This is a genomic window from Bradyrhizobium sp. CCGUVB1N3, from assembly GCF_024199925.1.
In the GTDB taxonomy this organism is placed as follows: Bacteria; Pseudomonadota; Alphaproteobacteria; order Rhizobiales; family Xanthobacteraceae; genus Bradyrhizobium.
Genome location: NZ_JANADR010000001.1, coordinates 2,322,513 through 2,380,183 on the forward strand (window position 1 = coordinate 2,322,513; position 57,671 = coordinate 2,380,183).

Here is a 57,671-nt window from a genome sequence, read left to right on the forward strand (position 1 = left end):
GAGGGTCGCGTCATAATAGAGATCGAACAGATGCGGCGGCACGGCACCGGCGAGATGCGCGAATGCGGCCATGTGCTCCAGCGTCGCGGTGATCTCGGCCGCGCCGCGAAAACCGTGACGCATCATGCCGGCGATCCAATCCGGGTTCGCGGCGCGGGCGCGGACGACGCGCGAAATCTCTTCCGTCAGCGCGCGTGCCTGTGGCTGGTCGGGGCGCGTCGCGTCGAGGTGATAGAGCGACGGCGCGGCCGCACCTAACTTTGCCGCCGCAGCCGCAACGCCTGCTTCATGCGCGGCATAGTCGGCGGCGAGCAGCAGGTCTGTCTCGGGGAGGTCCTGCACATGGACAAAGGCGTCGGCGGCGGCGAGCCGCGTTTCGATGCCGGCGCGATCGGGCCGGATCTCGCCATCTGATGACAACGCCCAGGATGATGCCGACAGCCAGGCCTCGCCGGCCGCCTCTCGCGAGCTCTCCGTGAAGACATCCGGTATCGAGGACAGGCCGACGCCATATTGCCCGGGACGCGGCCCGAACACGCGCGCGGCGCGCATGCGATAGGGATTTTCGTCGCCCTCGTCCTCGCGCGCCGAGAGTGCCTCGCTGGCTGCCTCGAACAATTGCGCGAGGCCCGAGAAGACGTCGCGGAACAGGCCGGACACGCGCAGCGTGACGTCGATGCGGGGACGGCCGAGCTCGGCCGGCGCGATGATGTCGTAGCCGGTCACGCGCCCTGATGCGTGATCCCAGCACGGCGCGAGGCCGGCAAGATGCAGCGCCATCGCGAACTCCTCGCCGGCAGTGCGCATGGTCGCGGACCCCCAGAGATCGACGACGAGCCCTTTCGGCCAGTCGCCATGATCCTGCAAGTGGCGGCGCAAGAGTTCCTCGGCGAGCTTGATGCCTTGCGCATGCGCCGACGGCGTCGGCACGGCGCGGGGATCGACGGCAAACAAATTGCGCCCTGTCGGCAGCACGTCCCGCCGCCCGCGATACGGCGAGCCAGCGGGCCCGGGCGCGACGCGGCGGCCGGACAACGCCGCGATGAGTGCGTCTCTCTCCCCTTCGCCGCAAGTCCCCCGGCCGAAGACATGCAGGCCATCGCCGAACTGGCTTTCCTTGAGATCGCAGACGAAGCGATCGATGCGTGGAATCGCCTCCGCGGGCGCAGCCGATGCGGCAAGACCGAGATCGGCGTCGAGGCCGGCGGCGCGCGCCTCGTCGCGGATATCGGCGATCAGGCGCTGCCGGCGCGCGGGATCAAGGCCGTCGGCGGTCGAATATTCGTCGAGCAGTTGCTCGAGCCGGCGCAAGCCCTCCGGCACTAAGGACTTCGCCAGCGGTGGTGGCAGATGGCCAATCGTCACCGCACCGGTGCGTCGCTTGGCCTGCGCCGCCTCGCCGGGATCGTTGACGATGAAGGGATAGATGACAGGCAGATCGCCGATCAGCGCCTCGGGCCAGCAGAGCGGCGACAGCGCCACGGATTTCCCCGGCAGCCATTCCAGCGTGCCATGCGCGCCCATATGCACGACGGCATCGATGCCCTGCTGCCGGAGCCAGAGATAGAACGCGACATAGGCATGCCGCGGCGTGCGCGAGAGATCGTGATAGTCGGCGTCACGGTGACGGACCTCACCGCGCTCCGGCTGCACCGCGATGATCGCCTTGCCGCTTCTGATCGCCGCGAAATGAAATTCGCCGCCGCGGCAGCTTGGATCGTCCTCCGGCACCCCCCAGGCGCGCGCCAGATCATCCTGGAGCGCCCGCGGCAGCCGAGAGAGCGCCGCGCGATAATCGGCGACGCTCCATGTCAATTCCTGCTTGAGCAAGACGTCGCCGAGCGCGCACGCTGGCGCGATATCGAAGCCAGCATCGTCGAGATCGGAGATCAGTGTTTCCACCGAGGCAAGCGCATCGAGCCCGACCGCATGTGCGATCTGGTGCGGTCGACCGGGATAGTTGGAGAGCACGATCGCCAGCCGCTTCTCACTTGCCGGCTTCTCCGCGAGCCGCTGCCAGGCCGCCACGCGCGCAACGACGGCCGCAACACGCTCGTCATCGGGCCGATGCGCGAGGTGCGCGAACTGCAGATCGCTATCGCACTCGGCGGCCGACTTGAAGCTCACCACGCCTGCAAACACCCGGCCGTCGACCTCCGGCAACACGACGTGCATCGCGAGATCGCCCGACGAGAGTCCGCGCAACGATTCGGCCCAACTCTCGCGGCGTGCCGTGGAGAGCGCGACCTGGAAGACCGGGCACGATGCGGCATCGAACGGCGTCGTGCCGTCATCGCCAAGCGCGGAGAACGCGGTCGCATTGACGATAGCCGCGGGCGGATGCTGCGCAAACTGCGCGCGCAGCCAATCGGCGACGCCCGGCGCCTTCAGCGACGTGACGAACACGCCATAGGCATCAAATCCGTTCTCCCGCAGTGCTGCGATCAGCGCATCGACCGGCGCCATGTCCGCAGCCGTGAGATAAGAGCGATAGAAGGTAACGAGCGCGCGAGGTCTTCCGTCGGGATCGGGCAGCGACCCGACAACACCGTGCCCCGGCTCGTAGAAACCGATCTCGGGGACCTCGATTTCACCAACCACCGGCCCGGCATAGAGACCCGAGGCCAGCGCAAGCTGCGCGATCGCGGCTTGTGCGGCGACCGGTCCGCCCTTGTCGCAGAGCACTTTCAGCCTTCTGAGCGTCGAGACCGGCAAGGTCGAGAACGCATCCAGCCGCTCATCGTCGCGGCCATCCGCCGGCAACACGGCAAGCGCGATGCCGCGATCCTTCGCCAGTTGCTGGAGGGCCGCAAGCCCATACGCCCAATAGGACTCGCCGCCGATCAGGCGCACCAAAATGCCGCGCGCTCGCGACAGCGTCCGCTCGATATAGGTGTCGACCGACAGCGGATGACGGAGCTCGGCAAGATTGGCGAGCCGCAGCGACGGCAGGCTAGCGCGCCCCCGCCGCCAGCCGGCCGCGAACGCAGCGAGATCGGAATCCGAGAACGAGAGCACCACGAGATCGGCCGGGTCCTGGCCGATGTCCCTTGGCGTCGCGGTCTCCTCCAGACCACGGCTCTCGCGGAAGACGACGTGCATCAGATACCAAGCCCTGATATTCCGAGTCCTGCCTTGATCGCGGCCTCGTCGATATCGCCGTGCTCGCCGATCACGACCAGCTTGGATTGCCTGGGACGCACGCCCCAGGGCTGATCGAACTGATGCCGCACGCGCTCGCCGACCGATTGCAGCAAGAGCCGCATCGGCTTGCCCTTGACCGCGATATAGCCTTTTGCGCGCAGCACGTTCTGCTCGCGCGCCAGCCGCTGCACCGAGGCGATCAGCGCCTCGACGTCGACGACCTCAGGCAGATCGATCACGACGGAGTTGAAATCATTGTGCTCGTGCTCGTCCTCACCGTCGTGATGCGAGGGGCGCGCGGCGAGATCGTCTTCGGCCGCCGCTTCCAGGCCGAGGATCACGCGCAGATCGACCGCACCGTCGACCACCGGCAGCATCGGCACGGGACGCGGCATCTCAGCCGCGATCGCCGCCTTGGCTGCTTCGAGCCCCGCCGCGCCTGCAAGGTCAGCCTTGGTGAGCAGCACGATATCGGCGCAGGCGATCTGGTCCTCGAACACCTCCGACAGCGGCGTCTCGTGATCGAGATTCTCATCCGCCGCGCGTTGCGCTTCCACCGCATCCGGATCCGGCGCGAAGCGTCCGGCTGCGACCGCCTCGGCATCAGCCAGCGCGATCACGCCGTCAACCGTGATCCGCGAGCGGATCTCCGGCCAGTCGAACGCTTTCAGCAGCGGCTTCGGCAGCGCCAGCCCCGATGTCTCGATCAGGATGTGGTCTGGCCTCACCCGGCGCGCGAGCAGTTGCTCCATCGCCGGAATGAAATCGTCGGCGACGGTGCAGCAGATGCATCCATTGGCGAGCTCGACGATGTTTTCTTCCGGACAATTGGCGTCCGCACAGGATTTCAGGATCTCGCCGTCGACGCCTTCGCTGCCGAACTCGTTGACGAGCACCGCGAGCTTCTTGCCGTTGGCATTGCTGATCAGGTGCTGGATCAGCGTCGTCTTGCCTGATCCCAGAAAGCCCGTGACGACCGTGACCGGGACTTTTGCGAGCGTATTCATTCGGCGGCCTCCGGCACGACGGCGATGGGGGGAATGCGGGCAAGCGATTGCTTGCGGAAGATTTCGGGACGGCTGCGCCAGGGCACGATGCCGTCGGGCGCCGCCGCGTAAGCCGAAGCGCCTGCGATCACGTCGTTCGCGTTGGCTTCCGACAGGCGCCCGTAGACATAGGACCATCGACCGGGCGCGCTGAGCGCGACCGAGCAGCCCTGGCTGCAGGCCGACAGGCATTCGACGGGAACCAAATTGACATCGTCAGGCACGCCGGCGTCGAGGATCGCGGCATGCAGCCGCGCGCCGGGCGTGGTTTCGCCTTCGCCCAGCGTCTGGCCAGCGCGGCAAGTGATGCAAACGTGAAGTGTGACGGCCATCGCCCCTTCCAGGATATCTGCGGGAGGCGATGAGGCGCACGAACCGCTCGAGGAGAGGATCCGTTTCCCCGTCGCGGAACACCCCGTCCGCCGGTCCAAAACATTCGCGCTGGCAGGTCTCCCGGCTTGCGGAGCAGGGTTTTATCCCTTCGATCCCCGCCTTCCCGATCCCCTTGGGGATCAGTGGCTTCGGGCATCTCTCCGGTCACGGTCGCGGGGGCGGCTGCTTTTCGAACACGAATCTTGCCGATTCGAGCCCTATCGCATTCCCTCTTCGCCTGTCGTAGGACAGGAACCAACGCTGGCCCACCATTTGCCCATGGCCGCCACTTGTCAAGCCGAAGGACCATTTCAGATGACGCCTGAACCGGATACCCCAGCGGTGCAAGACACCGACGCCCGGCATGCCACGAAAATGGCGAAGAAGAAGGTTGCCCGCGACAAGATCATGGCGACCAAGAGCGGCGAGAAGGGGCTGATCATCGTCCATACCGGCGCGGGCAAGGGCAAATCCTCCTCCGCCTTCGGCATGATCGTTCGCTGTGTCGCGCATGGCTTCCCTTGCGCGGTGGTCCAGTTCATCAAGGGCGCGTGGGATACCGGCGAGCGGCGGCTGCTCACCGGGCATTTTGGCGATCTCTGCCAGTTCCACGCCATGGGCGAAGGCTTTACCTGGGAGACGCAGGACCGTACCCGCGACATCGCCGCGGCGAAGGCCGGCTGGGTGAAGGCCAAGGAGCTGATATCGGACGAACGCCTGCGCATGGTCGTGCTCGACGAAATCAACATCGCGCTGCGCTACGATTATCTCGACATCGCCGAGGTCGTCGACTTCCTGAAGACGCAGAAGCCGCCGCTGACGCATGTCGTCCTCACCGGGCGCAACGCCAAGGACGAGCTGATCGAGATCGCCGATCTCGTCACCGAGATGACGCTGGTGAAACATCCGTTCCGCTCCGGCATCAAGGCGCAAGCCGGCGTCGAGTTCTGAGACTTTCGCGATGGCGCGCGCATTGATGATTCAGGGAGCGGGCTCGGACGTGGGCAAATCGCTCATCGTCGCGGGCCTTGCGCGCGCCGCAAAGCGCCGCGGCCTGCGCGTGCTCCCCTTCAAGCCGCAGAACATGTCGAACAACGCGGCCGTCACCGTCGATGGCGGCGAGATCGGCCGCGCCCAAGCCTTGCAGGCGCTCGCCGCCGGCGTCGAGCCGCACACCGACATGAATCCGGTGCTGCTGAAACCCGAGACCGATGTCGGCGCGCAGGTCATTGTGCAGGGCAAGCGCATCGCCACCGCGCGCGCCCGCGACTACGCGGCAATGAAACCTTCGCTGATGGGCGCGGTGCTCGAGAGTTTTGAGCGGCTGAAGGCGCGCGCCGACCTCGTTCTGGTCGAAGGCGCCGGCAGCCCGGCGGAAGTCAATTTGCGCAAGGCCGACATCGCCAATATGGGTTTTGCCCGCAAGGCCGATGTTCCCGTCGTGCTGGTCGGCGACATCGACCGCGGCGGCGTCATCGCGCAGCTCGTCGGCATCAAGACCGTGATCGACCCTGATGATGCCGCGATGATCCAGGGGTTCGTCATCAACAAGTTCCGCGGCGATCCCACGCTGTTCGATGATGGCTACCGGCTGATCCAGGACAAGACATCCTGGCGCGGCTTTGGCGTGCTGCCCTGGTTCGCGCGCGCCGGCGAATTGCCGGCCGAGGATGCACTGGGACTGGGCGACGCGCGAAAGCCGGGCCGATGCAAGATCGCGTTTCTGGCGCTCTCGCGGATCGCCAATTTCGACGATCTCGACCCGCTCAAGCTCGAGCCAAACGTTGACCTCGTGATGGTCCGCCCGGGCGAGGCGATCCCCGGCGATGTCCAGCTCGTCATCATCCCCGGTTCGAAATCGACGCGCGGCGACCTCGCCTACTTGCGTGCGCAGGGCTGGGACATCGATCTCCTCGCGCATCACCGTCGCGGCGGTCACGTGCTGGGTGTCTGCGGCGGCTACCAGATGCTCGGCCGCAGCGTGGACGATCCCGAGGGCATCGAGGGCCCGGCCGGAGAGACAGCCGGCCTCGGCCTTCTCGATGTGACGACGGTGATGTCGCCGCAAAAAACGCTCACCCGCGTCACGGCGCGCCACGCCGGGACTAGCGAAGCAATCGACGCCTACGAAATTCACATCGGCCGCACCGATGGGCCGGATCGCGCGCGTCCCTTCGCGATGCTCGACGGCGCGCCGGAAGGCGCGATCTCCGGCGATGGACGCGTGCACGGCAGCTATCTGCACGGCCTGTTCACGTCGGACGGATTCCGCAAGGCCTTCCTCGCGCAGCTCGACATTCCCGCGACAGACCAGCCGTACGGCGCCAGGGTCGAGAGCGTGCTCGACGCACTCGCCGATCACATCGAGACCCATCTCGACGTCGAAGGTCTGCTCGCGCTGGCGCGCTGAGCGTCAGCGCGCCAGCGCCGATGCAAGGCGCGACCATTCCGCCTCATCGCCCGGCAAACCCAGGCGCAGCCAGCCCGGCTGCGCGCTGAAGACGCGCGACCAGATATTACTGCGCGCGAGCCTGTCCTGTGCAGCAAGCGCATCACCGACATCGTAGAGCCGGAACAGCGGCGTGCCGCCGACCAGCCGCCAGCCCCGCGATGTCGCCGCCGTATCGAGTCGTACGCAGTCGCATTCGAGCCGCGATGTCGTCGTCCTGGCCCATTCGCGATCGAGCAGCGCGCGCCGGCCAACGGCGATTGCAGCACCCGAAACCGGCCACGGCCCTGCCATCGCCGAGAGCGTCGCAATGTCCGCTTCCGCGCCGAGCACGAAGCCGAGCCGCAAGCCGGCCAGCCCATAGAACTTGCCGAACGAGCGCAGGATCAGAAGACCGCCCCGCCCCGCCTCTCGCGCGAGCGACAGCTCAGGCAGCGCATCGACGAAGCTTTCGTCGATCACGAGGCGGCCAACGCGCGGCAGCAGTGCGAGGAGGTCAGCTCGCTCGTGGCGCCGGCCGTCGGGATTGTTGGGATTGACGACGACGGCAAGATCGGCGCCCGCGAGCGCGTCGAGACTGGAGACCTGGGCAAGGTCCCAGCCTGCGGCGGACAACACCCCGCCATATTCGTTGTAGGTCGGCGCGAGAATGCGCGCCCGGCCCTTGCGCGACAGACTCGGCAGACACTGGATCGCCGCCTGCGCGCCGGCCATGGCGAGCAGCGGCGCTTGCGTTGCATAGGCCTGCCGCGCGGCCTCGCGCAGCGCTTCAATCTCGGACTGCGACGGTAGCGCCCGAAGGGCATGCTGTTCGATCTCGCCCACCGGATAGGGTTGCCGGTTGATGCCGGTCGACAGATCGATCCAGTCCTCCAAGCGGCCGCCGAACCGCTGCACTGCTGCATCGAGATTGCCACCATGCTCGCGCATCGCTGCCTCGCTAGACCAACGCCAATGCTGCGAGCAAGCCGCCGAGCAGCAGCATCGCGCGAATATAGAGCCGCAATCCCTGGCGGATATCAGCGGCGAGCGGATCGCGCGCGCCCCCGTTCAGCCAGGGCTCGTCGGTCACGGCACCATGATAGCTGCGTGGCCCGCTCAGGCGCACGCCGAGCGCACCGGCCATTGCCGCTTCCGGCCAGCCGGCATTGGGAGAGCGATGGCGATTTGCATCCCGCAACATGCCGGACAGGGCCACTGAGGGACGCGTTGTCACCAGCGCGAACAACAGGCCCGTCAGCCGCGCCGGGATGAAGTTGGCAACGTCGTCGATGCGCGCGGCCGCCCAGCCGAACCAGAGATGACGTTCGGAGCGATGGCCGATCATGGAATCCAGCGTATTGATCGCCTTGTAGCCGAAGATACCGGGCAGGCCGAGCAGCGCGCCCCAAAACACCGGCGCCACGATGCCGTCGGACGCATTCTCCGCGAGGCTCTCGAGCGCCGCGCGCGAAATCCCGGCCTCGTCGAGCGACGCGGGATCGCGGCCGACAATCTGTGCCACTGCCATCCGCGCCGCATTCAAGTCGCCCGACTGCAGGGGTTGTGCGACGGCGGCGACGTGATCATGGAGCGAACGCAGCGCGACCAACGGCCAGGCAAGAATCCCAAGCAGGACAGCGCGGCTCCATCCGGGAACGAGCCAGCTCTGCACGACCCAGCCGATGCCGGCACACAGCACGATCACCAGGAGCGCGGCGGCAACGCCGGCCCTGCGCCGCGTTTCGGGTGCATCAACGGTCCTGTTCCAGTTGCAATCGAGCAGAGCAATCAGCCTGCCGATCCAGGTCACGGGATGGCCGATGCGCGCGAACATGGCGCCGGGCCACCCCCAGATGGCGTCCACCGTCATCGCTACCGCCATCGCGCCGGCAAAGCCCACGTCACATCTCCTTCTCACCTGCCCTGATGCGCAAGAATTGGGGCACAGCGCAAGCCCCTGCCCGCCGATTTCGGCTTTGTCTTTGCGCCCGATTGGTGGTTAGTGCGGGTCAGAACGGAGATTTCATGGCGGTTGTCCTGATCACGGGAGGAGCGAGGTCCGGGAAAAGCCGGCGCGCCGAGGCGCGCGCCCGCAGCTTTCCCGGCCGGCCCGTCTACATCGCGACCGCGGAGGCGCTCGATGCGGAAATGGCGGAGCGGATCGCGCGCCACCGCGCCCGCCGCGGCGACGACTGGATCGAGCGCGAGACGCCGCTCGATCTCGTGGCCGCGCTCGATGCGAGCGACGGCGGCGGCGCACGGCTCGTCGACTGCCTGACGCTGTGGCTCTCCAACCTGCTCCATGCCGGACGCGACTGGTCGAACGAGTCGGCGCTGCTCGCTGCCGCACTTCGCAGGCAACAGAGCCCGGTAATCCTCGTGACCAACGAGGTCGGCCTCGGCATCGTGCCGGACAATGCGCTGGCGCGCAGTTTTCGCGATGCCGCTGGTCTGCTGAACCAGGCCATTGCCGAAGTCGCCGACGAGGTCGAGTTCGTGGTTTCGGGCCTGCCGATGAAGGTCAAGTGACGCCATGGCCAACCGTACACAGCTTACGGCCATCGTCACGGATCTGCGGATCGGCCTGTCGCTGGCCACGATACTTCCGCTCGGCCCGTCGACGCCGGTCGGCGACGGCGACATTGCGCGCGCGGGCTGGACACTGCCGCTCGCGGGATTGCTGATCGGTCTTCTCGGTGCCGCCGTGTACGCGATCGCACATGTGCTCGGCGTGACGCCCGGTCCCGCCGCGATGCTGGCGCTTGCGAGCACGATCATCATCACCGGCGCGCTGCACGAGGACGGCCTCGCCGACGCCGCCGACGGTCTCGGTGGTAGCACGCGCGCGCGAAAACTCGAGATCATGCGTGACAGCCACATCGGCAGTTTTGGCGTGTGCGCGCTCATTGTCTCGCTGACACTGCGCTGGAGCGCGCTTGCCGCCATCGCCGCGCCGCGCTCGGCCCTGATCGCGCTTCTGCTTGCGCATGTCGCCGCGCGCGCGGGCCTGCCGCTGTTCATGGCGCTGGTGCCGCCGGCGCGGTCGGATGGATTATCCGCCGGCGCCGGCCGGCCGGCCGGGCCGAACGCCGCCATTGCGCTCGGCCTTGGTGCCATCGTGCTCGTGATCGGCTTTGGGCCGGGCAAGGCGATCCTGGCCGTGATCTTCCTCGCCTTTCTCGGCCTGCTGATCGCCTGGCTCGCTATCAGGCAACTCGGCGGACAGACCGGTGATATACTCGGTGCTTACGAGCAGGTCGCCGAGACCGCCATCCTGCTGATGGCCGCCTCGCTGTTTCACGCGGCCGCCTGATGGTCTCATTCGACGACGATTTCCGCCGGCAATTGCGCGAGCTCTTCGTCTGGCGGCGCGACGTGCGGCGCTTCCGCAGAGATCCGCTGCCCGAGGGCACGCTGGAGCGGCTGATCGACATCGCATGCCTGTCGCCATCGGTCGGGCTCAGCCAACCCTGGCGTTTCGTGATTGTCGAAGATCCAGCGCGGCGTCGCGGGATCATCGACGACTTCAAGCTCTGCAATGCCGATGCGCTCAAAGCCTATTCCGGCGAGCGTGCCGCGCGCTATGCCACGCTCAAGCTCGCCGGCCTCGAAGAGGCGCCCGGGCATCTGGCGGTATTCGTGGAAAGAGCCTGCGAGACCGGACACGGCCTCGGGCGCGCGACGATGCCGGAGACGCTCGACTATTCGGTCGTCGCGGCGATCGTCTCGGCCTGGCTCGCCGCGCGTGCGGACGGCATCGGGATCGGCTGGGTTTCGATCCTCAATCCGCTCCGCATGCGCGAGATTCTCGACGTGCCGGAGACCTGGAAATTCATCGGCTATCTCTGCGTCGGCTATCCCGAGGCCGAGTTCGATCGGCCCGAACTGGAGCGCGCCGATTGGGAACACCGGCGGACCCCGGCGGACGTCACGATCCGGCGCTGACGTGCCCGGTCACGGCAGATTATCCCGCAGGAAGATATCGATGCGGATGCGCTCCTGATCGGCACTGATCGGCTCGCCCGAGCAATGCGCGAGCAGGAGCCGTGCGGCAGAGCGCGCCTCGTGGCCGGGATCCTGGTTGATAATCGCATCGATGGTGCCGCGCACCAGAAAGCGCCGCGTGACCTGGGTGAGCTCGTGGGCGATCCAGACCACATCGCGGGCACGGCCCGAGGCTTCCAGCGCCTCGGCGATGCCACGATTGCCCGCGCCGCAGGAGTAGATGCCGAGCAGACCGGACCGTCGCGACAAGAGCTCTGCAGTGAGTACGCGCGTGCGCTCGCTGTCGTCGCGCCCCTCCAGCACCGGCAGCACGACCAGATCAGGATATTCGCTCGTCAGAATCTGGTTGAAACCAAACTGTCGCTCGGTGTGATCGCGCAGCGACAGCGAGCCGGCGATGACGGCGATGCTGCCTTTGCGTCCGGAGAGGAAACGTCCCATCAGGGTTGCAGCCGTGCGACCCGCGGCCGGATTGTCGATACCGACATAGTGCAGGCGCCGCGCGCTCGGCGCGTCCGAAACCAGCGTCACCACGGCGACGCCGCGGGCCGCGAGATCGTCGATCGCCGCGCGCACCCGCGGATGATCGAGCGCGATGACGGCGACACCGTGATAGGCAGGCGACAGCTCTTCCAGGGTGCGGGCCAGCACGTCCGGATCGAACACGTCGACGTGCAGGATATCGATGAATCCGCGCTGGCTGGCGAGCCATTCGGCCGTGCGCTGTACCTGCTCGGTCAAATTGGTCATGAAGCTGTTGCTGCCGGTCGGCAGCACGAAGGCGAAGCGGAACGTCTGACCGCGGGCGAGCCGCGCCGCGGCGACATCCGCGCGGTAGCCGAGCTTTGCGACCGCCGCCTCCACGCGCGCCACCGTCTTGGCACGCACGCCTTCGCGACGGTTGACGACGCGATCGACCGTTGCGAGCGACACTCCGGCCATGCGCGCGACGTCTTCCAGCGTCGCACGCATGGCCGGATGTATCTCGCCGCCCGTCATCCGCGCGCGGCCCAGAGCATGCCGCGAATCATCATCGTCTTGATCTCGGGCACGTCGAGTTCATAGGCACGGTGGCCGAGCGAGGAATAGAACACCCTGCCCTCGCCGTAGCGTTTCTTCCAGACCACCGGCATCACCACGCCCTCGATCCAGGGCGCGTGCGCGCCGGAAAAGGTCGTCGTGGCCAGCACCTCGTTGGCAGGGTCGACATGCATGTAATACTGCTCGGATCGATGCTCAAAGCTCTTCAGGCCCTTCATGATGGGGTCATCCGGCTTCGTCAAGTCGACCCGGTAGTCGATGATGTTGCCGGGATGGGCAACCCACTGGCCGCCGCAGAGGAATTGATAATCGACCGATTCCCGGAAGGCGTCGCACATGCCGCCATGGTGGCCCGCGAGCCCGACGCCACCGCGCACGGCCGCGCAGAGGTTGAGCGCCTCCGGCTTCTCGATCTTCGACATGGTGTAGATCGGAATGATCAGCGAGAGATCGTGGATCGCGGGATCGGCGAACGCGGCCGTCGTGGTCTCGATGCGGACCTCGAAGCCTTCCTGCTTCAGCCAGCCTCGTATCATCGAGGCGCAGAGATCAGGATCGTGCCCCGGCCAGCCACCCCATACAATCATTGCCTTGCGCATTGTCATGATCCTCAGTCGATCTGTCCGGTCTCGCGCCCGGCCGGCATCATCGCCGGCCGCTCGACGCGGCTCTCGATTTTGACGCGGCGCCCCTCGTCGGCGGAGGTCTGGAACGCTTCCATCACCTCCAACACGTGGAAGGCGAGCGCGCCGCTGGCGCGGTGCGGCCGGTCAGTGACGATGGCGGTCGCCATATCGGCAACGCCGATCGAGCGGAATTCGCCTTCGACATGACCGTGGGTCAGCGGCACGGTCTCCCACTCGCCGCCTGTCTTCGCCACCTGCACCTCGCCGCCGAAGCGGTTGGGATCGGGGACCAGCATGCTGCCCTTGTCGCCATAGATCTCGATCGGCGCATGCCGGTGCTTCGGCACATCGAAGCTCATGGCGATCGAGACCACCGCGCCGCTTTCGAATTCCAGCGTGCCGGCCACGTGGGTTGCGACCTCGACCGGGATCATCTGGCCGTTCATCGGCTGGCTGGTCACGAGGCGTTCGGATTTCGGCCGCGCGGTCGAGCCCATCACGCTCGCGACGGGGCCAAGGAGCTGCACGAGGTCGGTGATATAATACGGCCCCATGTCCAGCATCGGCCCGCCGCCGCGCAAGTAATAGAAGCCCGGTGCCGGATGCCAGCGTTCGTGGCCAGGGCACATGAAGAACGCGCTGCCCGCAACCGGCGTGCCGATGGCGCCGTCGTCGATCAGCTTGCGCGCGGTCTGATGGCCGCCGCCGAGGAAGGTGTCCGGCGCGCAGCCGACGCGCAGGTTCTTCTGTGCGGCGAGATCCATCACCTTCCGCGCTTCGGCCACATTGACGCCGAGCGGCTTTTCGGAATGGACATGCTTGCCCGCGTTCAGCACCGCGAGGCTGACGTCGGTGTGGGCGAGCGGCACCGAGAGATTGATCACGATCTCGACGTCGTCGCGCCTGAGCAACTGGTCGACGCGCATTGCCGGCAGGCCGAACTCGGCCCCCCGTTTTTCCGCCGCATCGCTGCGCATGTCGGCGAGCGCGCGGACGTCGAGGACCGGGAAGCGCTGCGCCGCCTTGAGATAGGCGGTGCTGATATTGCCGCAACCGATGATGCCGATGCCGACTTTTCTCATTCTTGTCTCCGTGAGGTGTCGTTCATCCCTTGACTGCGCCTGCGGTGAGCCCGGCGACGATGTGCTTCTGCGCCAAGAGGAAGAGGATGATCGTCGGCAGGATGGTCAGGGTGATGAAGGCGAGGATCAGGTGCCATTCCGACGAATATTCGCCTTGGTAGACCATGATGCCGAGCGGCCATGGATACAGCGCATCGGTGTTCAGCATCACGAGCGGCAACAGATAGGCGTTCCAGCTATTGACGAAGGTGATGGTGCCGACGGTGGCCAGGATCGGCCGCGACAGCGGCAGCGTCACGTAGCGGAAGAATTTGATGTAGCTGCAACCGTCGACCAGCGCGGCCTCGAGCAGCTCGTAGGGGATGTCCTTGAAAAAGCGCCTGAACAGCAGGATGCTCATGGCGAGGCTGAAGGCGACCTGCGGCAGCACGACGCCGAGATAGGTATCGAGCAGCCCGAGATCGCGCACCTTGATGAACAGCGGCAGCACGGCGGTTGCGGCCGGAAACAACAGTCCCAGCGTCAAATAGCTCAGCAGCATCGAGCTGCCGAAGAACCGGATGTGGGCGAAGGTGAATGCCGCCATCGATGCGACGATCAGGGTCAGCGTCACCGTCAGCGTCGAGATGATGAGTGAATTGCGCAAGAGCTGCCAGTAGCGCTGCGAGAACAGGATGTCGGCGTAGTTCTGCCATTCCCAGTGCCGCGGCAGGCCGAACGGATTGACGCGCAATTCGCCGAGCGTCTTGAAGCCGCCGAGCAGGGTCGCAAGCAGCGGCACCGCGACGAAGATCGCGACGAGGCCGAGGAACAGCGCCTTGTACAGCACGGCAGGATCGAACGGCGCGCGGGTGATCTCGACATTACTCATCGCGCATGAACCACCGTTTGTAGGTGAAGGCGAAGGTGACGCAAGTCATGAACAGGATGACGCCGATGGCGCTGCCATAGCCGACCCGCATGCGCGAGATGCCGTTGTTGTAGAGGAAGCTCACCATCGTATTCGACGAATCCGCCGGCCCCCCGCGCGTCAATGGCATCACCAGGTCGAACAGTTGCAGCGACCCTATGATGGCGAAGAACACCGAGAGGCGGATGGTCGGATAGAGCAGCGGGATCACGACGTGGCGCAGCGTCTGCGAGCGCGTTGCGCCGTCGATGCGCGCCGCCTCGATCAGGCTCTTGTCGAGGCTCTGCAGCGCGGCGATGAACAGCATCATGTGGAAGCCAAAATACTTCCAGACGATCACGATCAGCACCGCCAGCATCGCGGTGTCGGTCGAGGCCAGCAGATGCGGGGCTTCGCTACCGAAGGCACGCCAGATCGAGGCGACGAGGCCGTAGTCGCCGTCATAAACGAACGAGAAGATCATCCCGGTCGCGATCTCGGCGAGGATGTAAGGCATGAAAAACAGCATGCGCAGCGCGACCGCGCCGCGGAAGCGGTCGGCGAGCATGAGCGCCAGCGACAGCGCCAGCGGCAACTGGACGAGCAGCGAGACCGCGATGATCAGGCCGTTGTTGCGCAGCGCGAGCCAGAAGGCGCGCGTCTGGAGCACGAAGCGGTAATTGTCGAGCCCGATCCAGTTGGTCGGCCGGCCAAAACCGTTCCAGTTGAAGGCGGAATACCAGGCCGCCTCCCCGATCGGCAGCACGACGAACAGGGTGAACAGCAGCAGCGCCGGCGGCAGGAACAGCACGAGCACGGTGAGCCGGCCGTCCCAGCTCGGACCACGCACCGCGATTGGCGCAATCGCGGGCGCGACGGCGTCCACGGCGGGCGATGTCGCGATCCGCCGCGCCACCGTCAGTTACCCTGCTTCCAGGCCGCCTCGATCGCTTTGGCCGCGTCCTGCGGGCTCATGCTGCCGCCTGCAATCTCCGCCGTGACGTCGTTGACGACGCGACCGACGGAGGGGCCGAGGCTCTGGTCATAGAAGTTCTGGTGGTAGTTCGATTTCGCGAGATTGTCCGCGATGCGCTTCATGAAGGCGTTGTTGAGCCCGCTCTCGGCGCCCTTCACCACGGGAATGATATAGTTGCCGGCCGCAAGGCGCGTCTGCACGTCCTTGGAGACGAAGAATTTGAGGAAGTCGACCGCCTCCTTCGGCGAGCCCTTGGTGACGAGCCAGCCGGTGATGCCGCCGAGCGTATCTGATGGCGCGCCCTTGCCACCGGGCACCACCGGGAAATCGAACCAGCCGATCTTGTCCTCGCCGAGACCCACCTTGTCGGCGGCAAGCGCGCGCTGGAGGTGATAGACGCTGCTGATGGCAAGCGTCATCGCCGCCTTGCCATCGCCGAAATAGCCCACGGCCTGCGGATTCTTGAAGCCGAGGAAGCCATTCTGGAACGGCTGGAGGTCCACGAGCTGCTTGAACAGCTCGCCGGATTTCTGGAACGTTTCGCCGGCAAAGCCGCCGTTCTCGCCGCGCAGCGCGGCATCGAAGGCCGGCTTTCCGCCGATCCGCACCGCAAGGTGCGTCCAGTAAAAATGTAACGGCCATTTGTCGGCGCCGCCGACGACGATCGGCGTCACGCCCGCGGCTTTCAGTGCCTTCACTGCCGCGAGCAGATCGTCCCAGGTCTTGATGGAGGCGGGATCGACATTGGCCTTCGCCATCAGTTCCTTGTTGAAGAGGAAGCCGACCTGCGACAGCGCCGTCGGCAGGCCGTAGACGTGGCCATCCCTGCTGAAGGCGGCAAGTGCCGCCGGCGTCAGCGTGTCGGAATAGCCCTTCACCTGGTCGGTAATGTCGTCAAGGACGTCGGCTTCGATCTGCGCCTTCAACACGCCGCCCGCCCAGCTATAGATGATGTTGGGCCGGTCCTTGGACTGGAGAATGGTCGGAAGCTTCGCCTTGTACGCCTCGTTCTCGAGGAACTGCATCTCGATCTTCACGCCGGGATGCGAGGCCTCATAGCTGCGGGCGACCTCCTCCCAGATCTTGACCTGCGCGGGATTGACCTCGATGTGGAGCCATTTCACCGTGGTGTCGGCCGTGGCCGCGCCCTGCGCGAGCAGCCATGCGGCAACGGCGAGTCCCAGCCTGCTGAGCAGCCTCATCACCATTCCTCCCGACCATGTTCTGGTCTTGCTTATGTCGTTGGGGCAATGCTGCCTTCATTTTTTGAGGTACGCAACTAAAATTCTGATCTATGCACCTCACCGGCCGTGTGGCTAAGGTCCTGACGAGTCGTTTTTGCCGGGCGAGCGTTGCCCGGACACCAGTGCCGGGAGGACATCATGGCCGCCATTTATCCGGACCTTGCAGGCAAGGTCGTTCTCGTCACGGGCGGCGCGTCCGGCATTGGCGAAGCGATCGTGCGGCGCTTTGCCCAGCAAAAATCCGTCGTCGTGTTCTTCGATATCAAGGCGGATGACGGGGCGCGGCTGGCGCGCGAGCTGGCGGACCAGGGCTTAGCTGCGCATTTTGGGCACGTCGACCTCACCGATATCGCGGCCTTGCGCGCCGGTGTCGCTGAGGCCCGCAAGGCGCACGGCCCGATCAACATTCTCGTCAACAACGCAGCGCATGACGAGCGGCATCCGACCGAGGAAGTGACGCCGGAATATTGGGACGACCGCATCGCCGTGAACCTGAAGCATCAGTTCTTCGCGGCACAGGCGGTCCTGCCGGACATGAAGGCGGCCAGTGCCGGCGCCATCATCAATTTCGGCTCGGTCTCCTGGATGGCCGGACAAGGCGGCATGGCCGCCTACACCGCCAGCAAGTCCGGCGTGATCGGCCTCACCCGCTCGCTGGCGCGTGACTACGGCCCCTACAACATCCGCGTCAACGCGATCGCACCCGGCTGGATCATGACCGAGCGCCAGGTCACGAAATGGCTGACGCCGGAAGGCGTGGAAGAGCTGATGCAGCGCCAGTGTTTGAAGCGCAAGCTGATGCCGGACGAGATCGCGAAGGTCACGCTGTTCCTTGCCTCCGACGAGGCTTCAGCCTGCACGTCGCAGCATTACGTCGTGGATGGTGGGTGGGTCTGATCGGGCGATCCGCCCTGCCGAGGACGGGAGAACCCGCACATGGATACGTCCTTTCTTTCTCGTGCGCCCTTTGGTCTCGATGCGCGCGCCATCGCGTGGGTCGAGACCACCTATCGCGCGCTGACCCTGCAAGACAGAGTGGCTCAGCTTTTCAATCTTCTGTCGCGCGCAACCGATCCCGATGAGCTCGACAGGCTTGCACGATTGCGGCCGGGCGGAATCACGCGGTACTTCGGTCCCGATGGCGAGGCCGAGCGCGCGCGACTGACGGCCGCGCAGAAGGCAGCACCGGTCCCGCTCCTGGTCAGCGCCGATCTCGAGGGCTCGCGCATGAGCCTGCCTTTCGGCACCCAGGTGCCGAACCCACTCGCGCTTGCCGCCATCGACGACCCCGCGGTGACCGCCGACATTTCGCGCATCATTGCCGAGGAAGCGGCCTCCATCGGCGTGAACTGGTCGTTCGCGCCGGTGATCGACATCAATCATGCGTTTCGCAGCTCGATCGTCGGCACGCGCAGTTTCGGCGCGGACATGGAGACCGTCCGCCGCCACGCGGTGACGCATATCGAGACCCTGCAACGCCACGGGGTCGCCGCGACCGCCAAGCATTGGCCCGGCGAAGGCTACGACGACCGCGACCAGCATCTGCTCACCACGATCAATCCGCTCTCCATGGAGCAGTGGGAGGCGACGTTCGGCAGGCTCTACCGCTCTGCGATCGACGCCGGCGTCCTCTCGATCATGTCCGCGCATATTGCGCTGCCGGCGTTCGTCAGGAGCCAGCTATCCGATCCGGGCGTCGAGGCTTTCCGGCCAGCATCCATCAGCAGCCTTCTCAATGTCGAGCTGCTTCGCCACAGGCTCGGCTTCAACGGCCTGATCGTCTCCGATGCCAGCGAGATGGCCGGCCTCACCTCCTGGTGCCGCATCCGCGCGGCCAAGTCGCAGATCATCGCCGGGGGGTGCGACATGATCCTGTTCTCGCGCGCGCCGGAGGAAGACATGGCGGAGGTGCACGCGGCTGTCGAGGATGGCCGCCTGCCAGCCGAACGGTTCGAGGACGCGGTGCTGCGTGTCCTGGCGCTGAAGGCGGCGCTTGGTCTCCACGAGCTGCCAACCATTCGGTCGACCGGAGCGATTGCGCGGGCTACCGACAAGGTCATCGCCGACGCGGCCTTGCGGCGGGCGCCGACCCTGGTCAAGGACACGCTGGGGCTCCTGCCCATCAGTCCGCGGCGGCATCGGCGCGTGCTGGTGATATCCGGCGGAATCATCAGTCCGCTTCATGACTCACCGCACGAATTCAGCCTGCCGGATATGCTGACCAGGGAGGGATTCGAGGTCACGCTTCACACCCAGCAGCCCGCGATCGATCCGGCCAGTTTCGATCTCGTCCTCTATCTCTTGGGAGAAGAGACCCTGCTGACGCGCGGGCGCATTTTCCTCGATTGGGCACGGCTTGGCGGCGATTTCGTCGGTGCGATGCGGCGCTATTGGCACGACATTCCGACCGTCATGATCTCCTTCGGCTATCCCTATCACCTCTATGACGCGCCCCGCGTGCCCGTCTATGTCAACGCCTATTGCACGATCGACGAGATGCAGGCCGCCGTCGTCGACCTCTTGATGGGACGACATCCCTGGAATCGGAACAGCCCGGTTGATCCCTTCTGCGGTCTGGAGGACGCGAAGTACTGACCCGGACCTTACTCCGCGTTCGCGCGCTCCAGCGGCGCTGCTGCGACGCTCGTCTGCGGCCGCGCCTTCGCCGTCGTCGCGCGGCGGCGCTGCATGAGATACTGGTCGCCGAGCACGCCGATCAGGATCACCGTGCCCATGACGGCGAAATTCAGCGAGCTCGGAATGCCCAGGAGATTGACCAGATTCTGCAGCACCTGGAGCAGCACGGTGCCGAGCACCACGCCGATGATCGAGCCCTCGCCGCCGCGCAGGGAGCAGCCGCCGAGCACGGCGGCGGCAATGGCGTACAGCTCGTAGAAGGAGCCGTGCACCGCCGGCGAGATCGATCGGGTGTACATCGCGATCAGGATCGCGGCGAAGGCGGTCAGTCCGCCGCAGATAATGTAGGCGGAAATGACGACGCGATCGGAACGGATGCCGGAATAGCGCGCCGCCTCCTCGTTCTTGCCGACGGCGTAGAGATAGCGGCCGAACACGGAACGGTGCAGCAGCACCCAGGCAATGGCGGCGACGATGAAGAGTGCGACCACGCTGTGCGGCAAGGGAAAGCCGAGCACATTGGTGCGCCCCGCAGTGAGCCATTCCAGCGTCGGAAAGCTCGCGCCGAAGCCGAAACCGGCGGTGGCGTCCTCGGTGTAATAGCGCGCGGCGCCGCGATAGATCAGAAGCCCGCACAGCGTCACCACGAAAGGCTGGATGTGCATCCTGGTGACGAGCGTGCCGTGCACCAGGCCGATCGCGAGCCCGCCGGCGATGACCGCGGCAAAGGCGAGCATCCAGTTGACGTCATGATTGACGATGAGATCGATGAAGAGCACGCCGAGCAGCGCGATGACCGAGCCGACCGAGAGCTCGATGCCGCCGATGATGATGACGAAGGCTTCCGCGATCGAGAAGATGCCGAACATCCCGACCTGGTTGGCGGTGTTGGAGAGATTGCCGACCAGCAGGAAGCGCGGGTTGATGAAGGTGACGACCGCGCCGACCACGAGGATCAGGACCAGGAGGCTCAGATCTTTCTTGTTCAAGGTCCCCTCGCCTCAAATTGTGTGGCCGACGGCCAGTTGCAGCACATTGTGCTCGCTGAACTGGCTGCGATCAAGAAAACCCGAGATCGCCCCCTCATGCATCACCGCGATGCGGTCGCTCACCCCGATCACCTCCTCCATGTCGCTGGAGATCATCAGGACCGCGACGCCCGCGTCGGTCAGGCGGCGCAGCATGTCGTAGATCTCCTGCTTGGCGCCGACGTCGATGCCGCGCGTCGGCTCGTCGAAGATCAAGACTTTCGGCCGCATCGACAACCATTTGGCGAGCACGACCTTCTGCTGGTTGCCGCCGGACAGTGAGCCGACGGTGGTTTCGACGTCAGGCGCGCGGATCTTGAGGCGCTCGCGCTGGCGGCGGGCGTTCTCGGTCTCGCGCGCAGTGTTCACGAGCCAGAGGCGCAAGTAGGACGACAGGTCCGGAAGGGAGATGTTCTCGGCGATCGAGACGTCGAGCAGGAGGCCGGAACTCTTGCGGTCCTCCGGGACGAGATAAATACCATGCTCGATCGCGGCGCGCGGGCTGGTAATCCGGATCGGTGCGCCGTCCAGCCTGATCGCGCCGCCGCGCAAAGGGTCGACGCCGAAAATGACCCGCGCGAGTTCCGTGCGCCCCGAGCCGACGAGGCCCGCGAGCCCCAATATCTCGCCGCGGCGCACCGACAGGCTGACGGCACGCTCCGGATAGGTGTCGGTGATGGCTTCGACGATGTCGAGCACGGCCTCGCCCGGAGGAGCTGCCGGCGGAACGTAGAGCGATTTGAGGTCGCGTCCGATCATCAGACGGATCATCGCCGCCGGCGACAGCTCCGCGCGGGTCAGCGCGCCGACCATGCGCCCGTCGCGCAGCACCACCGCACGATCGGCGCATTGCATCACCTCGTTGAGGCGGTGCGTGATGAAGATGATGCTGACGCCGTCGGCCTTGAGGCCCGCGATGACCCGCATCAAGCGGTCCGTCTCGGTCAAGGTCAGGCTCGAGGTCGGCTCGTCCATGATGACGAGGCGTGCATCGAGCGAGAGCGCCTTCATGATCTCGACGAGCTGGCGCTGGGCGAGCGACAACTCGGCGAGCGGCGCGTCGGGTTCGAAATCGGCGCCGAGCCGTTCCAGCAAGGGCCGCACCTTGGCATAGAGCGCCTTGCGGTCGATCAGCCTGAGCGGCCCGCCATGCACCGGCTCACGCCCGATGAAGACGTTGCCGGCGACGTCGAGATTGTCGAAGAGGTTGAGCTCCTGGTGAACGAAGGCGATGCCGGCCTGGATCGCCTCCGCCACGGTGAACGAGCCCCGCTCGACGCCATCCACCCGGATGAGGCCGCCGCTCGGCTCGACGACGCCGCCGAGCACGCGCATCAGGGTCGACTTGCCGGCGCCGTTCTCGCCGATCAGCGCGATCACCTCGCCCGGCGCGACCTTGAGGCCGACGTGGTCGAGGGCGACCACGCCGGGATAGGTCTTGCTGATGTCGACCAGTTCGAGGAACGGCTGAGGCATTGGCGGTAGCCCTGCTGCGTCACAAGACCCTCATGGTGAGGAGCGCGGAACGCGCGTCTCGAACCATGAAGGCCCCTGATCTCGCCCGAAGCCATCCTTCGAGACGCCCGCTTTGAGCGGGCTCCTCAGGATGAGGTCGAGCGTTTGTGACGCGGCAGAACTAGAGACTCCTACTTCTTGAGCATCGCTTTCATCGAGGCCATGAAGTCGTCGACATTCGACTTGTCGATGACCTTGCCGGGAACGATGATGATACCGTTGGCCGGGATACCCGACTTGTCGCCGCCGATATAACTGGCCATCAGCTTCATGCCCTGATAGCCCCACTCGAACGGCTGCTGGACGACGGTACCGGCGATGCTGCCTTCCTTGACGCCGCCGAGCGTGATCGGATCCTCGTCGAAGCCGATGATCTGGATCTTGCCGAGCTTGCCGGCCTCCTTGAGCACCTCATAGATGCGCGGCGTGTTGTAGGAGTAGAAGCCGACGAGGCAGCTCACGTCGGGCATGGCGGCAAGGATATCCTCGACATTGCGCTTGGCTCGGGTCTGGTCGATCTCATCGCCGCGGACATCGACGAGTTCGACTTTCGAACCCTTGATCGTCTCCTTGACGCCCTCGATGCGCTCGCGGGCGTTGTCGGCTCCGGGAAGGCCGACGAAACCGACGCACTTGCCGCCGTTCGGCAGCGCCTTCAACATCATCTTGCCGGCATCCTTGCCGAGATCCGTGTTCGACGAGCCGATATAGGCGACGCGCTTCGAAGCCGGCGCGTCGCTGTCGGTGGTGAACAACACGCTTTGCGAGGCGACCTTGTTCAATTGCTCGGTCTGGTTCTTCGGATCGACGGCGCTGACCATGATGCCGGCGGCACCTGCCGCGACGAGGTCGTCCATCACCCGCTGCTGCACGGCGGCCGCGGCCTGTTCCGGATATTTGAACTGAAGCTCGTAATTGGGCAGCTCGCCCTGCGCCTTCTTCACGCCGGCTTCGGCGATCTTCCAGAAGTCGGACGCGCCGTTGACGACGAAGGCCAGAACCTTCTTGTCCGCCGCGTTGGCCGAGCCGAGACCCAGCGCAACCGCGAACGCAACGGATACACCTGCAACCAAGAGACGCTGCATTCATCCCTCCCTTTTAAGCGGTTGACCGTCGATCGCGGCCAACTCTTCATGTCATTTACGCAAGCCGCCCCGCTTCTCCCCCAAGCAACGAAGCCCGGCTCCGGGATCAGCGGAGATCGCGGCGCCGTCGGCTTCAGCCTGCAAGGAAGAAAAATGAGGCACGCACCTCAAACGTACCAGAATCCCGCCGGGCGTGCAACCGAGGGGCGCTTTGATCGGGGCAGGCAAGTCGGCCCCGTGCCTCCTAGCCCCGTCGCCCGGATGGAGCGCAGCGACACTCGGGGCGATCGGCGGCGACATGCAGGACATCGCTTGGTTCATCGGCGCCCCCGATTTCGACTTTGCATGGGGTTGATTTCGAGAAATGAGACATCACGTGCGGCCGCCGGCCCACTCGCGCCACCCAAATATTTCACATTGACAAAATTCGGAATTTTAGTATATTGAGACAATCGACCTCCTCACCATGAGGGGCCCAGGATTTCGCTGCGAAGAAACTCATCCTGTGAGCAGCCTACCGAAAGGCGCACGTCTCGAAGGATGACCTCAGAGAGACTCTGGCAAGCCCTGAACTCTCACGCCCGATAGCTGCGAACGAACATTCACAGGCACGATCCCTCACCATTTGTGATCGCAGCGCTTTCGCGCTATTCACACTGGCTGGAACAGGCCATCGTGCAACCCATTTCATGATCGGGCAGTCCGCGCGTCCCCTCGCCCCGGTGGCGGTCGACCGCCGAAATTTCATTCGCCTCGCCGGTGCATCGGCCGCGGGATGGCTTGCGCTCGGCGCATCGCCGGATCGGGTCCGCGTCGTCGCCTCCCTGATCGGATTACCGCTCGGTGACCCCCTGACGAACCGGAGTGCACCGGAGAGCGTGGCCTCGCGACTGAGCGCGCTGATCCAGGGCATGACCGAGCGCGGATGGGTGGAAGGCGTCAATGTCCGCTACGTGACCCGTTCGAGCTTCGGCGGCCCGGCGCAGCAGGAAACGGCGATCCGGGAAATCCTCGCACTCAACCCGGACGTGATCCTGACCTCGTCGACGATCGAGACCGCAGCTCTGACGGCGGCCACCAAGACGATCCCGATCGTGTTTGCCACCGCCAACGATCCCGTCGGCAACGGCTTCGTCGAGAGTCTCGCGCGCCCCGGCGGCAACGTCACCGGCTTCACCAACAGCACCGCCGAAATGGGCGGCAAATGGCTTCAGCTGCTGCGGGAAGCAGCACCAGGCATCGCGCGCGTCGGCGTGCTTTTCAATCCGGCGACCGCGCCGGGCGCCGGGCGCTTCTTTCTCGACTCGATCGAAGCCGAAGCCGCGTCCATGGGCGTGACCGTCACGCCGGTGCCGGTCAACGACGCAACCGGAATCGACCAGGCCATCCGCGGCTATGCCGGTGCGCCCGAGGGCGGGCTAATTGCGCTCGTCGACCCGTTTCTCGTCATCAACCGGCGCGCCATCGCCGCCGCCGCCGCGCAGCACCGCGTGCCGGTGATCTATCCCTTTCACTATTTCATCGACGTCGGCGGGCTGATGAGCTACGGCGCCTCCCTCGAGGTGCGCTCGGCGGACTATGTCGACCTCATCCTGCGCGGGACCAGGGCGGGCGACCTTCCGGTACAGTCGCCGCGCAAATACGAGCTTCTGATCAACCGCAAGGCCGCCGACGCTCTGGGGCTGAAGCTGCCGGCCACGTTGCTCGCGCGCGCCGACGAGATCCGCGAGTGAACGAGCCGGCCAACCACGACACCTCGCGCGCGCCTCCGAGCCGGCTGTTCCGCAAATATCTCTATTCGTTCGTCGCGCTCGCCTTCGCGGCGCTCGCCGTCAACACCGCGCTCGAGGTCTGGTTCTCCTACCGCGAGCAGAAGCAGCTCCTCGCGGCAACCCAGCGCGAGCAGGCCGCATCGGCGTCGATCCAGATCGGCCAGTTCATCGGCCAGATCGAGAGCCAGCTCAGATGGCTCTCGCGCCTGCCGCCGGATCTGTCGGCACAGGAGGACGAGCGGCTGAACGCCATCCGCCTCTTGCGCCTCTCGCCCGCCATCGCCGAGATCGCAACGCTCGATGCCCGCGGACGCGAGCAGATCCGCGTGTCACGCCGCTTCGCCGACAAGGTCGGCAGCCAGACCGATCTTGCGGCCTCGCCGGCCTTTCTCGGCGCCAGGGCGAGCGGCATCTATTACGGACCGGTCTACTTCTTCGGCGATACCGAGCCGTTCATGACGCTTGCCGTTCTCGGCGGCGGAAACGATCCGCAAGTCACGGTCGCCGAGGTCAATCTGCGCTTCATCTGGGACCTCGTCGCCAGGATCAAGGTCGGCATCACCGGCAAGGCCTATGTCGTCGATCGCAAGGGACAGCTGATCGCACATCCGGACTTGTGGCCGGCGCTGCGCCACACCGATCTTTCCGGTCGTCCCGACGTCCAGGAGGCGCTTGCCGGCACCCCGCCCGCCGCGGGAGGACTCGTCAAGGATGACCTGTCGCAGCAGCGCGTGTTGTCGACTTACGCAACGGTCCCTCCGCTCGGCTGGCTCGTCTTCGTCGAGCTGCCGATCAGCGAAGCCTATGCGCCGATTTACGCCTCCATCGGGCGCTCGACGTTCTTGCTGGTCGCCATGCTCGCATTCGCGGTTCTGGCGGCGTTCCTGCTGAGCCGGCGCATGACCGTCCCCATCCAGGTCCTGACGCAGGGTGCAAAGCGGATCGGCAGCGGCGATCTCTCCCTACGGCTCGCCATCAAGACCAACGATGAGCTGGAGGCGCTCGGCGACCAGTTCAACGTGATGGCCGCGCATCTGCGCGACTCCTACGCGACGCTGGAGCGCAAGGTTGCCGAACGCACGGCCGAGCTCGAAAAGGCCCGCGATCATGCGCTCGCCGAGCACGATGCCGCCGAGCGCGCGCGCAGCGCCGCCGTACAAGCCAACGAGACCAAGTCGCGCTTCCTGGCCATCGTCAGCCATGAGTTGCGCACGCCGCTCAACGGCGTCATGGGCGTGTTGCAGCTGCTCGACGACGGACGCCTGAACGAGGCGCAGCGGCGTCATCTCACGACCGCGGCCGCATCCGGTGAAACCCTGATCGCATTGGTCGACGCGATCCTGGAATATGCGCGGCTGGAAGCGAGCACGGAAGCACTGGAGACGCGCGATTTCCGCCTCGACCAGCTCATCCAGACGGCCGCCGACCTGATGCGTCCGCAGGCGGTGGCGAAGGGGCTGGCGTTCGATCTCTCGTGCGATGCGAGCCTCCATGCGAATGTGCATGGCGACCCGGTGCGGCTCAATCGCGTGCTGCTCAATCTCATCGGCAACGCCGTCAAGTTCACATCGAAGGGCGGCATCACGCTCAAGGCCGCGCTCACGCCGCAGCACGATGCCCAGCTGCTCCACATTGCCGTCGCCGATACCGGCATCGGCATCGCGTCCGACATGCACGAGCGGATCTTCGAGGATTTCGTGCAGGCCGACGACAGCATCGCGCGACGCTTCGGTGGCACCGGACTGGGACTTGCGATCGCCCGCCGCCTGACGCGGCTGATGGGCGGGGACGTGACGGTGGAGAGCACGCCGGGCTCCGGCAGCGAGTTCCACCTCGCAATCCCGCTCGGATTTGCCGGGACGGAGGCCTCCCAAGGTGTTCCACGCGCGCCGTCGCGCGCGTTGCGCGTGCTGCTGGTCGACGACGATCCCGTCAATTGCGAGATCGGCGAAGCCATGCTCGGCAGGCTCGGGCACGATGCCGTGATTGCCACGGACGGCGCGTCGGCGGTCGAGCAAGCCCGCCGCGCGGCGTTCGACGTCATCCTGATGGACTTGCACATGCCCGACATGGACGGCGTGGAGGCCGCGGCGCGCATCGGGCGGCTTCGGCTGCAGCAGACACCGCGCATCATTGCGGTGACCGCGGACATGTCGCGAAATGCGCGCGAGCGCCTCGCCGGTGCCGGGATCAGCAAGATCGTCGGCAAGCCGATCCTGATCAAGAACCTGCGCGACGCACTTGAAGACGATCCGCAGGAAGGATCGGAGACAGCCCGGCTGGCCACAGGCACGCTGATCGACGAGCGCTTCCTGAGCGATCAGAAGCAGCTGCTGGGCGCGCGGCAGATCGCAAGGCTCTGCGAGCTGCTCGAAGAGACGAGTGAGACGCTCGTTGCAGACATCATAAGGGCCGCAGCCGCAGACGATCGCGTGCAGCTTGCGAAATGCGCACACCGGCTCGGCAGCGCCGCCAGCGCGCTCGGCCTCGTCCGCCTGTTCGAAGCCTGCAACACGATCGAGCTTGCGGCCGCATCGATGTCGATTGAGGAGTGCCGGGCCGCAGCCCGTGAGCTGGACACGCTCCGGCAGGCATCCTTGCATGCGCTGGCTGGCCAGATCCGCTCCGAAGCAACGCACGCGCCTGCGCCGGAGCCCTGGCGGCCGAAAAAGAGGCCCGCCAACCAGGGCGGGCAGGATTTTTAAGGGAGGAAGCGCCCTGACAAGGGAGCGCTATGCAATCTCGGCGATTCGATTGCACACGGTAAGATCGTATAACTACTGTCATCTGCGTCTGCCTTGCTGCTAGCGAGGCCGGCCGCAGGACCATCACGACAGCCACGCAGGCCGGATCGGTTCCGCGGGCCCAACAGGGGATTTTCATGAGTTTTTCCAGCGTGTTCGCGCGCATCGTCGCGATGATCGGCGGAGCTGCGCTAATCTGGCGGCGGATGTCGGAGACCCAGCCGAAGCCGGCCTGGGGCGGTGCGCCGCAGATTCCGGAAGCCAAGCCGCAAGGCGCCATCCCGACGCTGAAGATGCCGACCGCGCGGGGCTGGCGCGATGGCGAGAAGCCGGTCGCCGCGCCGGGACTGAAGGTCAACGCATTCGCGAGCGGGCTCGACCATCCGCGCTGGATCAACACGATGCCCAATGGCGACGTGCTGATCGCCGAGGCAACGCAGATCGCTGGCCCGCCCAGGAGCGTGTTTCACTATGCGATGCAGGCGACGATGCGGCGCGCAGCAGCGCTCGGCGTCAGCGCCAACCGCATCACCCGGCTGCGCGATGCGGACGGCGACGGCGTCGCCGAGCAGCGCGGAACGTTCATGGAAGGATTGAGCCAGCCGTTCGGCATGGCGCTCATCGGCGACACCTTCTATGTCGGCAACACCGACGGCGTGGTCGCGTTTCCCTATGTCGCGGGCGCGGAAAGCATCAAGGCTTCGGGACGCGAACTCGTTGCTTTCAAGCCGTCCGGACACTGGACGCGCAGCCTGCTGCCGAGCGCGGACGGCAAGAAACTCTACGCCGGTGTCGGCTCGCTCAGCAACATCGCCGAGACGGGCATGGAGGTCGAGGAAGGCCGCGCCGCCGTGTATGAGCTCGATCTCGTGAACGGCACGAGCCGCATCTTCGCGGGAGGTTTACGCAATCCCGTCGGCCTTGCCTTCGAGCCGAACACCGGCGCGCTCTGGACCGTCGTCAACGAGCGTGATGGCCTCGGTGACGAGACCCCGCCCGACTACCTGACCTCGGTGCGCGATGGCGGCTTCTACGGCTGGCCTTACTGCTATTGGGGCCAGACGGTCGACGACCGCGTGCCGCAGGATGCGGCAATGGTCGCAAAAGCGCTCACGCCGGACTATGCGCTCGGCGGACACACGGCTTCGCTGGGCCTGTGCTGGATGCCGGCCGGCACACTGCCCGGCTTCCCCGACGGCATGGTGATCGGCCAGCACGGCTCCTGGAACCGCTCGACGCTGAGCGGCTACAAGGTGGTGTTCGTGCCGTTCGAGAACGGCAAACCCTCTGGTCCCGCACGAGACATCCTGTCGGGATTCCTCGCACCCGACGAGAAGGAATCCTATGGCCGGCCGGTCGGCGTCGCGCTCGGGCCTGACGGCTCGCTGCTGGTGGCCGACGACGTCGGCAACGTCATCTGGCGCGTGACGGGCGCCTGAGTGCGGGCGTCTCTCCCCTCATCCTGAGGAGCCCGCTCAACAGCGGGCGTCTCGAAGGATGCAGGCCACCAGCGGGGCCTCATGGTTCGAGACGCGCGTTCCGCGCTCCTCACCATGAGGATTACGCAGCCCGGTTAAGTCCCCACGCTGAGCGTGGCGCGCTGCTTGCGCAACAGGGCGATCACGGACAATGCCGTGATCATGCCGGTCTTCGGGTTCTCCGAGGGGATGTTCTCGATTCCCATCGAGAAGCGCGCGGAATCCGCCTCCACCTCGATGCGATGGACGTTGCGCGTCACCGTCGGATCGGCCCAGATCTCGACCATGGTACGATCGGGGCCAATGCCCGCCAGCGACAGCGCGACCGCGACGTTGAGATTGGCCGGAAAGCCCTTGGCCGCCTCGCGCGCCGTGCCCGCGAACAGCCTGAGCGGCTCGCGCAAATTGTCGATGTCGATGCCGTTCTGCACGATGAAGGGCGCGCCCTTCAAGCCGTCGATCGGCTTGCGCGTGACCATCTTGACCGAATGGATGGTGCCGACGGCCGCCGCGTTGACCGCGTCGAGCCCGATCAGCGCACCGGTCGGCACGATGATGCGGCCGCGATTAGCCTTGGCGAGATCGATGAGGTCGGAATTGTCCAAGAGCGCACCGACGCTGACAACCACAGCGGCCTTCCCTCGCCTTACCACCGGCTCGACGATGGTGCGCAACAGATGGCTCGGCGCGCACTCGACGACAATGTCGGCCGCCTCGGCGAGCTGATCGATCGGCATGATGGCCGGCGGCCGGCGCAGGACGCTCAGAAATGCGCGATGCTTGTTTGGCTCGCGTGCGGCGATCGCCGACAGGACGAGCCCCTCGATGCCGCGATCGAGCTCGGCGGCGATCTTCGTGCCGATCGAGCCCAATCCCGCGATCGCAACCCGCAGGTCCTTCCGATGATCGGCCATGCGCAACTCCCCTTCGCAAGGCCTTTCATAGCGCAGGCATCGCCTGCGCGCAAAACTGCAGCGCCAGGCCGGTCGTTCAGCCTGACGCGCAAAAGTGGAGAGCAATGGGCCGCCGAGCGAGGCGGCCTTCTCTCACTGCTCGAAGGTGCGCACGCCGTGAATGCCGGCATCGGTGCGGATCATTCGCCCCTTCTTGCCGTCGGACGAGACGAAGATATCCCAATGCGCGGTGCCGCCGGGCTGGCCGTCCATGATCATCGCGCCAGTGCAATCGGCGTTGATGGTGTACGTGCCTTGAAGCGTCTCGCGCTCCGGGCTCTTCGTCTGGCGGATCGAGGTCTGCTGGCCCGAGAACCTGCCGCTGCCGTCGAAATTGAAGACGCCGTAGTGCACGTTGGTGCCCCGTCCGTCAAAGACATAGGCGCCCTGCAGCCTATCCACCGCGCATCCCGCAGCGGCATAGGTTGGAGAGATCGAAGCGCACGCCAGGATCAGGCCGCCGACCGCAGCACCTGCCAACATTCGTTTGAACTGCATGTTTCCCCGCTGTTCCCGTAAAGAGAAGGCGAGGACACGCTTAAATTGAGGCACAAAAAGGGAGGCGCCGGAGCCTTCACGCCGCCACGTTCGCCAGGAAGCGGTCTACCGACGAGCGCAACTGCATTGCCTGGTTGGAGAGATCGTGCGCGGTGGCAAGTACCATGTCGGCCGATCGGTTGGCGTTGTCGGTCGCCTCCGCCGTTCCGGCGATGCTGCGTGCAACAATGGCGGTGCCGTTGGCAGCCTGGCCGATGTTTCTGGAGATCTCGCCGGCAGCGGCATTCTGCTGGCTGACGGCGGCCGCGATGCGGCCGGTAAAGCTGTCGATGTCGCCGATGATCAGAGCGATGGCGCCAACATTGTCGACAGCATGGCGCGTTGCGGACTGCACCTCGGTGATTTGCGAAGAAATATCCTCGGTCGCCTTCGCAGTCTGGGTCGCAAGCGCCTTCACTTCGGAGGCGACGACCGCAAAGCCCCTACCCGCTTCGCCGGCGCGCGCAGCTTCGATCGTGGCGTTGAGCGCGAGCAGATTGGTCTGCCCGGCGATGGTGCGGATGAAGCCGACCACCTCGTCGATCTGCTGCGCGGCGACGGCCAGCCGGCCGATGGTCTGGTTGGCGGCTTCCGCCATGCCGGAGGCGCGCTGCACGATCGTGGTCGCATCGGCAAGCTGGGACGTGATCGCCTGCACGGATTCGCCGAGCTGGCTGGCTGCGCTCGCGACCGTCTGGACGTTGCTCGAGGTTTCCTTGGCGGTCGAGGCCGCCTCGCTCGACTGCGTGCCCGCAGTGCGCGCGGTGGAAGCGAGGTTTTGCGCTGTGTCTGTCAGTTCGCCGGTCATGCGATCGGTATTGCTTAGCACCGTGCTGAAGGCAGAGCGGAAGGCATCGATCTCGGCTTCCAGGCGCTGCCGGCGGTTGCTCTGCTCGGCGCTGCTCTGGTCCTTGGCGGCAATCAGCGCGAGATCATCGTCGGCACGAGCCCTCAGGCTCGCCTGCATGACAGCGAGCGATTTCAGGAGACGGCCGAGCTCGTCGCCGCGACGCACAGAGATCTCATCGGTGAAATTGCCAGCCGCGACGCGTTCGGCGACCCGGACCGCGGCCGAGATCGGCCGGCTCATCGAATAGGAGAAGGCGAGCGCGATGATCAGCCCGATCACAACCGTGCCGACCGCGACCGACAGCATCGTGGTGCGCGCCTGCTCCACCGCCCCTTCCGCCGCAGTGCGATACTCGTAGCCATAAGCCGCGACTAGCTCGACAAGATCGTCGATCGAGGCCATCAGACGATCGCCCTGCTCGACGAGCAGGAAGCTCGTCGGAATCTCGGTCACCCCGCCGGGCGACGGTTTGAGGATCTTAAGCGCGGCACCCGACCAGTCCTTGAGCTGGCTCTCCGCCTTCTCGCGCGCCGCTGCAACGGACGGCGAAGGCGCGCGCTCGCGCACGACGTTGAGATCCTCGAAGCTGCTGCGCACCAATCTTTCGAATTTCGTGACCATGTCGCCGGAGGCGCCGGCAACCAGGCTGCGCTGGAGCACGAGGTGCGCCTCGTGCAGCGCCGCATGGGCGGAGCGCGCATGGTTGATCCCCATCAGCGGCCCGTCGTAGAGCTTGACCACCATGTCGCCGGAAGTGCCGATGGCGCGGATGCCGTAGAAAGCGATCGCACAGGCGAGCAGGACCACGACGCTGAAGGCACCGAAAATCTTGTAGCGTATCGACATCATCAATCTCCGGCGCCCGGCGGGCCCGTTAGTTCGTCACCTTGACCATCATCTTCATGCGCGGATGGATCGCGCAGATCACCTGCACGTCTCCGGCTTCCTTGAAGGAGACATCGGTCGAGGTGCCCGGCGCCTGCGAGCCGAGATTGAACTCGTTGCCCTTGCTGGCCGACATGATGTTGTGCGGCACCGTATCGTCATTCAGGAACGTAACCGCCTCGCCCTTCTTGACCGAGATGCTTTCGGACGAGAAGACGCGGCCCTGCTGGTGGATCACTTCGGTCGCAGCGTAGGCGCCGACCGAAAGACCACAGATGATGACGCCGGTGAACAGAGCGATTGTGCGCATGGGAATGTCCCATGAAGATTGTTGCTAGCGTGGAAGGACCGGCACTGCCGTCGGGCTGAGTTCGCTGGTCAATGTCTTGAGGAAGGCGACGAGATCGGCCTTTTCCTGCGCCGTCAGCTCGAGCGGCCGCATCAGGTCCGAGCGGCTGGGGCGGTCGACGCCGGCATGGTCGTAGTGGTCGATCACCTGCTCGAGGGTTGCGAGCGAGCCGTCATGCATGTAGGGGCTGCGGCGGCCGATCTCGCGCAGGCCCGGCGTCTTGAAGGCGTGCTGCATCTTGATGACACCGGGCAGATATTCGCCGCGACCGACGTCCTTGCTCGGCAGGCCGATGTCCTGAAAACCTTCGTTGGTGAAATTCCAGCCCTCGTGGCAGGCGGCGCATTGCGCCTTGCCGTTGAACACGGCGAAGCCGCGCTTGGCGTCTTCCGGGATCGCCTTCTCGTTGCCGTCGATCCAGGCATCGAACGGCGCGCGCTCCGAGACGACGGTGCGCTCATAGGTAGCGATCGCCTGCGCCAGTGTCTTCGCCTTCATGCCTTCGCCGGGAAAGGCCGCGTCGAACAGCGGCTTGTATTCGGAAATGCTCGAAAGGCGCGCCAACAGATCGTCGAGCTTCATGTTCATCTCGCCGGGCGATTGTATCGGGCCGAGCGCCTGCTCCTCGAGGGTCGGAAGACGCCCGTCCCACATGAAGATCGCACTCCAGGCGGCGTTGACGATGGTCGGCGAATGGCGGCCGAGCTTCGCCATGCCGTGACCGACACCGACGGCGAGCCCGTCGCCCCAGCCGAAGCCGGGACTGTGGCAACTCGCGCAGGACTGCGCTGAGCTCACCGACAGGCGCGTGTCGAAATAGAGTTTCTTGCCGAGCGCGGCCTTCTCGGGCGTATACGGATCATCCTTGGGAAATGGAATCGTCGTCGGCCGGCGGTACTGCGCCTTCAGTGCATCGAGTCCGCCCGTCGCCTTCTGCGTGATCTCGACCTTCCGGCTTTCGCCGACGACGGCCGCGCCAAAACCGATCGTGCTGAAGCCGAGAACGCAGAGACCAGCCGAGGCGATCGTCGCAAGAAAGGCGGTCGAGCGATAGGAGCCGCGCACCGGCATACAATGTCCCCAAAAAACGGCGTCATTCGCGACACCGAAAAAGCTTCGACGCAATGAAACGCCAGAACGGTATCGTTACAGTTAGAGTCAAATCGTTAAATAAAATTTCCATGATCATACAATCGTACGATCGATTTTCGGCGATTCAGCAAGCATAGGGAGCGGGGAAAACAGGCAGCAACCAGAGCTACGCAAGTCCCCGCAAATTTACGGAGAGGCGTCGGGTGTTTTCCGGCGAGGAGATCGCGTGCAGCCCCGCGGGTCTTTCACAACGGGAGGTATGGCGGCTCAACGCGGCTGAATGCGCGGTGCAAGGGCAAATGGCCGGGACTAGCCCGGCCATTGAGAGGTGAAGCGAGATTTCGTTCAGCGTCGAAGGGCTATTCCCACGACCAGGCCGAGAAATCGTTCTCGAACTGCGGGACTTCCTTCCAGACACCCTTCAGCTTCTTGCTAACGATAGTCGGCCATTGCGGCTGGAACAGGAAGCCGGCGACGGCGTCGGTTGCCAGCATGCGCTGCGCATCGCCGAGCAGCTTGGAGCGGCCGGCCTCGTCCGGCGTCGACATGATTTGCTTGTAGAGCGTGTTGAACGCATCGTTATTGTAGCCGAGGTAGTAGTCGGGCTCGGTCAGCTTCACGAGATCGAACGGCTCGACATGGGAGACGATCGTGAGGTCATAGTTGTGTGGCCCGTTCGGCGCGAACACCTGCGACAGCCACTGCGCCCATTCGACGTTTTCGATCTTGGCGGTGATGCCGACCTTGGCGAGCTGGGCCGCGAGGATCTCGCCGCCCTGCCGCGCGTAAGGCGGCGGCGGCAGCTTCAGGCTGATTTCGAGCGGCGTGGTGACGCCGGCTTCCGCCAGCAGCTTCTTCGCCTTCTCGGGGTCGTAAGGATTAGTGCCAGTAGTGTCGACATAGCCGAGCGAACCCGGCGTGTAGAAGCTGCCGATCGGCGTGCCGAAACCTTCGACCGCGCCGTCGATCATCGCCTTGCGATCGATCGCGGCGAGGATGGCGCGGCGCACCCGCACGTCGTCGAGCGGTTTCTTCTTCTCGTTGATGGCGACGATGGTCTTGGCCTTGGAGCCGCCGACCAGCACGGTGAAGCGCGGATCGCCCTTGAACTGAGCGACGCCGCGAGTCGTGACGCGCGGAAACGCGTCTACGTCACCGGACAGCAGGGCTGCAATCTGCGCAGCGGGATCGCCGATGAAGCGGATCGTCACCTTGGAGAGCTTGATCGCGGAGGCACTGCGATAGTCGGCCCATTTGTTGAGCGTGATCGAGGAGCCCTTGACCCAGGCGCCGAGCTGATACGGCCCGGTGCCGACCGGCTGCGTCACGTTGGACGCCGCGCTCTTCGGCTCGACGATCGAGGCGCTCGCCTGCCCGAGCAGGAACGGCAGGTTCGGCTCGGAATATTTCAACGCGACCACGACCGTGTCGGCGTCCGGCGCGTCAACCTTCTCGAAGCTCTGGAACAGGCTCTTGTCCTTGTTGGTGCTGTTCGCGACCGCATTGCGCTCGAACGAGAACTTCACCGCCGCGGAATCGAACGGCTCGCCGTTGTGAAATTTGACGCCCTTGCGCAGCTTGAACGTATAGGTCTTCAGATCGGGTGACGCCGTCCAGCTCTCCGCGAGCAACGGCGACACCGAGCCGTCCTCGTTGATCTTGGTCAGCGTCTCATAGATGTTGTAGAGCGTGACTTCGGCAATCGCCGCCGCTGCCGCGTTGGTGGGATCAAGCCCCGGCGGCTCCAGCGTCATGCCCATGACGACGCTGTCCTTCTTGCCCTGCGCCAGAGCCGGCAGCGACGCCGCGGCAAAGGCGGCAGTCAGTGCGACGATGGTGAATTTCTTGAACATGTCTTTCTTCTCCCCGGCCATCCACCCGACCAGTCTACGCCAATCCGCAGCCTGATGCTAACCCGCCTCGCCGGCCACGGCTGGCAGCGCCATGACCTCCTCGGCCTTGTGGCAGGCCGCAAGATGCGTCTCTCCGATCCTGCGTAGCGCAGGGGCGGCCTCCCGGCAATGCTGGTCGGCCAGCGGACAGCGCGAAGTATAGGGGCATCCGGTCGCAGCTGATGATTGCGAGGCGATCGCCTGCGCGCCGCGGCGGCGGCGCACACGCCCGGCGCGAGCGCGCGGCACGGCCTCTAGCAGCGCGCGCGTATACGGATGGGCGCAATGTTCGAACAGGTCTTCCGGCCGGCCCTGCTCGACGATCCGGCCGAGATACATCACCGCGACTTCGTCGCAAAGATAGTCCACGACCGCCAGATCATGGCTGATCAGGATGTAGCTCAGGCCGAACTGCTCCTGGAGGTCCTGCATCAGGTTCAGGACCTGCGCCTGCACGGAGACGTCGAGCGCCGAGACCGGCTCGTCGGCGACGATCAGCTTTGGCTGGGTGATCAGCGCACGCGCGATCGCGATGCGCTGGCGCTGGCCGCCGGAGAATTCGTGCGGATATTTGTCCATGTCCGCATCTCGCAGGCCAACCTGCTTGAGCACCGCAGAAACCCGCGCGCGCAGCGTCGCACGATCGGTCCGCTCCAGCGCAGTGAGCGGCTCGGCGACGATCCGCGCGATCGTCTGGCGCGGATCGAGCGATCCATACGGATCCTGGAACACCATCTGAAAATCGCGCCGCGCGCGGCGGAGCTCATCTGGTGGCAATTGATTGAGGTCGCGGCCGAGCAGCTCTACCCGCCCCGATGTCGGCCGCTCCAGCGCCATCACCACACGGGCAAAGGTCGACTTGCCCGAGCCGGATTCGCCGACCACGCCGAGACTTTTCCCCGCCTCGATCCGTACGCTCACGCCGTTGAGCGCCAGCACCTGGCCCGGCGGCCGGAACAGGCCTTCGCGCGGCAGCGTGTAGCGCTGCACGAGGTCGTTCACGTGGAGAAGCGGTTGCGAAATGGCGGTCATGCCGACACCGCCCCGATGCGATCAGCCATCGACACATCCGTCCTGATGCAGCGCACGCCATGGCCGGGTCCGACGTCCACCACCGGCGGCGGCGCGGCGCGGCAACCGTCGATCACGAGCGGACAACGATCGGCAAACGTGCAGCCGGACGGCAGATCAGCGAGCTCCGGCACCGTGCCGGTGATGGTCTTCAGCCGCGTCCCCTTCCGCGCGCCGAGCTGCGGCCGGGCGCGGAACAGGCCTTGCGTATAGGGATGGCCCATGCGCCTGAACACCTCGTCGGTCGGTCCGCTCTCGACCACGGTGCCGCCATACATCACCATCATCCGCTCGACGTTCTCGGCGATGACGCCGAGATCGTGCGAAATCAAGATCATCGACATGCCGCGCTCTTCGACCAGATCCGCGATGAGGTCGAGGATCTGGCCCTGGATGGTGACGTCGAGCGCCGTGGTCGGCTCGTCCGCGATCAGCAGGTCGGGCTCACAGGCCAGCGCCATGGCGATGGTGACGCGCTGGCGCTGGCCGCCGGAGAATTGGTGCGGGTAGGCATCGACGCGCTTGGCCGCGTCCGGGAGCCCGACGCGGTCGAGCAAGGCGATCGCCTCGGTGCGCGCCTGCGCCGTAGAATAATTCTTGTGCCGCCGCAGCGGCTCGGCGACCTGATCCCCGATCGTGTGCATCGGATTGAGCGCGGTCATCGGCTCCTGGAAGATCATGCTGATGCGGTTGCCGCGCAGCTTGCAGTAATCCGCATCGGAAAGTTTCATGAGCTCGCGACCGTCCAGGCGGACGCTGCCGCCGAGGACGGCGCTATCGGGCAACAGGCCCATCAGCGCGAGCGCAGTGACCGATTTGCCGCAGCCGGATTCACCGACCAGACCCAGCGTCTCGCCGCGCTTGAGGGAAAAGCTGATGCCGCGGACGGCCTGCGCCGGGCCGCGGCTGGTGTTGAGACGGACGCCGAGATTGTCGACGTCGATCAGCGGCGCGTTAGCGGGACCACTCATCATCACCGCTCCCGCGCCAGTCTCGGGTCGAGCAGATCGCGCAATCCGTCGCCGAGGAGGTTGAGGCCGAGGACGGCGATCGCGATCGCCGCGCCCGGATAGACCGCAAGCATCGGCGATTGGAACAGCAGCGTCTGCGCGTCGTTCAGCATGCGGCCCCAAGACGGCTGCGGCGGCTGCGTACCGAGCCCGAGATAGGACAGCGCAGCTTCGGCCAGGATCGCGAGCGCGAACTGGATCGTCGCCTGCACGATCAGGATCGACAGGATGTTCGGCAGCACGTGCTCGATGGTGATGCGAAAGCTGCCCTTCCCCGACGCGCGTGCCGCCAGCACGAACTCGCGCGCCCAGATCGCGTTGGCCGAACCGCGGGTGACGCGAACGAAGATCGGGATCTGGAAGATGCCGATCGCGGTGATCGAGGTCAGCATGCCGGGGCCGACCACCGCGGCGAGCATGATCGCCGACAGCACGGCGGGAAACGCAAAGGTGAAATCGCTCATGCGCATGATGAGCTCTTCCGTCCAGCCTTTTCGCGCGGCCGCGATCAGGCCGAGGGAAACACCGAAGGTCAATCCGACGCCGACCGCGATGATGCCGACCAGGATGGTCGAGCGCGCACCGACGAGCAGCAACGAGACGATGTCACGGCCGAAGGAGTCGGTGCCGAGCCAGTGTGAGAACGACGGCGGCTTGAGCTTCGAGGCGATATCAATCTCGTAGGGCGACCACGGCGTCCACACCAGCGACAGCAGCGCCGAGCCGATCACCAGAAAAACCAGCCCGCCGCCCAGTACGAAGCTGCGATGACGCAGCGCGCGGCGCCAGAAGCCGGTCGCGGGCCGCGACGGTGCTGATGTCGTCGGGAGTCCGACGGCGGCAGTCAGCGGATCACTCACAGGTCGTGAACCTTGATACGGGGATCGATGAAGGCATAGAGCACGTCGACCACGAAGTTGACGATGACGACCATGGCCGCGAGCAGCATCACGCAGTTGCGCACCACGATCAGGTCGCGATTGGCGATCGACTGGAAGATCAGCCGGCCGAGGCCGGGCAGGTAAAAGACGTTCTCGATGACGATGGTGCCGGCGAGCAGATTGGCGAATTGCAGGCCCATCACGGTCATCACGGGGATCATCGCGTTGCGCAGCACGTGGCTCCAGAGCACCTCGCGCTTGCCGAGCCCCTTGGCGCGCGCGGTGCGGACGAAATCCTCGCGCAAGACTTCGAGCACCGCCGAGCGCGTGACGCGAGCGAGGATCGCGGCCTGCACCACAGCGAGCGAGATCGCCGGCAGCAGCAGCGATTTGACGCCGGGCCAGATGCCGTCGTCCCAGCCGGCAAAGCCGCCTGCCGAGAGCCATCGCAGCTTCACCGAGAACAGCAGGATCAGGAGAATGGCGAACCAGAAGTTCGGCAGCGCGATGCCGACCTGGGTCAGCGACATCACGCCGACATCGCCGAGCCTGTTGTGATTGGCCGCGGTGTAGATGCCGGCGGAAAGCGCGAGCGTCACCGTGATCAGCATGGACATGATCGCAAGCGGAATGGTCAGCACCAAACGCTCCGCGATCAGGCCGGCGACGGGCGTGCCGTAGACGTAGCTGTTGCCGAGGTCGCCCACCGCCATGCCCTTGATCCATTGCAGGTAGCGCACCGTGAGCGGCTGATCGAGGCCGAGCTTGATGGTCAGTGCCCGCACCGCATCGGGCGAAGCATCGGCGCCCATCAGCATCTGCGCGGCGTTGCCGGGAAGCGCGTCCAGCACCAGGAAAATGATCAGGGACGCGCCGACCAGCGTCGCCAGCAAGGTCACAAGCCGCCGTAGGACAAATACGCTCATGCGCTCACGAGCTCCGACGTCGTCCTGGCGAAAGCAAGGACCCATAACCCCAGGGAGCGGTTTGGCGAAGACTGGTCGTTCGGTACTGGCACCGCCCGTCACTGATCAAGTCCGCGGTATGGGTCCTGGCTTTCGCCAGGACGACACCGAGAGGGTTGCGGGCGCCGTGCCGCATTAGGACAAATACGCTCATGCGCGGTCGGTTTCAGGGCTCATCCTTGGCACGATCAACATGTCCCGGCGCCGGACGCAAGTGCCTTGGTGCATGTGTCCCACCTCAGCCGGGCCGGCGGGACAAAACATCATGCGAGGCCTCGAACAGCGCGCTGACACGCAACAATTCGGCATCGCCACGGAAGCGGCCGACGAGTTGGAGGCCGATCGGCAGCCCGTCCCGGCCGAACCCGCAAGGCAGGCTGATCGCAGGGTGGCCGGTCATGTTGAACAGCATGGTCCAGGGGAACCAGTGCGGCCGGACGCTGTCGAAACTCCTGCCGTCGATCTCGATGGTACCGAACAGGTCCTGGTCGATCGGCAATGCCGTCCGGGTCAGGGTCGGCATCGCCAGCAAATGGCCGCGCGTGAGCAGCGATTGCACGCGGCGGAATAACGCCGTGCGCGCGAACATCGCCTCCTGGTAGTCGACGCCACTCACCTTCGTGGCGAGCGCGAGCTGCTTGAGGAAAGCTTCGCTCAGCTCATCCTTGTGGTCGGCCGCGAGCTTGGAGAAGCGCGTCCGCCAGACGGTGTGGTTGATCGCGCGCCAGATCGGCTCGATGTCGAACCCCTCGCCGGAGAATTCTTCGAGCTCCGCGCCGAGACCCGCGAGCCGGTCGAGGCTTGCCTTGAAGGCGCTGGCGACATCGGCCGAGACCGGGCGTCCGGGCGGCGACAGGCAGTACATGATCTTCTGTCCGCGCAGATCGCCGCGTGGTGCGGGAGTGTCCATGAAATCGGGCACGGGGATGCCGATCGACCATGGATCGCAGGGATCCTCACCCGCCATGGCCTGCATCATCAAAGCGGTGTCGGCGACGGTGCGCGTGGTCGGCGTGACATAGGTCTGGTTGCCGAAGGCATCCTGCACCTGGCTGTGCGGGATCACGCCGTTGCTCTGCTTCAGGCCGACGACACCGTTGCAGGCTGCGGGTATCCGGGTCGAGCCGCCGCCATCGGTTGCGATTGCCAGCGGTGCGATGCCGCTCGCAACCGCCACCGCGGCGCCGCCGCTGGAGCCTCCGGAGGAGCGCTCGGCACTCCAGGCGTTGCGGGTGCGGCCGAACAACGGCGAGTCGGTCAGGCATTTCGAGCCGAATTCCGGCGTCGTGGTCTTGCCGATCAGGATCGCGCCATGGGCGCGCAGCCGTGCCACCGCCACGGCGTCCTCCTCCGGCACATTGTCCTTATAGGGAACGGCGCCGAAGGTGGTCTTCACACCCTTGGTGTTGACGATGTCCTTGATGGTAACGGGAATGCCGTGAAGCAGGCCGAGCGGCTCACCCGCCATCACCTTGCGCTCCGCCTCCCGCGCCTGGACCAGCGCTTCGTCGGCGCACAGCGTGATGAAACAGTTCAGCTTCGGCTGCAATGCTTCGGCGCGGGCGAGCACCGCGCGCGTGATCTCGACTGGCGAGGCCTGCTTGCGGACAATGAGGTCGCGGAGATCAACCGCGGACAGCAGGCAGAGGTCGCCGTTCATCGTCAAACCATGCTCCGGAAAGCCGGCCGCCGTTGGCCAATGGCATTGACAGCGAGAATGACACCCATGTTAACTCGCCGTCCAATACGATTTTGACGACCAACCCATACGTTTTCAGTATGCCTATGGATCTTCGCCGGCTGCGCTACTTCGTGGCGGTGGCCGAAGAGCGCAGCGTCGGCAAGGCCGCAGAGCGGTTGCGGATGGCGCAGCCGCCGCTCTCGGTCCAGATTCGCAAGCTCGAGGCCGAGCTCGGCACGCCCCTGTTCCATCGCGGCACCCGCGGCATGGATCTCACTGAGGCGGGGCTCGCGCTGTTGTCGCGGGCAAGCGAAGCCCTTGCGCTCGCCGCCGAGGGCATCGAGGCCGCGCGCGCCGTGGCGGCCGGGCGGCGCGGTCGCCTCGCGGTCGGATACATGTTCGTCCTTGCGAATGCGGTCCTGCCGCGGCTCGTTCCGGAATTGCGCCGGTCGCTGCCGGGAGTCGATCTCGACTTCGTCGAGTTGAGCGCATCGACACGCGAGAGCATGCTGCTCGACCGGACCGTCGCTGCCGCCCTGTGCATGCCCGCAATCCGCCATCCCGAAATTCAGGCAAGCCAGATCGGCAGCCAGCGGCTGATGCTTGCCGTTCCGGCGCGCTCGCCGCTCGCTCGGCTTGCGGCCGTGCCGGTGACGAGATTGCAGGGGCGACCGCTCATCGCGCTGCCGCGGCCGGACGAAGAGCCGACCTCCTCCGCGGTCGCGGCGCTGTTGCGACGGCATCAGGTGGTGATGCCGATCGCGAGCCGGGTCGAGACCGTGCACTCCGCGCTCAGCCTCGTTCTGGCCGGCGAAGGCGTTGCGATCCTTCCGGCCTGCGCACAGCTTGCTTCACCGCGCGGCATCGTCTTCAGGCCATTCGTCGACGCTGCCGACGCCATCGAGATCGCGGTCTGCTGGCGGCGGGATTCGCTTAGCCCGCTCATCCGAAGCTTTGTCAAATGCGCCGAGAAGGTGGTCGCGCGGATCTGACGCGCGAAGAGCTACCAACGCCAGTTGATCTCGCTCAGGCGCGGCGGATCGGCGCCAGGGCGGGTGCAGGTGAACCCGGCGCAATTGGCCGCGAAGGACAACGCGCGGCGCAGTTCGTCGGCGCTGATGTCCTCGAGCTGCTGCCGACGCAGCCGCCCCTGCTTGTGCAGGGCGAACAGCAGCGCCGCCTGAAAGCTGTCGCCGGCGCCGATCGTGTCCGCGACCGCCACCTTGGGGGCGGCGACCTCGATCTTCCCCGCCGTCTTGTGCCAAGCGACGGCGCCGTCGATGCCGCGGGTGATGACGACGAGGCTCGGGCCTTGTCCAAGCAGCGCATCGGCCTTCTGCTGGTATGGCTCGTCACCATAGAGATAAGTGAAGTCGACGTCGGACATGCGGACGATATCGGCGTTCGCCGCGAACTCGCCCATGCGCGCAACGTACGACGGCTTGTCCTTGACGAGGTTGGGCCGGCAGTTCGGATCGAACGAGATCGTCGAGGACGCCCTGGCGTCTGCGATCAGCGCCTTGGTCTCGGCCGCACCGGTATCGTTGACCAGCGTGGTCGAGCCGATATGCACCGCTTCGATGGTCTCGAACGGAATGGACCCGCGCCGATAGGTCCAGTTCCGTGTCGCGGTTTCGGCATCGTAGAAGGCGTAATGCGACTCGCCGGCAACGATGCGCACGAAAGCCAGTGTGGTCTGGTGATCGCTGCGCGTGGCGTACCGCAGCTCGACGTTCGACGCTTCGGCATGAGCCGCGATCATCTGCCCGAACATGTCGGTGGAGAGGCCGCCGACGAAACCGCTCGGCGCCCCCAACCGCGCCATGCCAATCGCGACGTTGAGACAGGAGCCGCCGACCGCGGGCATCACGGCCTCGCGGCCGTCGGCTGCACGCGTCGGCACGAAATCGATCAACGCATCGCCACAACTGAGCAGCATCACTTCAACCCTTGACCAGACAGCGTCAGCTCGAAGCCGGCCATCGCTTCGCGGCTGCCGCGATCGACATCCCGCAGCAGCTTATAAACATCGCGCTTGCGGCTGTGAAACCCGGCCATGCCCGGCGCCGTCGGCTCGCTGAGGCGGCCGAGCGCCGACATCTTGGCCATGGTCTCGCCGATCGAGGCAAAGGCGCCGCCGGCGACCGCACCGAGCATCGCGGCACCGAGCAGCACCGGCTCCCTGGTCTGCGGCAGCGCGACGGTCAGCCCCGTGGTGTCGGCCATGATCTGCCGCACCAGCGGACTGCGGCTCGCCCCACCGCCCATGATCATGATGCTGGAGTGAACGCCGTGCGCGGCAAAGGCTTCGATCACCTCGGCAAGACCGTAGGCAAGGCCGCAGAGCCCGGCGACGAACACGCGCTCCATCGCACCGATGTCGGTATCGAGGTCGAGGCCGGCGATCACCGCGCGCGTATCGGGATCGGCATAGGGCGAGCGGTTGCCGATGAACTCCGGGAGAACGTGGATATCGCGCGCCAGCAGCGCGGCACGGCTCACATCACCCGCGCGAGCGATGATGCGCTTTTCCAGGAAGTCGATGATATCAAGCCCGTCCTTGCGCGCGGCCGTGCTCGCCTCGGCATATCCCGCATGCGACCTCAGAAGGTGGTCGATTGCGGCTCCCGCAGCCGACTGCCCGCCCTCGTTCAACCAGAAATTCGGCACCATGCCGGAGTAATAGGGCCCCCACACGCCGGGGACGAAGCATGGTTCCGTGGTCGTCGCCATGATGCAGGCGGAGGTCCCCATGATGTAGGCGAGGCGGTCGCAGACGTCGGCGGTGCCGCCCGAGCCATCCCGTCCGCCGATTGCGCCGACGCCGCCGGCGTGGGCATCGATCAGCGATGCGCCGACCGGCGTGCCCACAGCCAATCCCAGATCAGCCGCCGCCGCGCGCGTCAGGCCGGAGCCGAGCCGCGTGCCGGGCGCAACGATCTCGGTGCCGATGCGGGCATATTTTTCGGCAACGAGATCCGACAGTCCGATGCGCTGGAAGAACGGCGCGCTCCAGCCGCCGCCATCATGCGCCAGATAGTTCCATTTGCAGGTCACCGTGCAGGTCGAGCGCTGAAGCGAACCGGTCGCGCGCCAGGTCAGATAGTCCGCGAGGTCGAAGAAATGGCCAGCGGCATCGAAACTCGGGCGCAAATGCCGCTTCAGCCACAAGAGTTTCGGCATCTCCATCTCGGGCGAGATCGACCCGCCGACATAGCGCAGCACATCGTCCTGCGTCTCGTTGATCAGACGCGCCTCGGTCGTGGCGCGGTGATCCATCCAGACGATGACGTTGCGCTGGCTGTCGCCGGAGGCGCTGACCGTGACCGGCTCGCCGTCCTTGCCGAGCACGACCAGCGAGCAGGTGGCATCGAACCCGATGCCTCTCACGGTATCAGGCGCTATCCCCGCCTCGGCCATGGCCGCGCGGACGGATTTGGAGCAAGCGTCCCAGATGTCCGACGACGACTGCTCGACGATATCGCCGGCCTCATGCCAAATCCTGATCGGATGCCGCGCGGTCGCCAGAAGATTCCCGGCCTCGTCAAAAACCCCTGCCCGCGTGCTGGTCGTCCCGACATCGACACCGATATACGCCTGCGGCATTGTCGCTCCCGTCAATTTTGACGAGGAGCCTACCAGCAAGTGTAACCGCCATCCACTAGCACGATGCTGCCCGTCATCAGGCTCGCGGCCTCGGAGCTCAGAAACAGCACGACCGAGGCGATCTCCTCCACCTGCCCCATCCGCGCCATCGGAGTTCCACCGATCCAGGCGTCGTACATTCTGGGATTGCTTTTCACGAAAGCGTTCAGCGGCGTTTCGATATAGGTCGGCGCCACCGCGTTGACGCGGATGCCCCGCGCGCCCCATTCGGCGGCGAGCGATTTGGTCAAATGATGCACCGCAGCCTTGGAGGCGTTATAGAAGCTCTGCTCCTGCGGCTTGTTGACGATGAAGCCCGACATCGAGCCGACATTGACGATGGTTCCCGCTTTCGCCTTCAGCATGTGCTTGCCGAATTCGCGGCAGCACCAGAAGGTCCCATTCAGATTGACGTCGATGACGTTGAGCCAGTGCTCGTCGGTCACGGTCTCCGCCGGGGTCTCGCTGCGGGCAATGCCGGCATTGTTGACGAGGATATCGACCTTGCCGTGACGGGCGACGAGCTCGTTCGCCACCTCGGCAACGCGCCTGGTATCGGTCACATCCATGACGACGGTCTCGGTATCGTAGCCCTTGGCCTTGAGGCCGGCTTGCGCGGCCTGCGCAACCTTGCCGTCACGATCGGCAATGATCACCTTGGCGCCGGCTTCCGCCAGTGCCTCCGCGCAGGCGAGCCCGATGCCCTGCCCGCCGCCGGTAATGATCGCGCTCTTGCCGTTCAGCTTGAATTTTTCCAGGTACATGTTGCTTTTTCCCGTTTCTTGTTCGCCCAGCTTGTCAGCCCCGGATCGCGTTGCCGCCTTCGTTGAAGCGGTGAATCCGTGCGGGGTCCGGCACCAGAGATACGCGGTCGCCGGCGCTCAGGCTCAACTCGCCGATATAGCGTGCCGTGAGCATGCCGAGCTGGCCGGCATCGACATAAAGAAAAGTGTCGCTGCCGAGATGCTCGGCGACCGCAATCGTGCCCGGCCAGCCACCTCCACCATCGCGCTCGATCTTCAAATGCTCGGGCCGCACGCCGATGGTGAACGCGCCGCGCTGAAGGGCAGACTCGCCGGTGACGAGGTTCATTTTCGGCGAGCCGATGAAGCCCGCGACGAACAGGTTGGCGGGCTTCTCATAGAGCTCGAGCGGTGAGCCATATTGCTCGATCTTCCCTCCGTTGAGCACGACGATCTTGTCGGCCATCGTCATGGCCTCGACCTGGTCATGGGTGACGTAGATCGCGGTGGTGCCGAGCTGCTTCTGAAGCCGCGTCACCTCGATCCGCATCTGCACGCGTAGCGCGGCGTCGAGGTTCGACAGCGGCTCGTCGAACAGGAACGCCTTGGGCTCTCGGACGATCGCGCGACCGATCGCAACGCGCTGGCGCTGGCCGCCGGAAAGCTCGCGCGGCTTGCGCTCGAGATAGGGGCTGAGATTGAGCGTCGCGGCCGCCGCCTCGACCTTGCGGTTGATCTCGTCCTTGGCGAGGCCCGCCATCTTGAGCCCAAAGCCGATATTGCCGCGCACGCTCATATGAGGATAAAGCGCGTAGGACTGAAACACCATCGACAGACCGCGCTTGGCGGGCGGAACGGCGACGACGTTCTTGCCGTCGATCAGGATCCGTCCATCGGTCACGTCTTCGAGCCCGGCGATCAGCCGCAGCAGCGTGGTCTTGCCGCAGCCGGAGGGGCCGACGAACACCACGAAGGAGCCGTCCGCGATGTCGAGATCGGCGCCCTTGATGATGTGGACGGGCCCGAAAGCTTTCTGAACGCCCTGAAGTGTAATCTGACCCATGACAGCGCCTTTTGTTACTTGACCGCGCCAAAGGTGAGCCCGCGGACGAGCTGCTTCTGGCTGAACCAACCGAGGACGAGAATGGGCGCGATCGCCAGCGTGGAAGCCGCCGACAATTTGGCCCAGAAGAGTCCTTCCGGACTCGAATAGGAGGCGATGAACACCGTCAGCGGAGCGGCCTCCAAAGTAGACAGATTGAGCGTCCAGAATGCCTCGTTCCAGGCAAGGATGAAGTTGAGCAGCATGGTCGACGCCAGGCCAGGGATCGCCATCGGCGTCAGCACATAGACAAGCTCGCGGCCGACCGTTGCGCCGTCCATCCGCGCGGCTTCCAGGATGTCGCGCGGAATCTCCTTGAAATAGGTGAAGAGCATCCAGATCACGATCGGCAGATTGCCGAGGCAGAGGATGAAGACGAGGCCGATGCGGGAGTCGAGCAGACCGAAGGTCTTGTAGATCAGGTAGATCGGCACGAGCACGCCGACCGGCGGCATCATCTTGGTCGAGAGCATCCAGAGCAGGATGTCCTTGGTGCGCTTGGTCGGCGAGAACGCCATCGACCAGGCCGCGGGGATCGCGATCAGGAGTGCAATCAGCGTCGAGCCACCGGCGATGATGATCGAGTTCAGCGCGTGGTGAATGTAGTCGCTGCGCTCCTGCACGGTCACGTAGTTTTCCAGGGTCCAGTGGAAGAACAGGAAGGACGGCGGAATGGCGAAGGCCTCGAGCTCGGTCTTGAAGCTCGCCAGGATCATCCAGAGGATCGGGAAGAAGATGAGAAAGCCGCACAGCCAGGCTGCTGCCGTCGAGACCGCCACCTGCCGTGTCGTTGCCATCCGCGCCATGTCTCATGCCTCCAGGTTGCGGCCGACGATGCGGACGAGGAAGAAGGCGACGATGTTGGCGATCACCACCGCGACCAGACCGCCGGCCGACGCGCTGCCCACGTCGAACTGGATCAGCGCCTGCGAATAGATCAGGAAGGCGATGTTGGTGGTCTGCAGGCCCGGACCGCCGCCCGTGGTGACGAAGATCTCCGCGAACACCGTCAGCAAGAAGATGGTCTCGATCAGGATCACCACGGTGATGGGGCGCGCCAGATGCGGCAGCGTGATGTAGATGAAGGTCGAGACTCCGCTCGCGCCGTCCATCTCGGCGGCCTCCTTCTGCTCCTCGTCGAGCGATTGCAGCGCGGTCAGGAGGATGAGGGTCGCAAAGGGCAGCCATTGCCAGGCCACGATCAGGATGATCGCGAACATCGGCACGTCGTTGAACCAGTCGATCGGCGTCAGACCGAAGCGCGTGGTGATCCAGGCGAACAGGCCGGAGACCGGATGCATCAACAGGTTCTTCCAGACCAGCGCGCTCACCGTCGGCATGACGAAGAACGGCGCGATCACCATCAGCCGCACGAAGTTGCGGCCGATCACGGGTTGATCGAGCAGCATCGCCAGCGGAATACCGAGCAGGATCGTCAGCGCCAGCACCGAGCCGACCAAGACCAGCGTGTTCTTGAGCGAGGCCAGGAAGGCGGGGTCGGTGAGGAAATAGCGAAAATTCTCAAGCCCGACGAATCGCTCGGAGCCAGGATCGAGCAGGCTGTAATGCAGCGTCGAGAAATAGAGCGTCAGCGCGAGCGGGACGATCATCCAGATGAACAGCAGGCCGACGGCCGGGGTCAGGAGCGACCGCGCAAGAAATTGCGTCTGCTTGGTTGCCATCCTCGCTCTCCGTTGGCGGAAATAAGGCGACCATCCATCCGCTTCGGTGGATGGTCGCTAGTTTGAGCTCACAGGAGGAAGAGCTCGGGTACGTCCTTACGTCTCGGATACGCTGTTACTTGATGTAGCCGGCGCGCTTCATCTCGCGCTCGGTCGAGGATTGCGCAGCCGCTAGTGCGGCGTCGACGGTCGTCGATCCCGCGAGCGCAGCCGAGAACTGCTGACCGACGGCGGTGCCGATGCCCTGGAATTCAGGGATCGCCGCGTATTGCACGCCGACGTAGGGCACGGGCTTCACCGTCGGCTTGTTCGGATCGGCGGAGTCGATCGAGGCCAGCGTTGGCTTCGCGAAGGGCGCGAGCTTGAGGTACTCCTCGTTCTGATAGAGCGAGGTCCGCGTGCCCGGCGGCACGCTGGCCCAGCCTTCCTTCGAGGCCACGAGCTTGGTGTAGTCCTTGCTCGTCGCCCAGGCGATGAACTTCTCGGCGGCTTCCGTCTTCTTCGAGCCGGCCGGGATCGCCAGACTCCAGGCCCACAGCCAGTTCGCGTTCTTGCCGAGCCCGGTGTTCGGCGCGAGCGCGAAGCCGACCTTGTCGGCGACCTTGGAGTCCTTCGGATTAGTCACCATCGACGCCGCGACCGTCGCATCGATCCATATCGCGCATTTGCCGGCGTTGAATAGTGCGAGGTTCTCGTTGAAGCCGTTTGAGCTCGCGCCGGGAGGTCCGGCGTCCTTCATCAGATTGACGTAGGTCGTGAGCGTCGTCTTCCATTCCGGCGAGTTGAACTGCGGCTCCCACTTCTCATCGAACCAACGCGCGCCGTAGGAGTTCGACATGGCGGTCAGAAACGCCATGTTCTCGCCCCAGCCGGCCTTGCCGCGCAGGCAGATGCCGTAGACGCCGGCGCTCTTGTCGGTGACCTTCTTAGCGGCATCGATCACGAAATCCCACGTCGGCTTTTCCGGCATCTTCAGGCCGGCCTTCTCGAACAGGTCGGTGCGATACATCACCATCGAGCTCTCGCCGTAGAACGGTGCGGCATAGAGCTTGCCGTCGACAGAGACCGCATCCCTGATCTTCGGTAGCAGGTCGGCCACGTCGTAGTCAGCGCCGAGATTGGCGAGCGGCACCAGCCAGCCCTTCTTGGCCCAGATCGGGACCTCGTAGGTGCCGATGGTGAGGACGTCGAACTGACCGCCCTTGGTGGCGATGTCGGTGGTGACGCGCTGGCGCAGCACGTTCTCCTCCAGCGTGACCCACTTCACGGTGATGTCGGGGTTCTTCGCGGTGAACTCGCTCGTCAGCCCCTGCATCCGGATCATGTCACTGTTGTTGACGGTGGCGATCGTCAGGGTCGTTTCGGCCATCGAGGGAACGGAAAACAGCAGTGCAGACACGCCGCAGACGGCGCCTAGGACTTTTTTCACGGTGACCTCCCTAAACTCGCGTTTTGAGCATATGCCCACGCGTTGGGCGTATGTTCAACCCAAGGCCGGAGCTTTGTCAAGCAGGCGCGCGCGCCCTCCCCTCAATTCAGGGTGGTGCAGTGCAAGAAAGATCCGTGGAAATGCGCCGCGACGCCGGGGGGAGTTCAGCGATCGAGGATCGCGCGCGCGGTTGCTTCGTCGGTGATCAAGCCGTTGATCAGGCGGCCATTCAGCGCGGCCGCGATCGCAGACACCTTAGCCGCACCGACCGCCGCCCCGATCGTCGTGGTCTTGACCGGCACCTCGGGCGGGATGCTGGTGAGGCGCTTGTTGGTGCCGCCCTTGAGCAGGCGTCCCTTGGCATCATAGGCCCAGCCGGTGATCTCACCGATGGCGCCCAGCCGCATCATCTCGAACAGTTCGTCGCGGGTGACGAAGCCGTCGACGTGGACCTGCGCCTTCTGGTCCATCTGGCCGATGCCGACGAGCCTCAAGTCGGCTTTGGTCGCGATCGCCTTCACCTTCGCGATCGGCTCGATCCGGCCCATCTTGTTGCGCTCGTCCTCCGAGGACATCAGGAACGGCAGCGGCATCGGATAGTGCCGCGCGCCGGTGCGGTCGGCGAGCCGGCCGACGGTGTCATAGAAGCTCGCCGAGCCGTCCGCGGAGATGTTGCCGACCAGAGAGACGATCTGGTGATTCGGCCGCTCGATCGGGGTGACGCGCTCGACCGCCGCGCGCACCGCGCGCCCGGTCCCGAGCGCGACGATGACGGGCGTTTCGGAGCGCAGGGTCGAGTCCAGGAGGTTGGCGCAGCGCTCGGCAATCCCAGCGGTCGCCTGCGGCGCTGCGGGATCGGTCGGCACCACCTCGCAATGGGCGAGCTCGAAACGCTCCTTCAGCCGCGAGGCCAATTCCATGCAGGCGGCGATGGGATGTTCGAGCCGGAACGTGATCAGGCGCTCGGCAAGGCACAGCGAGACCAGCCGCTGCGCCGAGGCACGCGAGACCTGGAGCATCTTGGCGATCTCGTCCTGCGTGTGCCCGGCAATGAAGTAGAGCCAGCCGGCGCGCGCGGCATCGTCGAGCCTTGATTTCTCGTTCTCCACCGCCATGGCCGGCGTCACGCGTCCTTCCAGAAATCGCCCATTTGCGCGAAGACCCGATCGGCTCCGGCGGCGGTCAATATAGCGCGGCCGTCGCGGGCGCGATAATGGCTGCCGCCGACAAATCCCCAGACCGTCATGCCGGCAGCCTTGGCCGCCTGCACGCCGCTGACGCTGTCCTCGATCACCAGCGCGCGCGCTGGATCGGTGCGCATCTTCTCCGCGGCATAGAGGAAGAGGTCGGGCGCCGGCTTGCCGCGTCTCACCATCTGCGCCGTGTAGAGCCGGTCGCCGAAATGCGGCTTGAGGCCGGTGACATCGAGCGAAAGCGAGACGCGATCGAGGTCGCTCGACGAGGCGACGCAAAACGGCCTGTTCAACTCCGATACCACCGCGCCGATCCCGGGGATCGGCTGGAGTGCACCCGCGAAGGTGCTCAGCACCTTCGACTTGAAGCGAGGCAAGAAGCCATCCGGCACGACCTGCCCGAGATCGCGGTAATGCTGCTCGATCGCCTTCGTGCTACGTCCGAGGAACAGCTCGAGTGCCTGCTGCTCGCTGAGCGCGATGCCGAATTCGGACAGCACCTCGGAGAGGCAGCGGCAACTCAAGAGCTCGCTGTCCACGAGCACGCCATCGCAGTCGAAAATGATCAGGTCTGGCTTTGAGCGGCCGTTCTCCATCCAGCCATTCGATCATATACCCATGCTATGAGCAATAGCTCAGCCGGGAACACGCCGTCGCGAGCTTATCCGCGCCCTTAATGCGCCACCTGCCGGTAGATCGCAGGCAACGCCGCGGGCAGCCGGCGGATGTTGCCGACGATCGCGTAACCGCCGCGCCCGAACAGGGTCGGAAAATAGGATTGCGCCGTCGCATCGACCGTCACGCCGAACACCGCAATGCCAAGCCGGCGCGCCTCCTGCACGGATTTGCGCGTGTCTTCGATCGCAAAGCGCCCCTCATAGTGATCGACATCGTTCGGCTTGCCGTCGGTCAGGACGAGCAGCAGCTTCTTGCGCTGCGGTTGGCGGGCGAGCCCGGCCGCGGCGTGACGCACTGCCGCGCCAATGCGCGTATAGTAACCGGGCTTCAGCGCGCCGATGCGGCGCTCGACTGCCCCGCTCATCGGCTCGCCGAACGCCTTGACCGTCTCGAGCCGTACCCAGGAGCGCCGTCGCGAGGTGAAGGTCAGGATGCAGTGTTGATCGCCGCAGGCCGAAAGCCCATGCGCGAGCACCAGAAGTGCTTCCTTCTCGACGTCGAGCACGCGGTGACCATCGACCCACGCATCCGTCGATAGCGAGACATCGACCAGCAGCGTGACGGCGAGATCATGGCCCTGCGGCCGCATCGCCACATGGACGCGATCGAGCGCACCGCTGCCGGCGCGAAGGTCGCAACGCGCTCGCACCAGCGCGTCGAGATCGAAGTCGTGTCCGTCGGCTTGCGCGCGCATCAATTCGCGGCGCGGCCGCAACGCTTCGAACCGGCGCCGCACCTGGCGGATGCGGCGGCGCATGGTCTCATCCGGTGCCCAGTTATCGCCGGTCTCGGACGCCGCAGCGGCAAGCACGCGGCAATGATCGGGCAGATAGGTTCCGCTACGATAATCCCACTCAGGATAGGTGAGGTCCGCGTTCAGCGGCGACGCGTCGAGGGCTTCCGGCGGCAGGTCGAGATCGAATTTGAGCCGGGTTGCGGGCTTGCCGCTGCGGCGGCCGAGCGTGATCTCATCGAGATCGTCAGCCGCCTTCTGCGCGTCCTCGTCCTCACTGTCGTCGGCGGGACGATCGACATTGACCATCTCGGCCATTGCGAGGATCTTCTCGAAGCGGTTGAGCACGAAGGGATCGCGGCGGCTCGCATCCGCATCGCGCTCGCGGACAGCGAAGCGCTTGCGATCGTCCGCTGGCGCAGGTTCTGCGCCCTGTGCGTTCTCATCGTCGTTTGCGCCCGCGGACGAGAGCCCGCGCGTCCAGCAATCGCCCCACAGCGAGCACGGCAGAATGCAGCGATATCCGGGCGGCGCCCTTGCCGGCAGCGTGCCGGTGCCGGCCATGGCCTTCCACAAATTGCCTGAAGGTGGCTTGCCCGCGCCGAGCAAGGCAAGAACGATCTCTTCCATCTCCTGTTCGATGCGCGGCAGTGGCCGGCGCGGACGCGCCAGCGCCGTTGCCGCGGCGAGCTCCGCGTAGTCCTCCGCCAGTCCGGGAAACTGCGTGAGCACCCACACCGCCGTCTCGCTCGCCCGGCGCAGCATCAAGAGATCGCGCCGCAGCGGATCGACCTCGTCGATCGCCTCGACCGGCGCGGTCGCGAACCAGGCGGCGAGCCATCGATAGAGCGACGCATTCAGCGCGCGATCCTCGAAAATCGCGATGCGGTCCGGCAGAAAGATGGTTGCGGCGTCACGCCCCGGCTGCTCAAGGCGCTCGTCGCCGAGCCCGATGCGCTGACGCCAGCCGAGCCTGTGGCCAGAGCGGCGCGCGCTGGCGCTCGCGATCTGCACGCCGGATTCGCCGCCGAGCGCGCGGAACATCACGGCGATCCGCGCGCGCACTTCTGCAAGCGATACCGCATGCCCGGCATGGACCGGATAGCTCGCGGTGCCGCCGACCAGGCGATGCCAGGCACGGCCGACCGTCTCTTCCAGCTCGAGGAAGTCGAGCATCTGCTTCCCTCACCCGATCACGGCGCGCGCGACGTCGAGCAGCGCCGCCTTGACGTCGGCATCGTCGGTCAGCGGTTCGATCATGCCCGCCAGCACGGCGTCCGCGATGGAGGCCCCGGCTGCAATCAATGTCGCGCAATAGACGACGAGCCGGGTCGAGACGCCCTCCTCCAGATCGTGACCCTTCAGCGCCCGCAGGCGAGCGGCAAGCTGGACCAGCGGCCGCACGCGATCGGGCGCTAGCCCGCTTTCGACGGAGACCACCACGATCTCCTGCTCCGCCGGCAGGAAGCCGAACTCGATCGCGACGAAGCGCTGGCGCGTCGACGGTTTCAGCGCTTTCAGGAGCGTCTGGTAGCCCGGGTTGTAGGAGACCACCAGCATGAAGCTTGCGGGCGCGACAAGCTCTTCGCCGGTGCGCTCGAGCGGCAGAATGCGGCGGTCGTCCGTGAGCGGATGCAGGACCACGGTAACGTCCTTGCGCGCCTCCACCACCTCGTCGAGATAGCAAATGCCGCCTTCCCGCACCGCCCGCGTCAGCGGGCCGTCGGTCCACACGGTGTCGCCGCCCCTGAGCAGATAGCGTCCGGTGAGATCGGCCGCGGTGAGATCGTCGTGACAGGCGACGGTATGGAGCGGCAATCCCAGGCGCGCCGCCATATGGGCGACGAAGCGCGTCTTGCCGCAGCCGGTCGGACCTTTGAGGAGAACCGGCAGGCGATGACGCCAGGCGTGCTCGAACAGCGCGCATTCGTTGCCGCTCGCGACATAGGCTGGAAGCTCAGGCACGGGCGCCATCACGGCGTGAAGTGCAGGTTTCATCATGTCTCTCCGGTATTTCTCTTGAGGGGGTGGCCGCGACTTGCGCGGCCGCCATCACGCCTATTCGGCGGGTTGCAGTGCGCCGGGGATGACCGCCTGCTTCTCGCGCCCGGGCACCAGCACGGCCCAGACGAACATCACCGCGGAGATCACCACGAACACGCCGGAGCCGAGCCGGATCCAGTAGAAGAACGCCAGCTGGTCCTGCACATCCATGTAGCTCTGGCCAAGCACGCGCTGGAGATGGACCTGGATCACGCCGGCAAAGGTCAGCGCAAAGGTCATCACCATCATGGCCGTGCACATGATCCAGAAGCTCGTCATGCTGAGCCACTGGTTGTAGGGCGCGCGCTCTTTCAGCTGCGGGATGGCGTAGGCCATCATCGCCAGATTCAGCATTACATAGGCGCCGAAGAAGGCGAGATGCCCATGCGCCGCGGTCACCTGGGTGCCGTGGGTGTAGTAGTTCACCGAGGACAGCGTGTGCAGGAAGCCCCAGACACCCGCGCCAAGGAATGCCATCACCGAGCAGCCAACCGACCACAACAGCGCGGCGCGGTTCGGATGCCTGCGTCCGGCCTTCCAGGTCATCTGCACCGTGAAGATCACCATGGTGAAGAAGGGCGCGACTTCCAGCGTCGAGAACAGCGAACCGATCCACTGCCAGTAACCGGGGGCGCCGATCCAGTAGAAGTGGTGGCCGGTGCCGAGGATGCCGGAGAACAGGGCGAGACCGATGATGACATAGAGCCATTTCTCGACGACCTCGCGATCGATGCCGTTGAGCTTGATCATGAGGAAGGCGAGCACCGAAGCCATGATCAGCTCCCAGACGCCCTCGACCCAGAGGTGGACGACATACCACCAGTACATCTTGTCGACCGAGAGATTGGCCGGGTTGTAGAAGGCGAACAGGAAGAAGATCGCAACGCCCCACAGGCCGAACAGCAGGATGTTCGTGACCGTGGTCTTGCGTCCCTTCAACGCCGTCATCGTCACGTTGAACAGGAACATCAAGCATACGACGACGATGCCGACCTTGATGATGAAGGGCTGCTCGAGGAATTCGCGGCCTTCGTGATAGTGAAAGAGATAGCCGACCACCGCGATGCCGGCGGCACAGAAGAACATCCAGAACTGGATTTTTGCGAGCAACGGGCTGAACAGCTCGGTCTCGGTTTCCTCCGGCAGAAGATAGTAGGTCGCGCCCATGAAGCCGATCAGCGACCACACGATCAGCGCGTTGGTGTGGATCATCCTGACGATGTTGAATGGCAGGATGACGGACAGGGTGTTGGGCAGGACGTAGATGGTTCCGGCGACAAGGCCGAACGTGACCTGCGCCAGGAACAGCGTCAGCGCGCCGTAGAAATACAGCATCGCGACTTTCTGGGTCTGATATTTCATCTCGGGCTCTCTGTCTTGAGGGAATGTTGAGCGCTCAACCGGCCTTGTTCGGCGGCCAATCCTGGCGCTTGATGGTGCTCACCCATTGCAGGAAGTCGGCGAGATCATCGAGCTCCTGGTCGGTGAGGTTGAACTGCGGCATCTGGCGCCGGCCGGGCGCGCCGGACGGCTGCGACTGCATCCAGGCTTTCAGCGTCTCGCGAGCACCGGCAGGATCTTCCTTGCCGCCCCAGCGGTCCCAGACGTTGCCAACCTCAGGTGCGAAATAGGCGCCCTCGCCCAAAAGCGTGTGGCAATTGATGCAGGAGTTCCTCTCCCAGACATGCTTACCGCGCGCGACGGACGCCGTCAGCGTGGCAGCATCGGTCGAGCTTGTGGCCATGTAGTAGTGGCTGTGCGCGGTCAGCCCCAGGAAGATGGCGAAGAAAAAGGCCGATCCGCCGTAGAAGACGTTTCGAGCGGCCGACTTGGTCAGGCGTTCAGCCATTGCCAATCCTTTTCGTGTTGAGACCCGTCGAGAAAAGCGGTGACGATATTTTGCCGATCGGCGAGCGCTGCTCTTTGTTGCGGCGCAATGAGTGCAACGATGCGCAACGATCAGATCAGGGCGACGGCCGCGGAAGCCAGCCAGGCAAACAGCACGAGGATGACGATCCACGCGCTCACCAGCCCGCGCCACAGCGCCGGCGCGGCGCGCAGATCGAGATAGTCGAGCGCGATCCGGCGGCCCTTGACTGCGGCCAGGGCGAGCACCACGGCGTTGGCGACAAGCGCGCGCGGCACGAGCCAGGGCACCAGCACGGTTGTGATCGCAAGCCCGATCAGCGCGGCCCAAGTTGCGTCGAGACGGTTCATCACCGCACCAGATAGACGATCGGGAACAAGACGATCCAGATGAGGTCGACCATGTGCCAGAACGCCGTTCCTGTCTCGACGCTCACAGCTTCCGCGCGCCGGCAGACCACGGCGAGGATCACGATGCCGAGACCAACATGCAGGAGGTGAAAGCCGGTCAGGAGGAAATACAGCGTGAAGAACGGGCTGGTTTCGAGACCGATGCCGCGGCCGATCTCCTGCGCATACTCCATCAGCTTGATCGCAATGAAGACGCCCCCAAGCGCCATGGCACCGAGCAGCCAACGGCGCGCGATCCGTCTCGCCCCGTTCCGCGCGGCTTGCGTGCCGCGCGCGGCCGCCCAACTGCTGGTCACCAGGACCACGGTGTTCATGCCGGCAAGCCCCGACTCGAGCGCCGCCTGCCCGGAGGCGAACAGCGCCGGCTGCACGAGCCGGGCGATTGCGAAGGCGCCCAGGAACAGCCCGAAGGCAGCAAGCTCGCTGAAGATCAGCACCCAGATCATGGGATCGCCGGGCAGATCCTCGAGGATGCCCCAGCTACTTCCCTGCTGCTCGTAGTCCGTTGCCGACATCCGGTCCCCGCAAAACGCGATGCCGGGATGCAATATCGCGCAGGGGCGCGTCGCAATTTGTCGGCGGACAAACTGGAGGCAGCTTTCGCGCTGTTTGCGCCATCGCAACGTCGGTGATGGCGGCAGTCGGCAGAATGCCGTTGAGGTTCCATCATTTTCGCGAAGGCCAACCATGAGCGAGGCGCAACTAGGTCTGATGACCGCAACCCCCATCATCATCCTGTTCGCCGCAGCGCTCCGGCGGATGGGCGTGCTGTCGACGGCGGCGACCGTATCTGCGGTCTGCCTGTCGGTCGCGAAGTGGTGCTGTTCACGACGCAGTAGTCGAGGTGCGTGGAGTTCACCTTGAA

At 65.3% G+C, this 57,671-nt stretch carries 51 protein-coding genes and 1 riboswitch (1 of these 52 only partly in view); of the genes, 11 read left to right on the forward strand and 40 right to left on the reverse strand.

Annotated elements, in window-relative coordinates; all coding sequences use genetic code 11:
• The 3 genes in view from cobN to NLM33_RS11090 are tightly spaced (each overlapping or abutting the next) and all read right to left on the reverse strand, a layout consistent with a single transcriptional unit that may run on beyond the window.
• Positions 1-3,102, reverse strand: partial view of a cobaltochelatase subunit CobN gene (cobN, locus tag NLM33_RS11080; protein WP_254096082.1) — the 5' portion only. 147 nt of this gene lie to the left of the window's left edge; the window shows 3,102 of its 3,249 coding nt (coding positions 1-3,102); the start codon lies at positions 3,100-3,102; the stop codon falls past the left edge of the window.
• Positions 3,102-4,151, reverse strand: coding sequence for a cobalamin biosynthesis protein CobW (gene cobW, locus NLM33_RS11085; RefSeq protein WP_254096083.1), 1,050 nt, complete (start codon positions 4,149-4,151; stop codon positions 3,102-3,104). Before cobW ends, cobN begins: the two co-directional genes overlap by 1 nt.
• Positions 4,148-4,522 (reverse strand): DUF1636 domain-containing protein, encoded by a 375-nt coding sequence (locus tag NLM33_RS11090; RefSeq protein WP_254096084.1) that lies wholly within the window; start codon positions 4,520-4,522, stop codon positions 4,148-4,150. The genes cobW and NLM33_RS11090 overlap by 4 nt, the downstream gene beginning before the upstream one ends.
• 93 nt (positions 4,523-4,615) lie before the next feature.
• A riboswitch (cobalamin riboswitch) is annotated at positions 4,616-4,837 on the reverse strand.
• A gap of 40 nt (positions 4,838-4,877) precedes the next feature.
• Between NLM33_RS11090 and cobO the strand changes: the two genes are divergently transcribed.
• Together cobO and NLM33_RS11100 are read left to right on the forward strand one after the other, a co-directional pair.
• Complete coding sequence (gene cobO / locus NLM33_RS11095) at positions 4,878-5,513, forward strand: cob(I)yrinic acid a,c-diamide adenosyltransferase (RefSeq protein WP_254096085.1); 636 nt, start codon at positions 4,878-4,880, stop codon at positions 5,511-5,513.
• Between the two features lie 10 nt (positions 5,514-5,523).
• Complete coding sequence (locus tag NLM33_RS11100; protein ID WP_254096086.1) at positions 5,524-6,972, forward strand: cobyric acid synthase; 1,449 nt, start codon at positions 5,524-5,526, stop codon at positions 6,970-6,972.
• A 3-nt stretch (positions 6,973-6,975) separates the two neighbouring features.
• Here the strand turns inward: NLM33_RS11100 and cobD are convergent, their stop codons facing one another.
• Positions 6,976-7,941 (reverse strand): threonine-phosphate decarboxylase CobD, encoded by a 966-nt coding sequence (gene cobD, locus NLM33_RS11105; protein WP_254096087.1) that lies wholly within the window; start codon positions 7,939-7,941, stop codon positions 6,976-6,978.
• Between the two features lie 10 nt (positions 7,942-7,951).
• Positions 7,952-8,893 carry an adenosylcobinamide-phosphate synthase CbiB gene (gene cbiB, locus NLM33_RS11110; protein WP_254096088.1) on the reverse strand — a complete coding sequence of 314 codons (942 nt, stop codon included), beginning with the start codon at positions 8,891-8,893 and terminating at the stop codon, positions 7,952-7,954.
• Between the two features lie 125 nt (positions 8,894-9,018).
• Between cbiB and cobU the strand changes: the two genes are divergently transcribed.
• From cobU to bluB, 3 genes are read left to right on the forward strand one after another with little or no spacing between them, the layout of a single operon-like run.
• Complete coding sequence (gene cobU, locus NLM33_RS11115) at positions 9,019-9,522, forward strand: bifunctional adenosylcobinamide kinase/adenosylcobinamide-phosphate guanylyltransferase (RefSeq protein ID WP_254096089.1); 504 nt, start codon at positions 9,019-9,021, stop codon at positions 9,520-9,522.
• Between the two features lie 4 nt (positions 9,523-9,526).
• Entirely contained in the window at positions 9,527-10,306 is a 780-nt protein-coding gene (gene cobS / locus NLM33_RS11120; RefSeq protein WP_254096090.1) for an adenosylcobinamide-GDP ribazoletransferase, read from the forward strand.
• On the forward strand, positions 10,306-10,938 hold the full coding sequence (bluB, locus tag NLM33_RS11125) for a 5,6-dimethylbenzimidazole synthase (RefSeq protein ID WP_254096091.1): 633 nt from the start codon (positions 10,306-10,308) through the stop codon (positions 10,936-10,938). The genes cobS and bluB overlap by 1 nt, the downstream gene beginning before the upstream one ends.
• A gap of 9 nt (positions 10,939-10,947) precedes the next feature.
• Here the strand turns inward: bluB and NLM33_RS11130 are convergent, their stop codons facing one another.
• The 6 genes from NLM33_RS11130 to NLM33_RS11155 are packed head-to-tail and all read right to left on the reverse strand — an operon-like array spanning position 10,948 to position 16,814.
• Entirely contained in the window at positions 10,948-11,970 is a 1,023-nt protein-coding gene (locus NLM33_RS11130) for a LacI family DNA-binding transcriptional regulator (protein WP_254096092.1), read from the reverse strand.
• A gap of 23 nt (positions 11,971-11,993) precedes the next feature.
• Positions 11,994-12,638 carry a ThuA domain-containing protein gene (locus NLM33_RS11135; protein WP_254096093.1) on the reverse strand — a complete coding sequence of 215 codons (645 nt, stop codon included), beginning with the start codon at positions 12,636-12,638 and terminating at the stop codon, positions 11,994-11,996.
• Positions 12,639-12,649: 11 nt separating this feature from the next.
• Positions 12,650-13,747: a Gfo/Idh/MocA family protein gene (locus tag NLM33_RS11140; protein WP_254096094.1), complete on the reverse strand. Its 1,098-nt coding sequence runs from the start codon at positions 13,745-13,747 to the stop codon at positions 12,650-12,652.
• A 22-nt stretch (positions 13,748-13,769) separates the two neighbouring features.
• On the reverse strand, positions 13,770-14,618 hold the full coding sequence (locus NLM33_RS11145; protein ID WP_254096095.1) for a carbohydrate ABC transporter permease: 849 nt from the start codon (positions 14,616-14,618) through the stop codon (positions 13,770-13,772).
• On the reverse strand, positions 14,611-15,552 hold the full coding sequence (locus NLM33_RS11150; RefSeq protein ID WP_254096096.1) for a carbohydrate ABC transporter permease: 942 nt from the start codon (positions 15,550-15,552) through the stop codon (positions 14,611-14,613). The genes NLM33_RS11145 and NLM33_RS11150 overlap by 8 nt, the downstream gene beginning before the upstream one ends.
• Positions 15,553-15,554: 2 nt before the next feature.
• On the reverse strand, positions 15,555-16,814 hold the full coding sequence (locus NLM33_RS11155; protein WP_254096097.1) for an extracellular solute-binding protein: 1,260 nt from the start codon (positions 16,812-16,814) through the stop codon (positions 15,555-15,557).
• 180 nt (positions 16,815-16,994) lie between these two features.
• Here NLM33_RS11155 and NLM33_RS11160 point away from each other — a divergent pair, with 180 nt between their 5' ends.
• The gene (locus NLM33_RS11160) at positions 16,995-17,753 is read left to right on the forward strand and encodes an SDR family NAD(P)-dependent oxidoreductase (RefSeq protein WP_254096098.1); all 759 of its coding nucleotides are present in this window, start codon (positions 16,995-16,997) and stop codon (positions 17,751-17,753) included.
• Positions 17,754-17,792: 39 nt separating this feature from the next.
• A complete protein-coding gene (locus tag NLM33_RS11165) occupies positions 17,793-19,451 on the forward strand; it encodes a glycoside hydrolase family 3 protein (RefSeq protein ID WP_254096099.1) in 1,659 nt (552 codons plus the stop codon).
• Positions 19,452-19,459: 8 nt separating this feature from the next.
• Here the strand turns inward: NLM33_RS11165 and NLM33_RS11170 are convergent, their stop codons facing one another.
• The 3 genes from NLM33_RS11170 to NLM33_RS11180 form a co-directional block, all read right to left on the reverse strand.
• Positions 19,460-20,482 carry an ABC transporter permease gene (locus tag NLM33_RS11170; RefSeq protein WP_254096100.1) on the reverse strand — a complete coding sequence of 341 codons (1,023 nt, stop codon included), beginning with the start codon at positions 20,480-20,482 and terminating at the stop codon, positions 19,460-19,462.
• Positions 20,483-20,494: 12 nt separating this feature from the next.
• Positions 20,495-21,997, reverse strand: coding sequence for a sugar ABC transporter ATP-binding protein (locus NLM33_RS11175; protein ID WP_254096101.1), 1,503 nt, complete (start codon positions 21,995-21,997; stop codon positions 20,495-20,497).
• Between the two features lie 170 nt (positions 21,998-22,167).
• Positions 22,168-23,121: a sugar-binding protein gene (locus tag NLM33_RS11180; protein WP_254096102.1), complete on the reverse strand. Its 954-nt coding sequence runs from the start codon at positions 23,119-23,121 to the stop codon at positions 22,168-22,170.
• A 689-nt stretch (positions 23,122-23,810) separates the two neighbouring features.
• Here NLM33_RS11180 and NLM33_RS11185 point away from each other — a divergent pair.
• From NLM33_RS11185 to NLM33_RS11195, 3 genes are all read left to right on the forward strand, one after another.
• Positions 23,811-24,854 (forward strand): ABC transporter substrate-binding protein, encoded by a 1,044-nt coding sequence (locus NLM33_RS11185; protein WP_254096103.1) that lies wholly within the window; start codon positions 23,811-23,813, stop codon positions 24,852-24,854.
• On the forward strand, positions 24,851-27,598 hold the full coding sequence (locus NLM33_RS11190) for a hybrid sensor histidine kinase/response regulator (protein ID WP_254096104.1): 2,748 nt from the start codon (positions 24,851-24,853) through the stop codon (positions 27,596-27,598). Before NLM33_RS11185 ends, NLM33_RS11190 begins: the two co-directional genes overlap by 4 nt.
• Before the next feature lie 176 nt (positions 27,599-27,774).
• A complete protein-coding gene (locus NLM33_RS11195) occupies positions 27,775-29,076 on the forward strand; it encodes a sorbosone dehydrogenase family protein (RefSeq protein WP_254096105.1) in 1,302 nt (433 codons plus the stop codon).
• 134 nt (positions 29,077-29,210) lie between these two features.
• Here the strand turns inward: NLM33_RS11195 and NLM33_RS11200 are convergent, their stop codons facing one another.
• The 11 genes from NLM33_RS11200 to NLM33_RS11250 all read right to left on the reverse strand — a co-directional run bounded on the left by NLM33_RS11200 (position 29,211) and on the right by NLM33_RS11250 (position 41,260).
• Positions 29,211-30,029, reverse strand: coding sequence for an aspartate dehydrogenase (locus tag NLM33_RS11200; protein WP_254096106.1), 819 nt, complete (start codon positions 30,027-30,029; stop codon positions 29,211-29,213).
• A gap of 132 nt (positions 30,030-30,161) precedes the next feature.
• On the reverse strand, positions 30,162-30,566 hold the full coding sequence (locus tag NLM33_RS11205) for a hypothetical protein (protein ID WP_254096107.1): 405 nt from the start codon (positions 30,564-30,566) through the stop codon (positions 30,162-30,164).
• A 76-nt stretch (positions 30,567-30,642) separates the two neighbouring features.
• Entirely contained in the window at positions 30,643-32,301 is a 1,659-nt protein-coding gene (locus tag NLM33_RS11210; RefSeq protein WP_254096108.1) for a methyl-accepting chemotaxis protein, read from the reverse strand.
• 28 nt (positions 32,302-32,329) lie between these two features.
• A complete protein-coding gene (locus NLM33_RS11215) occupies positions 32,330-32,650 on the reverse strand; it encodes a plastocyanin/azurin family copper-binding protein (protein ID WP_254096109.1) in 321 nt (106 codons plus the stop codon).
• Between the two features lie 24 nt (positions 32,651-32,674).
• Positions 32,675-33,760 carry a cytochrome-c peroxidase gene (locus NLM33_RS11220; protein ID WP_254096110.1) on the reverse strand — a complete coding sequence of 362 codons (1,086 nt, stop codon included), beginning with the start codon at positions 33,758-33,760 and terminating at the stop codon, positions 32,675-32,677.
• A 380-nt stretch (positions 33,761-34,140) separates the two neighbouring features.
• Complete coding sequence (locus NLM33_RS11225; RefSeq protein WP_254096111.1) at positions 34,141-35,634, reverse strand: ABC transporter substrate-binding protein; 1,494 nt, start codon at positions 35,632-35,634, stop codon at positions 34,141-34,143.
• Between the two features lie 57 nt (positions 35,635-35,691).
• Positions 35,692-36,705: an ABC transporter ATP-binding protein gene (locus NLM33_RS11230; RefSeq protein WP_254096112.1), complete on the reverse strand. Its 1,014-nt coding sequence runs from the start codon at positions 36,703-36,705 to the stop codon at positions 35,692-35,694.
• A complete protein-coding gene (locus NLM33_RS11235) occupies positions 36,702-37,715 on the reverse strand; it encodes an ABC transporter ATP-binding protein (RefSeq protein WP_254096113.1) in 1,014 nt (337 codons plus the stop codon). The genes NLM33_RS11230 and NLM33_RS11235 overlap by 4 nt, the downstream gene beginning before the upstream one ends.
• Before the next feature lie 2 nt (positions 37,716-37,717).
• Positions 37,718-38,614, reverse strand: coding sequence for an ABC transporter permease (locus tag NLM33_RS11240; RefSeq protein ID WP_371929931.1), 897 nt, complete (start codon positions 38,612-38,614; stop codon positions 37,718-37,720).
• Entirely contained in the window at positions 38,611-39,561 is a 951-nt protein-coding gene (locus tag NLM33_RS11245; protein WP_254096114.1) for an ABC transporter permease, read from the reverse strand. The genes NLM33_RS11240 and NLM33_RS11245 overlap by 4 nt, the downstream gene beginning before the upstream one ends.
• Before the next feature lie 277 nt (positions 39,562-39,838).
• A complete protein-coding gene (locus tag NLM33_RS11250) occupies positions 39,839-41,260 on the reverse strand; it encodes an amidase (RefSeq protein ID WP_254105743.1) in 1,422 nt (473 codons plus the stop codon).
• Positions 41,261-41,385: 125 nt separating this feature from the next.
• On the opposite strand from NLM33_RS11250, the gene NLM33_RS11255 reads away from it, so the two are divergent.
• Positions 41,386-42,273, forward strand: coding sequence for a LysR family transcriptional regulator (locus NLM33_RS11255; protein ID WP_254105744.1), 888 nt, complete (start codon positions 41,386-41,388; stop codon positions 42,271-42,273).
• 11 nt (positions 42,274-42,284) lie between these two features.
• Here the strand turns inward: NLM33_RS11255 and NLM33_RS11260 are convergent, their stop codons facing one another.
• The 15 genes from NLM33_RS11260 to NLM33_RS11330 all read right to left on the reverse strand — a co-directional run bounded on the left by NLM33_RS11260 (position 42,285) and on the right by NLM33_RS11330 (position 57,321).
• Positions 42,285-43,220 (reverse strand): carbohydrate kinase, encoded by a 936-nt coding sequence (locus NLM33_RS11260; RefSeq protein ID WP_254096115.1) that lies wholly within the window; start codon positions 43,218-43,220, stop codon positions 42,285-42,287.
• A complete protein-coding gene (locus NLM33_RS11265; RefSeq protein WP_254096116.1) occupies positions 43,220-44,887 on the reverse strand; it encodes an FGGY-family carbohydrate kinase in 1,668 nt (555 codons plus the stop codon). The genes NLM33_RS11260 and NLM33_RS11265 overlap by 1 nt, the downstream gene beginning before the upstream one ends.
• A 29-nt stretch (positions 44,888-44,916) precedes the next feature.
• The gene (locus NLM33_RS11270; protein WP_254096117.1) at positions 44,917-45,690 is read right to left on the reverse strand and encodes an SDR family NAD(P)-dependent oxidoreductase; all 774 of its coding nucleotides are present in this window, start codon (positions 45,688-45,690) and stop codon (positions 44,917-44,919) included.
• Between the two features lie 34 nt (positions 45,691-45,724).
• The gene (locus NLM33_RS11275) at positions 45,725-46,732 is read right to left on the reverse strand and encodes an ABC transporter ATP-binding protein (RefSeq protein WP_254096118.1); all 1,008 of its coding nucleotides are present in this window, start codon (positions 46,730-46,732) and stop codon (positions 45,725-45,727) included.
• A 14-nt stretch (positions 46,733-46,746) separates the two neighbouring features.
• Positions 46,747-47,577, reverse strand: a complete 831-nt coding sequence (locus NLM33_RS11280; RefSeq protein ID WP_254096119.1) for a carbohydrate ABC transporter permease — start codon at positions 47,575-47,577, stop codon at positions 46,747-46,749.
• Positions 47,578-47,580: 3 nt separating this feature from the next.
• Positions 47,581-48,453: a carbohydrate ABC transporter permease gene (locus NLM33_RS11285; RefSeq protein ID WP_254096120.1), complete on the reverse strand. Its 873-nt coding sequence runs from the start codon at positions 48,451-48,453 to the stop codon at positions 47,581-47,583.
• 115 nt (positions 48,454-48,568) lie between these two features.
• A complete protein-coding gene (locus tag NLM33_RS11290; protein WP_254105746.1) occupies positions 48,569-49,822 on the reverse strand; it encodes a sugar ABC transporter substrate-binding protein in 1,254 nt (417 codons plus the stop codon).
• 224 nt (positions 49,823-50,046) lie between these two features.
• Positions 50,047-50,997, reverse strand: coding sequence for a sugar-binding transcriptional regulator (locus tag NLM33_RS11295; RefSeq protein WP_254105748.1), 951 nt, complete (start codon positions 50,995-50,997; stop codon positions 50,047-50,049).
• An 8-nt stretch (positions 50,998-51,005) separates the two neighbouring features.
• On the reverse strand, positions 51,006-51,671 hold the full coding sequence (locus NLM33_RS11300; RefSeq protein WP_254096121.1) for an HAD family hydrolase: 666 nt from the start codon (positions 51,669-51,671) through the stop codon (positions 51,006-51,008).
• Between the two features lie 77 nt (positions 51,672-51,748).
• Positions 51,749-53,662: a nitric oxide reductase activation protein NorD gene (locus NLM33_RS11305; protein ID WP_254096122.1), complete on the reverse strand. Its 1,914-nt coding sequence runs from the start codon at positions 53,660-53,662 to the stop codon at positions 51,749-51,751.
• 9 nt (positions 53,663-53,671) lie between these two features.
• Positions 53,672-54,484, reverse strand: coding sequence for a CbbQ/NirQ/NorQ/GpvN family protein (locus NLM33_RS11310; RefSeq protein ID WP_254096123.1), 813 nt, complete (start codon positions 54,482-54,484; stop codon positions 53,672-53,674).
• A gap of 60 nt (positions 54,485-54,544) precedes the next feature.
• Entirely contained in the window at positions 54,545-55,891 is a 1,347-nt protein-coding gene (locus NLM33_RS11315; protein WP_254096124.1) for a cbb3-type cytochrome c oxidase subunit I, read from the reverse strand.
• A gap of 34 nt (positions 55,892-55,925) precedes the next feature.
• Positions 55,926-56,378: a cytochrome c gene (locus NLM33_RS11320; protein ID WP_254096125.1), complete on the reverse strand. Its 453-nt coding sequence runs from the start codon at positions 56,376-56,378 to the stop codon at positions 55,926-55,928.
• 110 nt (positions 56,379-56,488) lie between these two features.
• Positions 56,489-56,746, reverse strand: a complete 258-nt coding sequence (locus NLM33_RS11325; RefSeq protein WP_371929932.1) for a cytochrome C oxidase subunit IV family protein — start codon at positions 56,744-56,746, stop codon at positions 56,489-56,491.
• A complete protein-coding gene (locus tag NLM33_RS11330; RefSeq protein WP_254096127.1) occupies positions 56,746-57,321 on the reverse strand; it encodes a cytochrome c oxidase subunit 3 family protein in 576 nt (191 codons plus the stop codon). The genes NLM33_RS11325 and NLM33_RS11330 overlap by 1 nt, the downstream gene beginning before the upstream one ends.
• Positions 57,322-57,671: the final 350 nt, after the last annotated feature.

Coding starts and splice junctions, on each gene's coding strand:
- cobW (WP_254096083.1), bottom strand. CDS start 4,151: ATGAATACGCTCGCAAAAGTCCCGGTCACGGTCGTCACGGGCTTTCTG.
- NLM33_RS11090 (WP_254096084.1), bottom strand. CDS start 4,522: ATGGCCGTCACACTTCACGTTTGCATCACTTGCCGCGCTGGCCAGACG.
- cobO (WP_254096085.1), top strand. CDS start 4,878: ATGACGCCTGAACCGGATACCCCAGCGGTGCAAGACACCGACGCCCGG.
- NLM33_RS11100 (WP_254096086.1), top strand. CDS start 5,524: ATGGCGCGCGCATTGATGATTCAGGGAGCGGGCTCGGACGTGGGCAAA.
- cobD (WP_254096087.1), bottom strand. CDS start 7,941: ATGCGCGAGCATGGTGGCAATCTCGATGCAGCAGTGCAGCGGTTCGGC.
- cobU (WP_254096089.1), top strand. CDS start 9,019: ATGGCGGTTGTCCTGATCACGGGAGGAGCGAGGTCCGGGAAAAGCCGG.
- cobS (WP_254096090.1), top strand. CDS start 9,527: ATGGCCAACCGTACACAGCTTACGGCCATCGTCACGGATCTGCGGATC.
- bluB (WP_254096091.1), top strand. CDS start 10,306: ATGGTCTCATTCGACGACGATTTCCGCCGGCAATTGCGCGAGCTCTTC.
- NLM33_RS11130 (WP_254096092.1), bottom strand. CDS start 11,970: ATGCGTGCGACGCTGGAAGACGTCGCGCGCATGGCCGGAGTGTCGCTC.
- NLM33_RS11135 (WP_254096093.1), bottom strand. CDS start 12,638: ATGCGCAAGGCAATGATTGTATGGGGTGGCTGGCCGGGGCACGATCCT.
- NLM33_RS11140 (WP_254096094.1), bottom strand. CDS start 13,747: ATGAGAAAAGTCGGCATCGGCATCATCGGTTGCGGCAATATCAGCACC.
- NLM33_RS11145 (WP_254096095.1), bottom strand. CDS start 14,618: ATGAGTAATGTCGAGATCACCCGCGCGCCGTTCGATCCTGCCGTGCTG.
- NLM33_RS11155 (WP_254096097.1), bottom strand. CDS start 16,814: ATGAGGCTGCTCAGCAGGCTGGGACTCGCCGTTGCCGCATGGCTGCTC.
- NLM33_RS11160 (WP_254096098.1), top strand. CDS start 16,995: ATGGCCGCCATTTATCCGGACCTTGCAGGCAAGGTCGTTCTCGTCACG.
- NLM33_RS11165 (WP_254096099.1), top strand. CDS start 17,793: ATGGATACGTCCTTTCTTTCTCGTGCGCCCTTTGGTCTCGATGCGCGC.
- NLM33_RS11175 (WP_254096101.1), bottom strand. CDS start 21,997: ATGCCTCAGCCGTTCCTCGAACTGGTCGACATCAGCAAGACCTATCCC.
- NLM33_RS11180 (WP_254096102.1), bottom strand. CDS start 23,121: ATGCAGCGTCTCTTGGTTGCAGGTGTATCCGTTGCGTTCGCGGTTGCG.
- NLM33_RS11185 (WP_254096103.1), top strand. CDS start 23,811: ATGATCGGGCAGTCCGCGCGTCCCCTCGCCCCGGTGGCGGTCGACCGC.
- NLM33_RS11195 (WP_254096105.1), top strand. CDS start 27,775: ATGAGTTTTTCCAGCGTGTTCGCGCGCATCGTCGCGATGATCGGCGGA.
- NLM33_RS11200 (WP_254096106.1), bottom strand. CDS start 30,029: ATGGCCGATCATCGGAAGGACCTGCGGGTTGCGATCGCGGGATTGGGC.
- NLM33_RS11205 (WP_254096107.1), bottom strand. CDS start 30,566: ATGCAGTTCAAACGAATGTTGGCAGGTGCTGCGGTCGGCGGCCTGATC.
- NLM33_RS11210 (WP_254096108.1), bottom strand. CDS start 32,301: ATGTCGATACGCTACAAGATTTTCGGTGCCTTCAGCGTCGTGGTCCTG.
- NLM33_RS11215 (WP_254096109.1), bottom strand. CDS start 32,650: ATGCGCACAATCGCTCTGTTCACCGGCGTCATCATCTGTGGTCTTTCG.
- NLM33_RS11220 (WP_254096110.1), bottom strand. CDS start 33,760: ATGCCGGTGCGCGGCTCCTATCGCTCGACCGCCTTTCTTGCGACGATC.
- NLM33_RS11225 (WP_254096111.1), bottom strand. CDS start 35,634: ATGTTCAAGAAATTCACCATCGTCGCACTGACTGCCGCCTTTGCCGCG.
- NLM33_RS11230 (WP_254096112.1), bottom strand. CDS start 36,705: ATGACCGCCATTTCGCAACCGCTTCTCCACGTGAACGACCTCGTGCAG.
- NLM33_RS11235 (WP_254096113.1), bottom strand. CDS start 37,715: ATGAGTGGTCCCGCTAACGCGCCGCTGATCGACGTCGACAATCTCGGC.
- NLM33_RS11245 (WP_254096114.1), bottom strand. CDS start 39,561: ATGAGCGTATTTGTCCTACGGCGGCTTGTGACCTTGCTGGCGACGCTG.
- NLM33_RS11250 (WP_254105743.1), bottom strand. CDS start 41,260: ATGAACGGCGACCTCTGCCTGCTGTCCGCGGTTGATCTCCGCGACCTC.
- NLM33_RS11255 (WP_254105744.1), top strand. CDS start 41,386: ATGGATCTTCGCCGGCTGCGCTACTTCGTGGCGGTGGCCGAAGAGCGC.
- NLM33_RS11260 (WP_254096115.1), bottom strand. CDS start 43,220: ATGCTGCTCAGTTGTGGCGATGCGTTGATCGATTTCGTGCCGACGCGT.
- NLM33_RS11265 (WP_254096116.1), bottom strand. CDS start 44,887: ATGCCGCAGGCGTATATCGGTGTCGATGTCGGGACGACCAGCACGCGG.
- NLM33_RS11270 (WP_254096117.1), bottom strand. CDS start 45,690: ATGTACCTGGAAAAATTCAAGCTGAACGGCAAGAGCGCGATCATTACC.
- NLM33_RS11275 (WP_254096118.1), bottom strand. CDS start 46,732: ATGGGTCAGATTACACTTCAGGGCGTTCAGAAAGCTTTCGGGCCCGTC.
- NLM33_RS11280 (WP_254096119.1), bottom strand. CDS start 47,577: ATGGCGCGGATGGCAACGACACGGCAGGTGGCGGTCTCGACGGCAGCA.
- NLM33_RS11285 (WP_254096120.1), bottom strand. CDS start 48,453: ATGGCAACCAAGCAGACGCAATTTCTTGCGCGGTCGCTCCTGACCCCG.
- NLM33_RS11290 (WP_254105746.1), bottom strand. CDS start 49,822: ATGGCCGAAACGACCCTGACGATCGCCACCGTCAACAACAGTGACATG.
- NLM33_RS11295 (WP_254105748.1), bottom strand. CDS start 50,997: ATGGCGGTGGAGAACGAGAAATCAAGGCTCGACGATGCCGCGCGCGCC.
- NLM33_RS11300 (WP_254096121.1), bottom strand. CDS start 51,671: ATGGAGAACGGCCGCTCAAAGCCAGACCTGATCATTTTCGACTGCGAT.
- NLM33_RS11305 (WP_254096122.1), bottom strand. CDS start 53,662: ATGCTCGACTTCCTCGAGCTGGAAGAGACGGTCGGCCGTGCCTGGCAT.
- NLM33_RS11310 (WP_254096123.1), bottom strand. CDS start 54,484: ATGAAACCTGCACTTCACGCCGTGATGGCGCCCGTGCCTGAGCTTCCA.
- NLM33_RS11315 (WP_254096124.1), bottom strand. CDS start 55,891: ATGAAATATCAGACCCAGAAAGTCGCGATGCTGTATTTCTACGGCGCG.
- NLM33_RS11320 (WP_254096125.1), bottom strand. CDS start 56,378: ATGGCTGAACGCCTGACCAAGTCGGCCGCTCGAAACGTCTTCTACGGC.
- NLM33_RS11325 (WP_371929932.1), bottom strand. CDS start 56,746: ATGAACCGTCTCGACGCAACTTGGGCCGCGCTGATCGGGCTTGCGATC.
- NLM33_RS11330 (WP_254096127.1), bottom strand. CDS start 57,321: ATGTCGGCAACGGACTACGAGCAGCAGGGAAGTAGCTGGGGCATCCTC.